This window comes from Streptomyces sp. WM6378 (assembly GCF_001279695.1).
Taxonomy (GTDB): Bacteria; Actinomycetota; Actinomycetes; order Streptomycetales; family Streptomycetaceae; genus Streptomyces.
Genome location: NZ_LGDD01000296.1, coordinates 55,938 through 105,848, shown reverse-complemented (window position 1 = coordinate 105,848; position 49,911 = coordinate 55,938). Strand labels below are relative to the sequence as shown.

The 49,911-nt window shown below is 70.7% G+C and carries 39 protein-coding genes and 1 pseudogene (1 of these 40 cut by a window edge); 20 read left to right on the top strand and 20 right to left on the bottom strand.

All coding sequences use genetic code 11. From position 1 onward, the window contains the following. Positions 1-199 precede the first annotated feature (199 nt). Complete coding sequence (locus ADK54_RS25400; RefSeq protein WP_053728025.1) at positions 200-736, bottom strand: hypothetical protein; 537 nt, start codon at positions 734-736, stop codon at positions 200-202. A gap of 308 nt (positions 737-1,044) precedes the next feature. On the opposite strand from ADK54_RS25400, the gene ADK54_RS25395 reads away from it, so the two are divergent. The 6 genes and pseudogenes from ADK54_RS25395 (at position 1,045) to ADK54_RS25370 (ending at position 8,236) form a co-directional block, all read left to right on the top strand. Then, positions 1,045-2,859: a methylmalonyl-CoA mutase subunit beta gene (locus tag ADK54_RS25395; protein WP_053728024.1), complete on the top strand. Its 1,815-nt coding sequence runs from the start codon at positions 1,045-1,047 to the stop codon at positions 2,857-2,859. Further along, the gene (gene scpA / locus ADK54_RS25390; RefSeq protein ID WP_053728023.1) at positions 2,859-5,033 is read left to right on the top strand and encodes a methylmalonyl-CoA mutase; all 2,175 of its coding nucleotides are present in this window, start codon (positions 2,859-2,861) and stop codon (positions 5,031-5,033) included. The genes ADK54_RS25395 and scpA overlap by 1 nt, the downstream gene beginning before the upstream one ends. A gap of 5 nt (positions 5,034-5,038) precedes the next feature. Further along, positions 5,039-6,025: a methylmalonyl Co-A mutase-associated GTPase MeaB gene (gene meaB / locus ADK54_RS25385; RefSeq protein ID WP_053728022.1), complete on the top strand. Its 987-nt coding sequence runs from the start codon at positions 5,039-5,041 to the stop codon at positions 6,023-6,025. Positions 6,026-6,111: 86 nt separating this feature from the next. Next, positions 6,112-6,549, top strand: coding sequence for a VOC family protein (locus ADK54_RS25380; RefSeq protein ID WP_053728031.1), 438 nt, complete (start codon positions 6,112-6,114; stop codon positions 6,547-6,549). Continuing rightward, positions 6,507-6,886: pseudogene (locus tag ADK54_RS43775) on the top strand (helix-turn-helix domain-containing protein); the annotation flags it as partial. The gene ADK54_RS25380 and the pseudogene ADK54_RS43775, both read left to right, overlap by 43 nt. A 171-nt stretch (positions 6,887-7,057) precedes the next feature. Then, positions 7,058-8,236 carry a DSD1 family PLP-dependent enzyme gene (locus ADK54_RS25370; RefSeq protein WP_053728020.1) on the top strand — a complete coding sequence of 393 codons (1,179 nt, stop codon included), beginning with the start codon at positions 7,058-7,060 and terminating at the stop codon, positions 8,234-8,236. Positions 8,237-8,264: 28 nt separating this feature from the next. Here the strand turns inward: ADK54_RS25370 and ADK54_RS25365 are convergent, their stop codons facing one another. Together ADK54_RS25365 and ADK54_RS25360 are read right to left on the bottom strand one after the other, a co-directional pair. Beyond that, positions 8,265-9,029 carry a polysaccharide deacetylase family protein gene (locus ADK54_RS25365; protein WP_053728019.1) on the bottom strand — a complete coding sequence of 255 codons (765 nt, stop codon included), beginning with the start codon at positions 9,027-9,029 and terminating at the stop codon, positions 8,265-8,267. 262 nt (positions 9,030-9,291) lie between these two features. Beyond that, positions 9,292-10,623 (bottom strand): phosphatase PAP2 family protein, encoded by a 1,332-nt coding sequence (locus ADK54_RS25360; RefSeq protein WP_078966606.1) that lies wholly within the window; start codon positions 10,621-10,623, stop codon positions 9,292-9,294. A gap of 343 nt (positions 10,624-10,966) precedes the next feature. Between ADK54_RS25360 and ADK54_RS25355 the strand changes: the two genes are divergently transcribed. The 5 genes from ADK54_RS25355 to ADK54_RS25335 all read left to right on the top strand — a co-directional run bounded on the left by ADK54_RS25355 (position 10,967) and on the right by ADK54_RS25335 (position 18,110). After that, positions 10,967-11,167, top strand: coding sequence for a DUF6229 family protein (locus tag ADK54_RS25355; protein ID WP_053728018.1), 201 nt, complete (start codon positions 10,967-10,969; stop codon positions 11,165-11,167). Between the two features lie 133 nt (positions 11,168-11,300). Then, positions 11,301-14,120, top strand: a complete 2,820-nt coding sequence (locus tag ADK54_RS25350) for a type 2 lanthipeptide synthetase LanM family protein (protein WP_053728017.1) — start codon at positions 11,301-11,303, stop codon at positions 14,118-14,120. 334 nt (positions 14,121-14,454) lie between these two features. Continuing rightward, complete coding sequence (locus ADK54_RS25345) at positions 14,455-15,435, top strand: alpha/beta fold hydrolase (protein WP_053728016.1); 981 nt, start codon at positions 14,455-14,457, stop codon at positions 15,433-15,435. Between the two features lie 455 nt (positions 15,436-15,890). Beyond that, positions 15,891-16,928 carry a gluconolaconase gene (locus ADK54_RS25340; protein WP_234392196.1) on the top strand — a complete coding sequence of 346 codons (1,038 nt, stop codon included), beginning with the start codon at positions 15,891-15,893 and terminating at the stop codon, positions 16,926-16,928. Between the two features lie 21 nt (positions 16,929-16,949). After that, a complete protein-coding gene (locus ADK54_RS25335; RefSeq protein WP_053728014.1) occupies positions 16,950-18,110 on the top strand; it encodes a hypothetical protein in 1,161 nt (386 codons plus the stop codon). A gap of 7 nt (positions 18,111-18,117) precedes the next feature. Here the strand turns inward: ADK54_RS25335 and ADK54_RS25330 are convergent, their stop codons facing one another. After that, entirely contained in the window at positions 18,118-18,561 is a 444-nt protein-coding gene (locus ADK54_RS25330; protein WP_053728013.1) for a MarR family winged helix-turn-helix transcriptional regulator, read from the bottom strand. 110 nt (positions 18,562-18,671) lie between these two features. Here ADK54_RS25330 and ADK54_RS25325 point away from each other — a divergent pair, with 110 nt between their 5' ends. After that, positions 18,672-19,064, top strand: a complete 393-nt coding sequence (locus ADK54_RS25325; protein ID WP_053728012.1) for a nuclear transport factor 2 family protein — start codon at positions 18,672-18,674, stop codon at positions 19,062-19,064. Between the two features lie 964 nt (positions 19,065-20,028). After that, the gene (locus ADK54_RS25320) at positions 20,029-20,439 is read left to right on the top strand and encodes a hypothetical protein (RefSeq protein WP_053728011.1); all 411 of its coding nucleotides are present in this window, start codon (positions 20,029-20,031) and stop codon (positions 20,437-20,439) included. Positions 20,440-20,770: 331 nt separating this feature from the next. Here ADK54_RS25320 and ADK54_RS25315 read toward each other — a convergent pair whose 3' ends face one another. The 4 genes from ADK54_RS25315 to ADK54_RS25300 form a co-directional block, all read right to left on the bottom strand. Beyond that, entirely contained in the window at positions 20,771-21,475 is a 705-nt protein-coding gene (locus tag ADK54_RS25315) for a DUF2470 domain-containing protein (protein WP_053728010.1), read from the bottom strand. A 451-nt stretch (positions 21,476-21,926) separates the two neighbouring features. After that, positions 21,927-22,349: an acyl-CoA thioesterase gene (locus tag ADK54_RS25310; RefSeq protein ID WP_053728009.1), complete on the bottom strand. Its 423-nt coding sequence runs from the start codon at positions 22,347-22,349 to the stop codon at positions 21,927-21,929. A 216-nt stretch (positions 22,350-22,565) separates the two neighbouring features. Further along, positions 22,566-22,844: a hypothetical protein gene (locus ADK54_RS25305; protein ID WP_053728008.1), complete on the bottom strand. Its 279-nt coding sequence runs from the start codon at positions 22,842-22,844 to the stop codon at positions 22,566-22,568. Beyond that, on the bottom strand, positions 22,844-23,533 hold the full coding sequence (locus ADK54_RS25300; protein WP_053728007.1) for an HNH endonuclease family protein: 690 nt from the start codon (positions 23,531-23,533) through the stop codon (positions 22,844-22,846). Before ADK54_RS25300 ends, ADK54_RS25305 begins: the two co-directional genes overlap by 1 nt. Before the next feature lie 177 nt (positions 23,534-23,710). Between ADK54_RS25300 and ADK54_RS25295 the strand changes: the two genes are divergently transcribed. Beyond that, the gene (locus ADK54_RS25295) at positions 23,711-24,202 is read left to right on the top strand and encodes a DinB family protein (RefSeq protein WP_053728029.1); all 492 of its coding nucleotides are present in this window, start codon (positions 23,711-23,713) and stop codon (positions 24,200-24,202) included. Between the two features lie 269 nt (positions 24,203-24,471). After that, entirely contained in the window at positions 24,472-25,461 is a 990-nt protein-coding gene (locus ADK54_RS25290) for a phospholipase D-like domain-containing protein (protein ID WP_234392195.1), read from the top strand. A gap of 47 nt (positions 25,462-25,508) precedes the next feature. Here ADK54_RS25290 and ADK54_RS25285 read toward each other — a convergent pair whose 3' ends face one another. Beyond that, the gene (locus ADK54_RS25285) at positions 25,509-26,354 is read right to left on the bottom strand and encodes a hypothetical protein (RefSeq protein WP_159047897.1); all 846 of its coding nucleotides are present in this window, start codon (positions 26,352-26,354) and stop codon (positions 25,509-25,511) included. A 225-nt stretch (positions 26,355-26,579) separates the two neighbouring features. Here ADK54_RS25285 and ADK54_RS25280 point away from each other — a divergent pair, with 225 nt between their 5' ends. After that, a complete protein-coding gene (locus ADK54_RS25280) occupies positions 26,580-27,806 on the top strand; it encodes an FAD-dependent monooxygenase (RefSeq protein ID WP_053728004.1) in 1,227 nt (408 codons plus the stop codon). 67 nt (positions 27,807-27,873) lie between these two features. Here ADK54_RS25280 and ADK54_RS25275 read toward each other — a convergent pair whose 3' ends face one another. Continuing rightward, the gene (locus ADK54_RS25275) at positions 27,874-29,169 is read right to left on the bottom strand and encodes a PAS domain S-box protein (protein WP_053728003.1); all 1,296 of its coding nucleotides are present in this window, start codon (positions 29,167-29,169) and stop codon (positions 27,874-27,876) included. Positions 29,170-29,675: 506 nt separating this feature from the next. Here ADK54_RS25275 and ADK54_RS25270 point away from each other — a divergent pair. The 4 genes from ADK54_RS25270 to ADK54_RS25255 all read left to right on the top strand — a co-directional run bounded on the left by ADK54_RS25270 (position 29,676) and on the right by ADK54_RS25255 (position 34,766). After that, entirely contained in the window at positions 29,676-30,932 is a 1,257-nt protein-coding gene (locus ADK54_RS25270) for an ATP-grasp domain-containing protein (RefSeq protein ID WP_420717372.1), read from the top strand. Further along, the gene (locus tag ADK54_RS25265) at positions 30,929-32,938 is read left to right on the top strand and encodes a PEP/pyruvate-binding domain-containing protein (RefSeq protein ID WP_053728001.1); all 2,010 of its coding nucleotides are present in this window, start codon (positions 30,929-30,931) and stop codon (positions 32,936-32,938) included. The genes ADK54_RS25270 and ADK54_RS25265 overlap by 4 nt, the downstream gene beginning before the upstream one ends. Beyond that, complete coding sequence (locus tag ADK54_RS25260; protein WP_078966604.1) at positions 32,935-34,317, top strand: MFS transporter; 1,383 nt, start codon at positions 32,935-32,937, stop codon at positions 34,315-34,317. The genes ADK54_RS25265 and ADK54_RS25260 overlap by 4 nt, the downstream gene beginning before the upstream one ends. A 233-nt stretch (positions 34,318-34,550) precedes the next feature. Next, a complete protein-coding gene (locus tag ADK54_RS25255) occupies positions 34,551-34,766 on the top strand; it encodes a superinfection immunity protein (RefSeq protein WP_053728000.1) in 216 nt (71 codons plus the stop codon). 391 nt (positions 34,767-35,157) lie between these two features. On the opposite strand, the gene ADK54_RS25250 is transcribed toward ADK54_RS25255, so the two are convergent. The 10 genes from ADK54_RS25250 to ADK54_RS25205 all read right to left on the bottom strand — a co-directional run. Continuing rightward, positions 35,158-38,820: a hypothetical protein gene (locus tag ADK54_RS25250; protein ID WP_159047896.1), complete on the bottom strand. Its 3,663-nt coding sequence runs from the start codon at positions 38,818-38,820 to the stop codon at positions 35,158-35,160. After that, the gene (locus tag ADK54_RS25245; RefSeq protein ID WP_053727998.1) at positions 38,817-40,598 is read right to left on the bottom strand and encodes a toll/interleukin-1 receptor domain-containing protein; all 1,782 of its coding nucleotides are present in this window, start codon (positions 40,596-40,598) and stop codon (positions 38,817-38,819) included. Before ADK54_RS25245 ends, ADK54_RS25250 begins: the two co-directional genes overlap by 4 nt. Further along, positions 40,595-42,481, bottom strand: coding sequence for a hypothetical protein (locus ADK54_RS25240; protein ID WP_053727997.1), 1,887 nt, complete (start codon positions 42,479-42,481; stop codon positions 40,595-40,597). The genes ADK54_RS25245 and ADK54_RS25240 overlap by 4 nt, the downstream gene beginning before the upstream one ends. After that, complete coding sequence (locus ADK54_RS25235; protein ID WP_053727996.1) at positions 42,478-42,723, bottom strand: hypothetical protein; 246 nt, start codon at positions 42,721-42,723, stop codon at positions 42,478-42,480. The genes ADK54_RS25240 and ADK54_RS25235 overlap by 4 nt, the downstream gene beginning before the upstream one ends. A gap of 40 nt (positions 42,724-42,763) precedes the next feature. Then, entirely contained in the window at positions 42,764-44,344 is a 1,581-nt protein-coding gene (locus tag ADK54_RS25230) for a hypothetical protein (protein WP_053727995.1), read from the bottom strand. Next, on the bottom strand, positions 44,341-45,843 hold the full coding sequence (locus ADK54_RS25225) for a hypothetical protein (RefSeq protein ID WP_053727994.1): 1,503 nt from the start codon (positions 45,841-45,843) through the stop codon (positions 44,341-44,343). Before ADK54_RS25225 ends, ADK54_RS25230 begins: the two co-directional genes overlap by 4 nt. Further along, positions 45,824-47,848 (bottom strand): Hsp70 family protein, encoded by a 2,025-nt coding sequence (locus tag ADK54_RS25220; RefSeq protein WP_053727993.1) that lies wholly within the window; start codon positions 47,846-47,848, stop codon positions 45,824-45,826. The genes ADK54_RS25225 and ADK54_RS25220 overlap by 20 nt, the downstream gene beginning before the upstream one ends. A gap of 27 nt (positions 47,849-47,875) precedes the next feature. Next, positions 47,876-48,322 carry a hypothetical protein gene (locus tag ADK54_RS25215; RefSeq protein ID WP_053727992.1) on the bottom strand — a complete coding sequence of 149 codons (447 nt, stop codon included), beginning with the start codon at positions 48,320-48,322 and terminating at the stop codon, positions 47,876-47,878. 557 nt (positions 48,323-48,879) lie between these two features. Further along, a complete protein-coding gene (locus tag ADK54_RS25210) occupies positions 48,880-49,383 on the bottom strand; it encodes a GNAT family N-acetyltransferase (protein WP_053727991.1) in 504 nt (167 codons plus the stop codon). 331 nt (positions 49,384-49,714) lie between these two features. Continuing rightward, positions 49,715-49,911 carry the 3' end of a hypothetical protein gene (locus ADK54_RS25205; RefSeq protein ID WP_159047895.1) on the bottom strand. The gene runs 283 nt beyond the window's last position, so only the last 197 of its 480 coding nucleotides appear in the window; its start codon lies beyond the right edge, outside the window; the stop codon is at positions 49,715-49,717.

Below are 49,911 nucleotides of genomic sequence, written 5' to 3'. Positions count from 1 at the left end.
CGACGAGGTCGGCGCGGCGGTGACCGCCGAACTGGGAGAGCTCTACAAGCCCCGGAAGACCGTGCTGCTGTCCCAGCTGCCGACAACCAAGGTCGGCAAAGTCGACAAGAAGGCGCTACGCGCCGCGTGGGTGAACGGGGCCTGAGAGAACGGGTCCGGCCGGGACCATCCCGGCCGGACCGTCTCTTCGTGTCGCGGCTCAGTCCTCGTCCGCGCCGGACAGTGCCCGGGAGATCAGGCGGGTGGCGAAGTCCGGGTCGGCGGCGATGCGGTTGATGTGCTCCGCGAGCAGGAAGGCAGTCACTTCCAGGGAGTTCATTTCCTGATCGGTCCAGTACCCGTACTGCTTGCGCCACAGGTTGGGGCTCAGGTCGGTGCCGGCGGCGATGACCAGGCCGGCCATGGTGGGGATGGCCTCGGGGCGCACGCTCTTGGGCATCTGGCGCATCGTGGCCACGAGGGTGGGCACCACGTACTCGATGACGTCCTTGCCGTGCTCCTCGTGGGTCCTGCGGAGCCACGTCATGAACATGAAGATGAGCGTGCACACCCCGTCCAGCACGTCATCGATTCCCTCGGCGTCCAGCGACGCCGCGAAGTGGTCGGTCAGCGCCTGCTGTTCGGAGTCGGTCCCGGTCCTGCCGTTGTGGACGCCTCTGAGCCGAGAGTCGATCATCATGAGAGCTGTGCCCACATCACCGGCGGGGGCGAACTGCGGGTCGTAGGGCGATGACACGGGATCCCTCCTCAGGCGCCCGCGACGGGCGTGCGGCGCGTCCGTACAGTAGACGGACTTTCACCTCGACCCGAGTGACTCCCGACAATGCTCGCTCTTGAGGGTGAGCCTGCCGCAAAGGCTTCCGGCGCGGGCTGGTTTCTGCTCATCGGGGGGCCCGATTCCGCACCGGCCATCACCTGGCGAAGTCCGCTTCGGCGCTCCGCTGTAGCGGGGAAGTGGTCGAACGATCAAGGGGCATCCAAAGAGTGCAAGGTCACAGCCCTGGGCCCTGCTGCTCCTTTGCGGGACTGGCCTAGCATTCGAGCATGACGGTCCTGCCTGATGACGGGCTATCGCTGGCAGCCGAGTTTCCTGATGCGACACATGAGCAGTGGCAGCGCCTTGTGGAAGGCGTACTGCGCAAGTCGGGCAAGGAGCTCTCGGGTGCGGCAGCCGAAGACGCTCTGTCCACCACGTTGGAGGACGGGCTCGGTACGCGTCCCCTGTACACGGCGGACGATGCCGTACCCGATCCCGGTTTCCCCGGTTTTGCCCCCTTCGTACGGGGTGGCCGTGCCGAGGGGAGCACCACCGGTGGCTGGGACGTGCGACAGCGGCACACCGCGGTCGCGGACGGTGCGGTGCTCGCCGACCTGGAGAACGGGGTCGCCTCGCTGTGGCTCGTCGCCGGTGACGGCGGGTTCCCGGTGGAGCGCCTGCCCCAGGTCCTGGACGGCGTGTACCTCGACCTCGCGGCCGTCGTCCTGGACGCGGGGCGTCAAGTCGAGCCTGCCGCAAGGGAGTTGCTCCGCCTGTATGAGGAGCGCGGGGTCGCCAAGAAGGCGGCGCGCGGCAACCTCGGGGCGGATCCGCTGAGCCACGAGGCACGTACCGGAGAGGCGTTCGGCTTCGCACCCGTGGCCGGGCTCGCGCGGAAGTGCGCCGACGAGTACCCGGGGCTGCGCGCGCTGACCGTGGACGCCCTGCCGTACCACGAGGCCGGTGGCTCCGCCGCGCAGGAGCTGGGCTGCTCGCTCGCGACCGGTGTCGCCTACCTGCGGGAGCTGACCGAGGCGGGCCTCTCCGCCGAACAGGCCTGCGCGCAGCTGGAGTTCCGGTACGCCGCCACCGCCGACCAGTTCCTGACCATCGCCAAGCTGCGGGCCGCCCGCAGGCTCTGGGCGCGCGTCACCGAGGTCTGCGGCGCACCGGCGCCGCAGCTCCAGCACGCCGTCACCTCGCCCGTGATGATGTCGCGGCGCGACCCGTGGGTGAACATGCTGCGGACGACGGTCGCCACCCTGGCCGCCGGAGTGGGCGGCGCCGACGCCGTCACCGTGCTGCCCTTCGACCACGCGCTGGGGCTGCCGGACGCGTTCGCGCGACGCATCGCCCGCAACACCTCGTCGATCCTGGTCGAGGAGTCGCATCTGGCCCGGGTGATCGACCCGGCCGGCGGCTCCTGGTACGTGGAGCGGCTCACCGATGAGCTCGCCCACGCGGGCTGGGAGTTCTTCCAGGGGATCGAGCGGGCAGGTGGCCAAGCCGCCGCGCTGCGCTCGGGCCGCATCGGCGACGACCTGGCGAACACCTGGGCCGTACGCTCCGCGAAGCTCGCCAAGCGGCGCGAACCCATCACCGGCGTCAGCGAGTTCCCCAACCTCGCCGAGCCCCCGGTCGAACGAGTTCCCGCACCGCCGGCGCCGTCCGGAGGGCTGCCCCGGGTGCGGCGCGACGAGGCGTTCGAGGCGCTGCGCGCCCGCTCCGACGCGCACCTCGCGGCCACCGGGTCGCGGCCGCGGATCTTCCTGGCCGCCCTGGGACCGGCCGCCGCCCACACCGCGCGGGCGACCTTCGCCTCCAACCTGTTCCAGGCGGGCGGCATCGAGCCGGTCACCGGGGACGCCACCGCCGAAGCGTTCCGGGCCTCCGGCGCCACCGAGGCCTGCCTCTGCTCCAGCGACGCGCTGTACGAGGAACGGGCCGAAGCCGCTGCCGAGACCCTCGCGTCGGCCGGTGCCGCGCACGTCTTCCTCGCCGGGCGGCCCACGCAGTACAGCGGTGTCGACGACCATGTGTTCGCGGGCTGCGACGCCGTCGCCCTGCTCACCGCCACCCTCGACCGCATGGGAGTGTCCTGATGGGAATCCCCGACTTCTCCGGGGTCGACCTGGGCGTACCGCGCACCGACGGCTCCGCCGCCGAGTGGCGCACCGCCCTCAAGAAGGCAGCCGGCGGCGACGAGCCGCTCTGGGAGACGCCCGAAGGCATCACCGTCGAGCCGCTCTACACCGGGCGCGACCTGGAGGGCCTTGACTTCCTGGGCACCTACCCGGGCATCGCGCCGTACCTGCGCGGGCCCTACCCGACGATGTACGTCAACCAGCCCTGGACGATCCGGCAGTACGCCGGCTTCTCCACGGCCGAGGAGTCCAACGCCTTCTACCGGCGCAACCTCGCGGCCGGCCAGAAGGGCTTGTCCGTCGCCTTCGACCTGCCCACCCACCGCGGCTACGACAGCGACCACCCGAGGGTGACCGGTGACGTCGGCATGGCGGGCGTGGCCATCGACTCGATCTATGACATGCGGCAGCTCTTCGACGGCATCCCGCTCGACAAGATGACCGTGTCGATGACGATGAACGGCGCGGTGCTGCCCGTCCTCGCGCTCTACATCGTCGCGGCCGAGGAGCAGGGCGTACCGCCGGAGAAGCTGGCCGGGACCATTCAGAACGACATCCTCAAGGAGTTCATGGTCCGCAACACCTACATCTACCCGCCGAAGCCGTCGATGCGGATCATCTCCGACATCTTCGCCTTCACCTCGCAGCGGATGCCGCGCTACAACTCCATCTCCATCTCCGGCTACCACATCCAGGAGGCCGGGGCGACGGCAGACCTGGAGCTGGCCTACACGCTGGCCGACGGCGTGGAGTACCTGCGGGCCGGACAGGAGGCCGGCCTCGACGTCGACGCGTTCGCGCCGCGGCTGAGCTTCTTCTGGGCGATCGGCATGAACTTCTTCATGGAGATCGCCAAGATGCGGGCCGCCCGCCTGCTGTGGGCGAGGCTGGTCAAACAGTTCGACCCGAAGAACTCCAAGTCCCTTTCGCTGCGCACCCATTCGCAGACCTCCGGTTGGTCACTGACCGCGCAGGACGTCTTCAACAACGTGACCCGTACGTGTGTGGAGGCGATGGCCGCCACCCAGGGCCACACCCAGTCGCTGCACACCAACGCCCTCGACGAGGCGCTCGCGCTGCCCACCGACTTCTCGGCGCGCATCGCCCGCAACACCCAGCTGCTGATCCAGCAGGAGTCGGGAACCACCCGGGTCATCGACCCGTGGGGCGGCAGCGCGTACGTGGAGAAGCTGACGTACGACCTGGCACGACGGGCCTGGCAGCACATCGAGGAGGTCGAGGCGGCCGGCGGCATGGCGCAGGCCATCGACGCGGGCATCCCGAAGCTGCGCGTGGAGGAGGCCGCGGCCCGCACCCAGGCCCGGATCGACTCCGGCCGCCAGCCGGTCATCGGCGTGAACAAGTACCGCGTCGACAGCGACGAGCAGATCGACGTCCTCAAGGTCGACAACTCCTCGGTCCGCGTCCAGCAGATCGAGAAGCTGCGCCGGCTGCGCGCCGAGCGCGACGAGACCGCGTGCCAGGACGCCCTCGACGCCCTCACCCGGGCGGCGGGCGGCGAGGGCAACCTCCTAGAACTGGCCGTGCGCGCGGCCCGCGCCAAGGCCACCGTCGGGGAGATCTCCGACGCCCTGGAGAAGGTGTACGGGCGGCACTCCAGCCAGATCCGTACGATCTCCGGTGTGTACCGCAACGAAGCAGGCGAGTCGCCGTCCGTGGAGCGCACCCGGACCCGGGTGGACGCCTTCGAGGAGGCCGAGGGGCGGCGCCCGCGCATCCTGGTCGCCAAGATGGGCCAGGACGGGCACGACCGCGGCCAGAAGGTCATCGCCACCGCCTTCGCCGACCTCGGCTTCGACGTGGACGTCGGCCCGCTGTTCCAGACCCCGGCGGAGGTCGCGCGGCAAGCCGTCGAGGCCGACGTGCACATAGTCGGCGTGTCCTCGCTGGCGGCCGGCCACCTCACCCTCGTACCGGCGCTGCGCGAGCAACTGGCGGAGGAGGGCCGTGAGGACATCATGATCGTGGTGGGCGGGGTGATTCCTCCGCAGGACGTGCCGACCCTTCTGGAGATGGGCGCGACGGCGGTCTTCCCGCCCGGCACGGTCATCCCGGACGCGGCGTACGACCTGGTCGACAAGCTTGCCGCCGAACTCGGACACGACCTCTGAGCCCCATGGCAATCGACCTCGACACCTACGCGAAGGGCGTACTCGACGGGAAGCGGGCGCACATCGCCCGCGCCATCACCCTCGTCGAGTCCACCCGGCCCGACCACCGGACCCTGGCGCAGTCCCTGCTCACCCAACTGCTCCCGCACAGCGGGAAGGCCCGCCGGGTGGGCATCAGCGGGGTCCCCGGCGTCGGCAAGTCGACGTTCATCGACGCGCTCGGCACCATGCTGACCTCGCTCGGGCACCGGGTCGCGGTGCTGGCCGTCGACCCGTCGTCGACCCGCACCGGCGGCTCCATCCTGGGCGACAAGACGCGCATGGAACGCCTCGCCGTGGACCCGGCCGCCTTCGTACGCCCCTCACCCACCGCCGGCACGCTGGGCGGGGTCGCCAAGGCGACGCGGGAGTCCATCGTGGTGATGGAGGCGGCGGGCTACGACGTGATCCTGGTGGAGACGGTTGGCGTCGGCCAGTCGGAGACCGCGGTCGCGAACATGGTCGACACCTTTCTGCTGCTCACCCTCGCCCGTACCGGCGACCAGTTGCAGGGCATCAAGAAGGGCGTCCTGGAACTGGCCGACGTGATCGCCGTGAACAAGGCGGACGGCCCGCACGAGCGCGACGCCAAGGCGGCGGGCCGCGAACTGGCGGGCGCCCTGCGCCTGATGCACCCGGCGGACGCGGCCTGGACGCCGCCCGTACTGAGCTGCAGCGCCCGCGAGTCGACCGGCCTCGACACCGTCTGGGAACGCGTCGAGCAGCACCGCACCCTGCTCGACTCGACCGGCCGGCTCGCCGTGAAGCGCCGCGAGCAGCAGGTCGACTGGACCTGGACGATGGTCCGCGACGAACTGCTCGGCCGGCTGCACGCGGATCCCGGGGTACGGTCGCTGGCCCCCGCCCTCGAACAGCAGGTCCGCGACGGCGAGTTGACGGCCACCCTCGCCGCCGAGCGCATCCTCGGGGTGTTCGGCGGCAAGGGCCACTGAGTCGCCGACGCCGGACCGGCGTCCTGGGACACGGCCGCGTCCTTGCCGCCCGTACCTGATCGGCCCGGCTCGGTAGCATGCGGCGCATGGCCATCAAACTTGAGAACGTCGGCATCGCCGTTCGCGACCTCGAAGCAACGATCGCCTTTTTCACCGACCTCGGCCTCACGGTCGTCGGCCGTGACACGGTCAGCGGTGAGTGGACCGACACCGCCGTCGGCCTTGATGGCAATCACGCCAAAATCGCGATGCTCCAGACGCCGGACGGTCACGGTCGTCTGGAGCTCTTCGAGTACATCCATCCCGAAGCGATCGAGTCGGAGCCCACTCGTCCCAACGAGATCGGCATGCATCGCGTCGCCTTCTCGGTCGACGACATCGACAAAGCCCTTGAGGCGGCCGCAAAGCACGGGTGCCGTCCGCTTCGCGGTGTGGCGACCTATGAGGACGTGTACAAGCTCACGTACGTGCGCGGTCCCAGCGGCATCCTCGTGATGCTCGCCGAGGAGCTGAAGAAGAGCTGACGGCGGATCGGGTCAATGACCCCGGCTACCCCAGCGTGATCCAGAACTACCCCAACCGGTTCCCCGACGGTCGCCCGGCCAAGGGCACGTCCACATCGAGCACCGCGAGCAGCCCCTGGAGAGCCTGCGGGACCGCAAGGTGCGCGAGCTGCGCCGGGCAGTGGAGGAACTGGCCGCGGAGCGCGGTGCGACGCCTCGGTCGCTGGGGCGGCAGGACAAGACGGCACTGGTGCGGAAACTGCACGAGGACGGGCACTTCGACACGCGCGATGCGGCCCAGGTCATCGCGGACCTGCTCGGCGTGTCCCGGGCGACCGTCTGCAACTACGCCAGGTGAGAGGGCACTTCGTGACCACCGCAGGCTCGGCCGTCGACCCCGCGCCCGCGCCCGCACCCGCGTCCGGCTCCGGATTCGGCTCCGAATCCGAACGCCCTTCGGCCCCTCCGGAATCGGCCCGCAGGACCTGTGCCTGGGCCTCGCCCTCCTGAAGGAGATGGAGATCTCCCTGTGAACATCCCCTCGGACGCCCCCGGCCCCGACACCGCCCGGACCCTGGCCGATCCCGACACCCCCTTCGCCGTCGTCGACGTACACAAGGTGCGGCGCAACATCGAACGGCTGTCAACTCGGGCCGAGTTGCTGGCAGTTGGCCTGCGCCCCCATGTGAAGACGGCCAAGAGTCTGGACGTGGCCGCCCTCCTGGGGCACGGCGCTCCCTGCCCCATCACCGTCTCCACTCTCGCCGAGGCCGAGGCGTTCGCCGACGGTGGCTACACCGACATCACGTACGCCGTCGGCATCGACCCCCACAAACTCCCGCGCGTGGTCGCGCTGTTGCGTCGCGGAGTCACCCTGCGCACCCTGCTGGACAGCGCGGAGCAGGCGGAGTTCGTCGCCCAGGCCTCCCGCCGGGCGGCCCTTCCCATCCCCACCCAGATCGAGATCGACTGCGACGGTCACCGCGGCGGCCTCAAGCCCGACGCACCCGAGCTCGTCGAGATCGCCCGCATCCTGCACGCCGCGAGCTGTCTGGACGGAGTGCTGACCCACGCGGGGGAGTCGTACTTCGCCTACACCGCAGAGGAACTGCGACGGGCGGCGAAGAACGAACGCGACACTGCCGTCGACGCGGCGGAGCGGCTGCGTGCGGCCGGCCTGCCCGTGGCCACCGTGAGCATCGGCTCCACCCCCACGGCCCACGCGGCTGACGACCTCACCGGCGTCACCGAACTGCGGGCCGGGAACTACGTCTTCTTCGACCTGGTGATGGCCGGCATCGGCGTCTGCCGCATCGAGGACCTGGCCCTGTCGGTCGTCGTCACCGTCATCGGACACCGCCCCGAGTACGGATGGGTCATCACCGACGGCGGCTGGATGGCCATGTCCCGTGACCGTGGCACCTCCGTACAGCCGCAGGACCAGGGCTACGGCCTGGTCACCGACCTGGCCGGCAACCTGCTCCCGGAGCTGGTCATGACGGCCGCCAGCCAGGAGCACGGCACCCTCAGCCCCCGCGACGGTGCCCGCCTGCCCGACCTGCCCATCGGCACCCGCCTGCGCATCCTGCCCAACCACGCCTGCGCCACCGCCGCCCAGCACCAGAGCTACCACGTCATCGACAGCGCCCGAACGACGAACACCGCACCGGAGATCCAGGACTTCTGGAAGCGCGTGACCGGCTGGTGACCAGCGAGCGCCGTGGACCAGCCGGGGGTCAGCGCACCGGGAAGCCGAAGGTGTAGCCCTGTGACTTGAGTCGGGGCAGGAGCTTGCGCAGGGCCTCGATGGTCTGGGTACGGTCACCGCCCGCGTCGTGGAAGAGGAGCGTCGGCCCGTTGTGCAGCTCCCGTTCGGCGGTGGCGACGATGACGTCCGTACCCGGGCGCTCGAAGTCCTTGGTGTCCACGTTCCAGCCCAGCGGGCGCATGCCCCGGGACGCGGCGAGTTCGCGGCTGTACGGGGTGAAGGCTCCGCCGGGCGCCCGGTAGTACATCGGCCGGACGCCTCCCGACGCCTCGGTGATCATGCGTTCGGCGTCGAGTATCTGCTGCGACTGGTAGCTCTGGGGCTTCTTGTCCATGGCGGTGTCGTGCGACACCGAGTGGTCGCACAGCCGGTGCCCGGCCGCGACCACCTTCTTCACGAGGTCCGGGTGGGCCTTCGCCTGCGTCCCCACCATGCAGAACGTGGCCTTCACCCCGTACTCCCGCAGCACGTCAAGCGCTTTCGGGGTCCACACCGGGTCGGGGCCGTCGTCGATGGTGATGTTGACGCCGTGCGCTCCCGCGTCCGAGGAGTGCGCGATGGTGTCCGCGACCGGCTTGATGTCAGCGGCCGGCGCGTTCGCCTTGGGGGTTGAGTCGTCCGTGGTGCCCGCCTGCGCGGTCCACACCGAGGCGCCGGTGGCGAGGATCGTCACGCCGAGCGCGGCTCCGACCACTTTGCCGTACCAACCCCGCCCGCCGTTGTGCCGTGCCATGTTCGCCTCATCTCGCGCAGTCCCCCGCCGGTCCCTGGTCACCTGGCAGGACGAGGCGCGGCGGCCAGGGGATGCCTCCGTTACCGATCACGGACAATTCTGAGAGAGTTCGCGGACAACTCGCCGCGAACGGCGGCCGGATCCATGCCGGTTGGCCTGATCGTGCCGCCTGGCACTCGTGCGTAATCGCCGCGGGCGCCCGTCCCTCTGTACGCGGCGTGACGTACTGCGTGGGGCGCCCGCGATCTGCTGGGCCAGGGGCTCAGACCAGTTCGGGTTGCGGTTCCGGTCGGAGCGCCGATGCGGCCTTGGGGTTCCATGTACGGGTCGTTCGTAGGTAGCCGTAGATGACCGAGGTCATCGACAGGATGACAAGTGGTCCGAACACCCACCGATGTGTGGCCATCTGCACCGGCAGCCAGCGGTACGACACCAGGAGCGTGCCGAAGACCGCCGTGCCGTAGGCGACCAGCCGGATTCCCGAGCGGTCCCAGCCGCGGTCGAATGTGCGCAGCGCCGCCTCGACGGTGAGCGCGAACACCACGCCGGCGACCAGGTCCACGCCGTAGTGGTAGCCGAAGCCCAGCGTGGCGCTGAGCGTGGCGATCAGCCAGAAGGTCCCGGCGTAGCGCAGAAGGCGGGGGCCCTTGCGGGAGTGGATGAAGATCGCGGTGGCCCACGCCGTATGCAGGCTCGGCATGCAGTTGCGTGGGGTGATCCCGTCGTACGGCACCGGGTGCGGGACGGTGACCGGTGGCGGTGTGTGCGGCCAGAGGTTCGCCACGGCCCACTGCACGCCGCCGGTGCCGGAGGCGCCCGGGCCGTAGGCGAAGACCGGTCCGACCACCGGGAAGATCATGTAGACGGCCGGCCCGAGAAGGCCGATCACCAGGAAGGTGCGCACCAGGTGGTGGCGCGGGAAGCGGCGCTCGGCGGCCACGTTGCGCAGTTGGTACAGGGCGACGACGATCGCTGCGACCGCGAGCTGGGCGTAGATCAGGCCGAGGGTCTGGGTGCCGATCGAGCCGCTGGCGTTGAGTATGCGGCCTGCCAGCCATGACGGGTTTCCCAGTGCGTGATCGGCGGTCGCTACATACGGGTCGAGGACGGTCGGGCGGGTCTTCGACGTGATGAGCAGCCAGGTGTCGCCGGTCTTGCGGCCGGCCACGAGGAGCAGGCCCAGGCCGACGCCCTTCAGGAGCAGGGCGCGCTCACGGCCCGTGCGGCGCGTGATGGCGAAGACCGCGCAGCCCAGCATTGCCCACAACGCGCCGTTGCCGAAGAAGTGGTCCTCGGGCACTTCGGCGTCCAAAGCCCACCGCGCGAGTACGAAGACGACGTCGACGCCGATCGCCACACCAGCCGCGATGAGCCGTTGCCGCCAGGTGAGCACCACCATCATCAACGCCAGACCGCCGTACAGCGGCCCCGGTTTGGGGGCGAATATCACCTCTCGCGCCTGGTTGGTGATCGGCCCCGGTACTCCGCCGTAGCGGCGGGCGGCGATCTCCAGTGCGACGAGGAATCCGAGGGCCACCACGCCCGCCGTCGCCCACAGAATCACGCGTGGCCGAGACCACGGGGCGGACTTCATCCTGCGGCTTATTCGCGGAAATCTTTGTGAAACTGTAGGTATCAATTGTTTTGCCGATGTGTTGGATGCTGGTTGCGCCGATCACCCTTCTTGTGACACAGCGTCGTCGTGCGGTGGAGGAAGAGTGATGCGGGCGCGCATGTCGAGAGCTCGATCATGCCATCGGCGTGATTCGGGCGGCTGCGCGGGCCTCATCCGGCCTGTGGTGTGGCTCCCGCCGATAGGTGTCGTGCGCATCTCCGACTGAACGACTTTGGCTGGATTGTTCGTCTGACGAGTGTTCGGATATGGCCATACTCGGGGCTGGGCGATCCGTCCCGATCCCTCTGTCCGGAGGCCGCAGATGCCGCAGACCAGTGTTCCTGCAAGCGCCGTGCTCAACGCCTGGCTGTCGGGCGCGGAAAGCGCGTACGGCCAGCTCAACCCGGCCGGTCCGCTCTACGTCGGCGGTGCCGCCGCCGAAGCCGCGCTCACCGATTCGAGCGACTCCCTCTACGGCTTCTGCTCCAGCCCGAGCGGGTCGCACGGCAGCTGGTGTTGCTGATCGTCGCAGCGAACCACAGGGCCCTTCGTGGAACGACTTCTCACGAAGGGCCCGCCGCATGACCGACCGCCCGCCTCGCGGGCTCCTTCAGGCGCCTGACCGGCGCGAACTCGCAATGGGACGGGGACGGTTGATGGTGAGCGGATCGCTGCCGGGAACACCGGACGAGACGGAGCACTTCGCCCAGCCCGTACGCGGCATCGCCCGCCCCTGGCGGGACGAACTGGCTCGGCGCCTGGCCGAGATGCGACCCCTGGGCCGAGAGGAACGGGAGGTACTGCTGGAGGCCGGTCACACGGCCCTGCTCCGGTCGCTGCACGCGAAACTGTCCCGCCTGTTCCTGATCGAACTGCACGCGATGCGCCTGGCCGGGACGGGCGCGGATGCCGGGTTCGGCAAAGAGACATGGGACGCGTTCATCGAGCAGGCCTGCGAGGAGGGCTACCTGGCCCGGCTGGGCGGCCGGTATCCGAGCGTGGGCCCCCGGGTCGCGGCGGTGGCACGGCTCTCGGTGGTGGCGGCGGCGGACTTCGCCGAGCGACTGGCGGCGGACCGCGCGCTGCTGGGCCCGCTTCTCGGTGGACCAGCGGGTGAGGTACGGGCCGTCGAGTTCGGGGCGGGTGACTCCCACCGGGGCGGACTGACGGTGAGTCAGGTCGACTTCGCCGGCGGGACCGTGATGTACAAACCCCGGCCCTCGGAAGCCGACGTGGCGCTGGGCGAGCTCCTGGACGACCTCTTCAAGGACCTCCCCGGCGCCCCGGCAGCGGACCGGCGCATCCGCGTGCCCAGAACGCTGGCGCGTGACGGCTACGGCTGGGCCGAATTCATCCGCCACCGCTACTGCACGGACGAGACCGAACTCACCGAGTTCTACCGCAACATCGGACACTGGCTGGCCGTCCTCCGGTTCACCGGCGGGACCGACATGCATGCCGAGAACATGATCGCCGCTGGGCCCGTGCCGGTGATCGTGGACGCCGAGACGCTCTTCGACGCCCCGGCGGCCTTCCCGCCCAGCGGCCGGGGCGACGCGGTGGACGTGGCGGCGGCGGCCATCCGCCGCACCGTGCTGCGCACCGGACTGCTGCCCGTGCGCGGCACCGGCTTCGCGCTCGGCGGCGTCGACATCTCCGGGATCGGTGCCCTGCCCGGCCAGCAGCCGCTGATCCCGCACCCGGTGATCACCGACGGCGGCACCGCCACGGCCCGCTTCGAGGTGGATCTGATAGCCATGCCCGTCGCGGGCAACCACCCTGCCGCCACTCCGGTCCTGAGCACGTACTGGGACCGGGTCCTCGCCGGGTTCCGCGAGATGACCGCCCAGCTGCGCCGCCCGGGGACCGACCCGTACCGGCTGCTGCGCCGCTTCGAGGGTGTCAGGGCCCGGCGGATCCTGCGGCCGACGCAGGCGTACGTCGACATCGGCCGCATGCTGTGGCATCCGGCCTCGCTGCACGACGAGGCGGCGGCGGTCGAGCGGGCCCGGGACATCCTGCGACGCAACGCCGACGCGCTGCCCGGTGCGCCGACCGACCACCCGGCCATCGACGGCGAGATCGCGGACCTGCTGGTGGGCGACGTACCGATGTTCGGCTTCACCGTGGACGCCTCGGCCGTGCGCCGCACCGTCGAAGACTGGCGCAGCGCCGACCTGGCGCTGGAGGAGTCGGTGATCCAGGACGCGCTGGTGGGCGCGTACCTGAACGAGCGGTCGCTGCCCGCGCGGGTGCAGGCCGCCGCCCGCGATCCGCACGCCCGCGACCGGGAGCGCCGCCGTCGTGAGCTGGCCGCGCAGATGGTGCGGAGGCTGTGCGACGGGGCGGTGCGCGGCGAGGACGGAACGGTCACCTGGATCAGCCCCGTCTTCACCCCCGCCGGGTGGTCGATCAGGGTGCTGCCCGCCGACCTCTACACCGGCCAGGGCGGCGTGGCGCTCACACTGGCCGAGTACGTGTCCGAGGTGGCGGCCGGGCGGGCGGAGGACGTGCCGGGCGTGCGCGAGACGTTCGAGGGAGCGCTGCGCGTGCTGGTCAGCACCGAGGACCGGACGCCCACGCCGTCGGCCGGAGCCTTCAGCGGCGCCGCGTCACAGGTGTGGACATGGCTGGCGCTGCACCGGGTCCTCGGCGAGGACCGGCACCTGAAGCGTGCCGCCGAGCGGGCTCTGCTGCTAACGGACGGGCCGCTGGTCGAGGACGACGTGGAGGTGGATCTCCTCAACGGCGCGGCCGGCGCGGTCGTCCCCCTGCTCAATCTGGCCGGCGCGACCGGGCAGGCCCACTGGCTCGATGCCGCAGCGCGCGTCGGCCGCAGGCTGGCCGGGCTTGCCGTGACCGACGCTGTGGGCGCCCGGTGGCCGACCCGCCTCAACCCGGAGGGCATCGGCGGCTTCGCGCACGGCGCCACCGGAATCGGCTGGGCGCTGACCCGACTCGCCCTCAGCGACGCCGGCTCCGCGGCCGAACGCCGCGACTGGAGCAGCCTCGCCGAGCGCGCCTTCGCCTTCCAGGAGTCCCTCTACCGCCCTGAGGACGGCAACTGGCTCGACGTCCGAATCGGCGCGGAGGAGGACTTCTTCACCAGCTGGTGCCACGGCAGTGCGGGCATCGGCATCGGCATGCTCGACCTCCACCGCCGCACGGGCGACCCCGTGCACCTCGACATGGCCCATCGGGCCGCTGGGGCCTGCACGGCGGAGGGCTTCGGCTGGAGCCACACCCTGTGTCACGGGGATCTGGGCCTCTGGGAGTTCCTGACGTCGATGGGCTCCGGCGCCTCCGCCGACCTCGACGGCGAGATCCTCACCGGCCTCGAACAGCGCGGCCCGGTGGGCGGCCTCGCCCGGGAAGCGTTCTCGCCGAGCCTCATGTCCGGCCTGGCGGGCGTCCTCCACACCCTCCTGCGCATGCACCCCGCCGCCGACCTCCCCAACCCCCTCCTCCTCGACTGAACTCCGCACAGGGGCTGGGCGGGTGGCGTCACAGCGGGTTCTCCGGCGTCATGGTGAGTGCTCCTTGGGTGCTGGAGGCGGGCGTCCGGGCAGCCACGAGTGCGTGACGGCGAATGCCGCCACCACGAGGCGAGGAACGAGGAATGCGGCGGCCCGGCCGGGGACCTGGCAGACGTGGCCCGGACGGTGCCGCAGGGGGTGACGACCTGTTCCAGGCCGAGCCCGTGAGAATGCCTTTGCCGAACCGGCAACAAAGCTCGCCGCGCCCGCGTCGCCCGTCACATGATGGTGGCGCTGATCTTCGTACGGGCAGACCACGAACCCTGGAGAGTTGATGACGCGGACGATCACAGATGCCACGCACCGCCTGGTCCCCTCGCCGGCGGGCCGGATCCACTTGGTGGAGCAGGGCACCGGGCCGTTGGTCCTGCTCGTGCACGGCTTCCCGGAGTCCTGGTTCTCCTGGCGCCACCAGCTTCCCGCCCTGGCCGCGGCCGGGTACCGAGCGGTCGCCATCGACGTCCGAGGCTATGGACGTTCGTCCAGGCCCGGCGACGCGGCCGCGTACCGGATGCGGGAGCTGGTGGCGGACAACGCCGCGGTGGTGCACGCCCTGGGCGAGGAGTCCGCAGTGGTCGTCGGCCATGACTGGGGGGCGGCAATCGCCGCCAACTCCGTGCTGATCAGGCCGGACGTCTTCCGCGCGGTGGGGCTGCTGAGCGTGCCCTACGCGCCGCGCGGCGGGTTGAGGCCCAGCGACGTATTCGCGCGGATGGGCGGGAACGAGGAGTTCTACGTCTCCTACTTCCAGGAGCCGGGCCGTGCCGAGGCCGAGATCGAACCCGACGTGCGCGGCTGGCTCGCCGGGTTCTACGCCGCTTTCTCCGCCGACACCATGCCAGCGCCGAAGGACGCGGACCCGCACTTCGTGCCGGGCGGCGGCAGGCTGCGCGAGCGGTTCCCCGCCGGACGGCTGCCGGGCTGGCTCAGCGACGACGAACTCGACGTCTACGCCGCGGAGTTCGAACGCACCGGCATGACCGGGGCCCTGAGCCTCTACCGGAACATGGACCGGGACTGGGAAGACCTCGCCGACTTCGACGGCGCCTCCATCACCCAGCCGTCCCTGTTCATCGGTGGCGCCCTGGACGCCTCCACCACCTGGCTGGCGGACGCGATCAAGGCGTACCCCACCACCCTGCCGGGCCTGGTGTCCTCCCACGTCCTTGACGGCTGCGGCCACTGGATCCAGCAGGAGCGCCGTGACGAGGTGAACCAGTTGCTGATCAACTGGCTTGCCTCCGTGACCGGTTGAGGCGCGCCCCGGCGGCTGGACAGGCGCACATCCGCAGGCGCTTCGGCCCTGTTCCGGCGGGCAGCATCCGAGCTGGTCGGGATGCCACTGAGGGACAGGGTCGAACACTCGACCTAGATCAAATCAAGTCGATGCGGCGGGCCGGCCGGGCCGGGTGGGCCCCGGAATCGTAGATCCGGACACATCGCGCGCCCGGCCGGGACGACGGCCCCGGCGCCGCATTAGTGGATCTTGGCCCCAAAGGATCAAGCCCTGGCGCACCGAGGGCGGTCGGGCGACCCCGGGAGCACGCCCGCCAGATCGTGATCATGCCCCTGGTCAGCGGCTTTCTGTCCGGTTACTGCCGTGTGGCCGGTTCGGACGGGTGTCCTGCCGCCTGCGATTGCGTACCGTCACGAGTCCGCCACGCAGGGGAGGGTCTGAAGAGCATGGGACAAGGCAGCGCGAGGAACGATGTGGGCACCGCCTACATCAACGATGTGTTTATGCGCCACCCGCTCACCACGCGGAACCAGGAAGAGCTCGAAATCGCGGCAAAGGCTGCTGCCATCCTGCAGCGGAACCAACTCAGGAACGTACTCAAGCGAACCCCTCAGAATGGGGGAGAGCAGATCAACCCCATTGGGTTCTCCCTGAACAAGGTGCGCTACGGCGGATTTCCCGAAGATGAGGCGACCGCGCACGAGCGCGGTTGGCGCGCCTACATGAATGTCGGCGCACCGGTCGTCGAGGAGCGAGGCGACATCCAGCAGCCCCCGCCCGACATGATCTCCAAGCAGACGTACGTCAATGGAACCGACCCGATCAAAATCACCGTGACGGACACGGTCGAGTTCACGATTTCGAACACGATCAGCTGGTCGCTCCAGGGGGAGGTGAAGCTCACCTTCGGGGCGAAGACCACCGCATCGCTCCAGCAGCAGCTCCAGAAGAGCATGGAGATGAAGCAGTACCAGAAGACCACCCTGCTCAACAGCAAGGACAACCAGGGCGTCAACACGGAGTCCCAGACGGAGGCGACGAGCAACACCACCTCCACGAGTTCCGTCACCGGCACCGGGGAGCTGTGGGGGGAGCTGCTGCTCGGGATCACCGGCTCCGTCAGCGGTTCGCTGACCACCGAGTGGAAGCACCAGTCCTCGATGAGCCTGGAACTCAGCAGCCGGGTGGACGTCATGGCCACGACGCGACGTCAGATCCGCCAGTTCGACTACGAATTCCCCGTCACTTTCGGCGGCTGGGTCGCCCTTTATTATCCCGAGCCGGTGGCGGTCAAGGAGACTCCCCCGCAGGCCGCCGAACCGAAGTACTCCAAGGTCATCGTGTGGAAACTCGGCGAGCGCGACGTCGACTCCAGCCGCTTCGACCTGGCTGACGAAGGAAAGCGGTTCATGCAGAAGGGGACAGCCGAAATCGTCGCTGTCCGTACCGGAGAACACCGGGTTTTCCAGCCGGAAGTACTCGATTACGAGAACCAGAAGCAGTCCCTCTAAGAGGGTCAGGGAGGGAAGTCGATGTCCTTCAAGAACATCTTCGACAACGGCGGGGACCAGGCCGGTTCCGCCGACAAGTCCGCTCAGGCGCTCAACAAGGACACCCCGGGAGCCGGGGACGTCTCGGAAGCCGTACGAAAGCTGGAGAGTGAGCGCGACCCCTGGGTCATGCGCCAGACCGCGCACGGGGCGTTCGACGTCATGGCTTTCCTCGGCCCGCTCTTCCAGAACGCCCAGGGAGCGGCCGCCGCTCAGCGTCAGGTGTCCGAGGACCCCGCCTCGACGTCCACCATGGCCTCGTCGACCACGAAGGCGTTCGGACCTCCGAGGGTGAGCATCAGCGACGACGACGCCCCGAAGCTCGAAGATCTGCAGAAGCTCCTCGGCAACAAGAAGGGTTACGCCCTGATCGCGACGGGTCTGGGGACGTCCGAAGGCCTGGCGGTCGACCCGTCGGTGGGGAACACGGTGTACGTCGCCGACCGGGGCGGCGCGAGGCTGTGCACGGTGAGGGTCGACAACGGCGCCCAGCGCGTGGCCGCCGCCACCCTGGGCGACATCGGCGATGTGAAGCTGGACCGGCGGGGCACGGCCTACACCACCGACTGGTCCGGTGGGCGTCTGCTCGCCGTGGACCTGTCCAGCGGCTCCTCCAGCCTGGTCGTCGCCGTCACGGGCGCGTACGGCGTGGCGCTGGACGGAGCCGGCAAGGCGTACGTGGCCAGTTGGACCGACGGGCTCCTCGTCGAGGTCGACCTGTCGGGCCGGCAGAAGCGCACGATCGCCAGCCTGGGAGGGGGCATCGGCGGAGTGGCGCTGGACGGGAAGGGCAAGGCGTACGTCGGCCAGAAGGACAACGGCGGCAAGCTGTACGAGGTCGGCCTGGCCGACGGCGCCAAGCGGGTCGTGACCAGCCTTCCCGCTGGGGCGAGCACCATCCGCGTAGAACTCGACGGCGCCGGCCGGGCGTACACCATCGACCACCTTGGCGGGCGCCTGTACGAGATCGCCCTCGCCGACGGCGCGCAGCGCGTGGTGGCCTCCGGCCTGGGGACATGCGAGGGGCTCGCGCTGGACACCGTCAACGGCTGGATCTACGTCAGCAACCGTGAAGGCCAGCTGTGGCAGATCAACCAGCGTGCCACCCAGGCCCTGGGAGGCGTCGGCAAGGTCGCACCCTGACAGAGCATCAGGTGAAGGGGCCGTCGGTGACGAAGCGGTGGAGGTGGCGGGCGAAGGTGGCGGCTTCGCCCGGCGGCCATGAGGCGAGGCTGGCTTCGATGTGGTCGGACAGGCGTTGACGGAGAGCTTTCACCGTTTGCTCGCCCTTGTCGGTGAGGGCGAGGAGCGTTGCGCGCCGGTCGTGTGGGTCGGGTTCGCGTCGCAGGAGTCCCGCTGATTCCAGCTGGGTGGCGCGGCGGGTGATGCCGGAGCGGTCGAGGCCGATGTCGGGGGCGAGGTCGGCGGCGCTGCGGGGGCCGGTTCTGGCGAGTCCGCTGAGGACGGGGTAGGTGAGTTCGTCCACGGCCTCGCCCACGCCGGCGGTGAGGGTCCGATAGAGCTGCGTGCGGGTGCTGCGTTTGAGGAGTACGCCGAGGGCGTCGGAGATCTCTTGTCCTGTGCTGGTGTCCATGCCTCCAGACTAGCGTGCGTAACGCACGCATGTGCGTTACGGTGAAGGCGATGCGTGCGCGCCGCACACATCGCCTGATCCTCTGTCATGCCATCCGGAAGGAACGCACCATGAACCGCACGGGCATCGCCGCCGCACTCACCGACCTGCTCTTCACGCCCGAACTCGACCTCCACGAGGCCGCCGACCGGCACTTCGCCCCCGAATACCGTCAGCGCACGGACGGAAGCTGGGCCGACCGTGCCGAGTTCCTCGATCACATCGCCCACCTGCGCACGGTGGTGGCCGAAGGCTCCGTCGAAGTGCATGACGAGCTGTGCGAAGGTCTCCGCTACGCGGACCGCCATACGGTCCGGGTCACCAAGAAGGACGGCTCCACGGTGCGTACGGAGGTGTATGTGTTCGCCGAGTTCGCGCCCGACGGCCGCTTTCGCCGGATAGAGGAGGTCACTCTCATGCTCGAAGGCTCCGACGCGGACCGGAACTTGGGCAGCGCCCGCTGAGAAGCGACCGCCGGCGTCGCGCGGGCCCGGCCTGCTGCGGGCGCTACCGCCTGCGCCAACTGACGGGCCGGGTGCGGGATTTGCAGAGCTCGGCGACTGCGGCCGGATTCGCGCGGGCGATTCGCCGGTCATCTGGATCGTTGTCTGCAGCCGCTGCGTGGTGCGTGTTGGGTGTTGGGTGTGGGACAGCCCCCTGGGTGGCAGGGGGCTGTGGGGTGGGGCTGGTGGTGTGGGGGTGGGTTAGAGGGGCTTCTGGGGGGCTTGGTACTGGTCGACGGGTGCGATGTTGCAGGCGGCCTTGGGGCTGCCGAGGAGGTGTCCGCCGATGCCTTCGCCTTCGGGCAGGGGGACGACGCAGCGTCCGTCGATGTTGATGAGGGGGGCGCCGTAGGTGTTGAGGATGCCGCCTGCTTCGCCGGTGATGGCGGTGTCGCCGTTGCGGGTTGCGAAGTCCTTGGCGCCGCCGCTCGTGGAGTCACGCCGGCCCGAGATCGGCCGGGCTTCGCCGCCCTTGTTCCGCAGCGGCTGGTGTCCGCGTCCGGCTGGTTACGGGCGGGGGCTTGAGGATGCCGGGTCCCGGGGCTGGTCAGGCGCCGGGACCCGTGTGCACTCTCCATGTGCGCCGGGCTCAACGATGAGCCGCCACCCCGGTCACCCACCGTCCCCCACCCAGACCAGTCCGTTTCTTGCAAGCCGCGAACACCACCGCCAGAACGCGGGCGACCAGGTCGCCTTCGTCTGAGCCGAGCGAGCTGAGCACCCGACCCGACGGGGTTGAAAGTCAACGAGCCCTGGCGAGTTGGGGATCCGTTGCGCCCCGGCCGATCCGGCTGTTACGAGACGGTGACAGAGCACCGACAACGCATCTGGGCGAGGGACCGTCATTCCAGGTGAGACCGCGCCAAGGGCACTTACTTCGCTTATGGCGCACAGCCGGATGTTCCATGTCGAGAGGGATAAAACCATGACCGTCATCAAGCGTCACTCCCTGCGCATCGCCACCGTCGGCGCCCTGAGCGCCGCCTGTGTCGCCCTGGCCGGCACCGCGATGGCCGCCACTCCCGCCGCGTCCGCTCCGGCCGCCCACCAGGCCGTGGCTGCGAAGGCAGGCATCACCGCCAAGCCGTCGGTGTCTTCGGTCGGCGCCTGGCAGTTGTTCCGCGTCACTGGTAACGCCACTGGCCTCAAGGCGGGCAGCAAGGTGACGCTGCAGCAGAAGCAGAACGGCAAGTGGGTCACTCTCCCCGCCTCCGCGCCGATCTCCCGTAACGGCTCCTACTCGCTCGGCGTCAAGCTCGGCCTGAAGGGCAAGAACGACCTGCGCATTATCAGCGGCACCACGGTTTCCCCGGTCTTCAACGTCACCGTCCGCTAACGGAGCCGGGAAACGGTACGGCAGCTCATTTGCACTGTCTGGGGCGGGGACTTCCCCTCCCCGGATTCAGCTGAGGGCGGCAGGTTGGGCAGTGCTGGCGACGACTCGGCCGTGGTGGTCCAGGGGCGTTTTCCGCGGGAGCAGGCGGGGAGGCGTTGTGGTGCCCGTGGCTCTCGCGGGTGAACGTTCGCGGGGCGATCGGGCAAGGCGTGGATCGTCATGAGGTGTACCCGACGAAAGATTGCCGGGATCGTCACAGCACTCGCCCTGGGCGATGTGACGGCCACTCAGGTCGTCGTACTCGGAAGAGAACAGTGTTGTGCGTTCATCTTCAGGCCGGCAGGCGGTGGTGGGAGGAACGGCGTGCGGCGGTCAGGAGGGCGTGGAACTGAAGGCCGGCCTGATCGATGTCCGTCATGGGTGTGGGAAACGGAAGCCGCACGTCCCGGTGTGTGGCGGGGTGTTCGAGTCGCAGGGTGATGCCGTAGCGGTCCATGGCCAGCGGCAGGGCGCGCACGACGCCGTTCTTGAGCCGCGGCTCGACGAGTCGGAGGAGGAGGGGGACGAGATCGGGGTGGTCGTCGACGAGGTGGGTGAGCATGCCGGCCTCGCCGGTGGCCATCGGGTCGGTCTCCGCCTCCTGCAGTTGCTCCAGCGTGACGTACGCGCGCCCCTCGGCGTCCTCGATCACCGCTTGGCCGAACTCCATGCAGGTGCTCTCCGCGGAGTCCCCGCTGTAGGGGGCGGCTACGAGCCCGGACAGTGTGACGCGGGCCCGCAGACGGTCGCGCACGGGAGTGGGGGCGATGTCGGTGAGCTCCAGGCGGATGGGGATGCGAGGAGCCGGAGGGCCGGGCTCCAGCGGGTCGCCCTGGTCGTGGAGGTGGACGCGGCCCAACAAGCCCGTTCCGTCGAGGTTGTAGACCTCGTGGTGGCGGCCGTCGGTCACCACGGTCATGGACTGAGCCGCCGTGATGATCGACCGCATCCGCTCGGCGGGGGTCGGCTGCTTGGTGCGGGAACTGTGGGAGCGCATGCGGGTTCTCCAGAGGGGCGTCACAGACACACGATGCATGGTTAGGTATGCCTAACCTAACCTATGCATCGGTGGTGGGAAAGTCGCCCCATCCCTTCCGTCGTCGGGCCCCGACCCGCTGGTAAGCGCGGCGCGTACGCGGCGTGAGGACTGGGATCACGGGGGTGTGACACGTCGGTCCAGGCGTGATCGTGATGGGGCGCTCCGTGAGGCCGACGACGTACCTCGGTTCGCGCGGCCGCCGTTGGCTGGTCCGGCGATGCCCCGCACCTCCTCCTGGGCCGTGCGCGAGAGCCAAGCGCCGTAGCGGACACCGGACCAGCCCGGCTGCGGTGTCGGCGGGGCCCAAACGACCGGCACGGGTTGCCGCTGCGCCGGAGCTTCCTGGGTGCAGCACACCTGGGCACACGTCGGCATACGTCCCAGCCCGAGTGGCTTGCTAATGGAGCGGCTAGAGGCCGAAGACCGTCTCGTCGGAGGCCAAGGCGCGGAAGATGTCGCGCGGGTCGGCTACGAGCTTGCGCTCGGTGAGGTCGAGCATGCCGCAGATGGCGGTGATCTCGGCGGCCACCGTCCCGTCGTCGGCCCGCCGGATGGTCTGCTCGATCCGGAACGACTTTCCCTCGCCCCAGACGAACACGCAGCTCACGTCGACCTCGTCGCCCGCGCGCAGCTCCCGCCGGTAGCGGATGGTGGTCTCCATGGTGACCGGCCCGACCCCCTTGTCCAGCAGGGCGCTCTGCCGGATTCCACCCTGCTCCAGCGCGGACCAGCGGGCGTGCTCCGCGTACTGGAGGTACACGCTCTGGTTCAGGTGCCCCTGTGCATCGGTCTCGTATCCGCGCACGGAGATCCGTACGGTGATCGGCTCCATGGTGCCCTCCTCATGTGTCCGGGTCGGTCTCGCAACCGGCAACTCCAGCATGGACAGGCCCAGTTCGCGATCGATTTACCCAGGCCGTCCGCCAGGTGAACGAGCCGCACACGTCCGCTGGGGCGGCGGAGGCAAACGTAGCGGAACCGGGCCGGCCGGCGCGCCTGCCACCGGCCCTGAGCGACGTGGTTTCAGCGGATTGCGGCATGGGTTCCGTCAGACCGGGGCCACGGCGCCCTCGCCGTGTTCGACGGCGGCCCGGACGCGCTCGTGGTACTGCTCAAGCTCCCCGTCGGGGACGGTCGTCGGGCTGCCGGTGAGGGTGTACCACTCGTCCGCGCCGGTGTACTGGATCGCGACGTGGACGAGGTTGTTGGCCCGGCGGGTGGTTTGGATGGTGAGGTCGCCGGTGATGACGCCGACCTGGTCGGTCATGGCGCCGCCCGGCCCCGCGGTGACCTGGTCGTCGCACACGGCTGGTTCCGGGGTGGGCATCAGTGGTCCGTGCAGGTGTCGAGCATCTCTCCGAGTGCGGTCTTCTCCGCCTGGGTGACGTTGAGGCCGTACACGTGCTTCACATCGGTCCAGGCCCGGGAGTAGGCGCACCAGTAGGAGCGGAGCGGGGGTTTCCACAGGTCGGGGGTCTGGTCGCCCTTGCTCCGGTTGGAGGCTGCGGAGACGGCGATCAGCTGGGAGTGTTCCAGGTCGTTGGCGAATGCTTTGCGTTTGGCGGTGTCCCACTGGTCCGCGCCGGCCCGCCAGCCGGCGGCGAGCGGAACCATGTGGTCGACGTCGACCTGGCCGGCGGCGGTGAGGGTTTTGCCGTCGTACTCGCTGTACCAAGTCCCTTGTACCGCACGGCACTTGTCGTCCTGGGCGACGTTCTGCCCGTCGCGCTGCAGGACGACCTCGCGGGTGTCGCATTCGCCGTACTGTTTGGCCCAGTGCGGGAACTTCGCCCGGCTGTAGCCGGACATCGTGTGCGGGGCCTCGACGTTCAGTTCACTGAGCTCGCCCCGGGCGACCTCGGCCGGGGGCGGCTCCGGCAACGCCAGGCGCAGAGCGGACTGACTCCGGCCGGTGAGGGCGGCTGCGGCCGAAGCCGGGGCAGTGGCCGGGGCGACAGCGCAGGACAGGGCGGTGAGAGCGATGGCGGCGCGCAGCCACCCGCGAGAAATGATCATGAGCCCAGAGATAGCGGCTGCCCCGAGCAAGGGTCGCGCATCCACCCAAGTGTGGGCGCGGCGGCGTTCTTCGCCGGAGGCTCAGCAGACCGCGCGAGGCGGTTGCTGATCAAGATCGGCTGGGGGTGTCTGTCAGACCCTCCTGTCATGATCGCAGTCATGACTGTCGAACGCCCCATGCCGCCCCTCAACGCCGACGAGCGCACCACATTGGAGAGCTGGCTGGACTTCTATCGTTCAACGCTGGCCATGAAATGCGAAGGACTGGGCGAGGAGCAGGTGCGGCGTGCCTCCGTGACTCCCTCACCGCTGACGCTTCTGGGCCTCGTCCAGCACATGGCCGAAGTCGAACGGAACTGGTTCCGTCGGGTCCTGACCGGCGAAGAGGTCGGGCCGGTCCATGCCCCGGGCGGCGATCCCGAAGGTCACGACGGCGGGTTCGACCTCACCGAGCACGTCTCCAGCACGACGGTCCGGCAGGCTTGGGAGGCGGAGATCGCGCTTTCCCGGGCCAACTGCGCTGCTCGCGCGCTGGAGGAGACCAGCCCGTTCATGGGCGGTGCCGTGACCTTGCGGTGGATCTACACCCACATGATCGCCGAATACGCCCGCCACTGCGGACACGCCGATCTCCTGCGCGAACGTATCGACGGCGCCACCGGCGTCTGACCCTGCCCCGCCGGGCTGGTCATCGGGCACGGGCGCGGGCATGGGCGACGGAAGGGGTGAATGAGCAGCGCGCGGTACGCGGTAGCTGGCCGCCACGCCAACAGCCCTTAAACAAGCGGTAGTTGATGCGGGAACGAGCGCTTCGTCGCTTTGCGCAATGCTGCCCCGCTGTTCACTCAACTGGACTTCACCGAGCCTTCGGCGCTGTGACTTACTGGGGTGCGCTACGCGCGTTGCGTGCTTCCCCCAACTACGTCTGGAGAGTTCCGGTGAGCCCCACCCGCCGTCTCATAGTTCCCCTCGCCACAGGCGCCCTGGCTGCGATGGGTGTCCTCGCGCCCGCCGCCGCCCACGCCGCAAGCACCTACTCTCTGGTCGTTCTGCCGGACCAGAAGGAGGGCGCGATCTACGACTTCGTCAACTCTGCGAAGAACTCGGTCGACGTGACGATCTACGAGCTGCGCGACACCACTCTCGTCAACGACCTGGTCAACAAGCAGAAGGCGGGCGTCAAGGTCCGCGTGGTCTTCGACTCCCAGCACGCGTCCATCGACGGCGCCGCCTACAAGGCGCTGTCGGCGGCCGGCGCCGGGGTGACGTACTCGTCCTCCGCATACGTCTACACCCACCAGAAGACCATTACCGTCGACGGCGCCACGTCGTACATCAGCACCGGCAACTTCGACACCACGTACTACGCGACCTCGCGTGACTACGGCGTCTTCGACTCCGACGCCGCCGATGTCGCCGCGATCGAGAAGGTCTTCGACGCCGACTACGCGAAGACCGCCGTCACCCCCTCCGACGGCACCGACCTGGTCTGGTCGCCCACCGACTCGCAAAGCCGCCTGCTGGCCCTGGTCAACGGGGCGCAGCACAGCCTCGATGTCCAGGAGGAGGAGTTCGGCGACGCCGCGCTGGTGAACGCGGTCGTCGCGGACGCGAAGCGCGGCGTCACCGTTCGCGTCGTGGCGGAGAACCAGTCCTCCCAATACAGCAAGCAGCTGAACCAGGTCATCGCCGCGGGCGGCAAGGTGACCACCTTCACGAGTTCCACCGGCTACTACATTCACGCCAAGGCGATCGTCGCCGACTACGGCACCTCCTTTGCGAAGGTGTTCGCCGGCTCGGAGAACTTCTCCGACAACTCGCTCAACCACAACCGCGAACTCGGCCTCATAGTCAGCGACTCGGCAGTTGTCAGCGGCATCGAGAAGGCGTTCAACGCCGACTTCCTCAAGGGCTCAGGCACAGTCTGACGTTTCCACAACACCCACCCCGAACGAACGGCCTGTTGCACCTGGGATCAGGCGGACGGGCCGTTCGCGAGGGCCTGGATGTACTCGTCGAACGTGGCGACTCGGTCCGCGGGCGGGACCTCTGCCTTGAGGCCGGTGCCGTAGTCGGAGTACTCCTCGACGATCTGTTCCTGTCCCTTCTTGCCGGAGCTGACCTCCCGGGACTTGGCCACCAGGCCGTCCTTGCCGACCCACACGTCGATGACGGCCTGCTCCTTGCCGCCCTTCTGCATGACGTCCACGTACCAGTCGTGGCTTTCCTTGTCCATGGCGGGACCCTGGTACTTGGCGAGCTCGGCGATGGTCACCGTGCCCTGGAAATGGTCGGTGGGGCGCCCGCCGACCTGCTCGGTGCCGATCCACTTGGCGGTGCCCGTGGCGTTGAGGGCGCCGAGGAACTCCGTCAGCAGCCCCCGAGACCGCGACCGGTCGGACTTCTTGTCACTGGACGGGTCGATCTTGAACCAGTCCTTGCCGGGAATCTTGTCGGTCTTCGTGTATGCGCCGTCGGCCGTGTCGACGAGGTACGTCTCACCGCTCGGGTTGTCCTTGGTCTTCTTCCCGTGGACCTGCATGGAGGAGAAGAAGGGCGTGCGCTGCCAGGCCATGTCCGTGACCCCGTCCTCGGAGGAGCCGCCGGACTGGCGGGTCCTGTACGAGTTCTGCTCGCGGGTCTTCTTGGCGGCGGCCGCCAGGACGGCTCCCGCGTTCATGCGCTGTGACGCGCTCGCCCCACTCTTCTTTCCGTCGCCGCCGCTCGTGCCACCACCGCCGCAGGCGGTCAGGCCCACGGCGAGCACGAGCGAGCCGACAACCGGCACAGCGAACTTCTTGATCTTACGGACGGCCTGCACGTTCCCCACCCTTTACCCATTCCTTAACCAAACCAGGGGGAGCATATACAGACCCGGTGGATCAGGAAGAATCCGGAAATGTGGGGGTCGTTCTCGGGGCAAGGGGGTTGAGGTTCCGGCCTCTTGCGGCCTGTCGGCGGGTTGTCGGTGCCGACACGTGGCTGTCGGTGTTCTGTCGGTGCGGCTGCCGAGGATGGGCACATCGAACCGATTCGGGAGGTCACCATGGTGAACAGCAGCCGGCCGCACCACTCACGCCCCACCTCGATCCTCGTATCCGGCGCGGGCATCGCCGGAACGGCCCTGGCCTACTGGCTGGCGCGCTACGGCTTCCGTGTCACCGTCGTCGAGCGTGCTGCGGACCTCCGCGGCGGCGGACAGGCGGTCGACGTGCGCGGCAGCGCGATCGAAGTCGTCGAGCGGATGGGCCTGTTGGAGGATGTGCGGGCCGGGAAGACGGGCCTGCGCGGGATGTCACACGTCGACGCGGATGGTCGTGAAGTGCGGCGCACCGTGGGGTGGACCACCAGTGGCGGACCCTCGGACGGGCCCGATGTGGAGATCCTCCGCGACGATCTGGCCGCGTTGCTCGCTCGGGCCGCGGGGAGCGGCGTGGAGTACCTGTTCGGAGACTCCATCGGAACGCTGGTGCAGGACGACGGCGGCGTCCGGGTGCACTTCGCGAGCGGCGTGGAGCGGCGGTACGACCTCGTGGTGGGAGCCGATGGCCTCCACTCGGCGACCCGTCGGCTGGTCTTCGGCCCTGAGACCGACTATCTGCATCCGATCGGCGTCTACATCGCGTCGTGGAGCGCACCCAACCACCTCGGCCTCGACCGCTGGGAGGTGTTCCACCAGCCGGGTGTCGACGACGTATGGGGCTGCATGGCCATGACGGTGCGGGACAACACCGAACTGCGGGTCTTCGTGGGCTTCACTTCCGAGGATCCGTACGAAGGGCTGCTGCCGCGTGACCTCATGGCGCAGAAGCGGCTGGTGGCCGAGCGCTGCGAGTCCCTGCGCTGGGAGGTGCCGCGCTTCCTGAAGGCCATGTGGGAGACCGACGCCTTCCATTACGACGTGGTGGCGCAGATCCGGATGGACCATTGGTCCCGGGGGCGCGTCGCGCTCCTGGGCGACGCCGGATTCTGCTGTTCCCCGCTCACCGGGCAGGGCACCAGCGTGGCGCTGACCGCGGCCTACGTCCTCGCGGGGGAGCTGCACCTGGCCGACGGCGACCACGTGGCCGCCTACCGTGCCTACGAGGACCGCCTGCGCCCTCATGTGACGGCCAATCAGGAGCTGCTCCGGCTGGGCCAGGAGATGCTGGTCGCCGAGACGGGAGCGGCCGGTCCGGAGGGAGACACGGAGTCGGCGGGTCCGGCCGGGCCCGGCCGGGAGGACTCGGCGGAATTTCGTGCGGCTGTCGCCTTCGACCTGCCGGACTACTGAAGGGCCTTCGAGGTGCGCGGACGGGCCGCGCGGCGGCAGGGCGGTGCAGCGGCCCTGCCGCCGCCCGTCAGACGGTACTGAGCGGATGGGCCGCGGTGGCGGAGCGCGGCGGCCAGGCGCGGGGCGCGAGGATGCCGAGTACGTAGGCGCGGGCGACGAGGGCGGGGCGGGTGTCGGCGTCCAGGAGTTCCCGCAGGCGGCTGATGTGGTAGTCGACCGTCTGCCGGGACAGCTTGAGCGAGGCGGCGATGTCGCCGTTGCTGCTGCCCGCCGCCAGGAGGGAGAGGATGCGGATCTGGGCGGGGGTGAGTGACGGATGGGGGTCGTGGGCGAGGCTCAGGTGGGTGACGACGGCCCAGACGTGGCGGGCGCGGGCGGCGGAATGGCCGACCGTGGTCAGATGGAGTTGCGCGCGGCGCTGCCGCCCCTGGATGTCCACCAGCACCGCGGACGTCTCCACCCGTCTGGTGCGGCGTGCTATCAGACCGCTCCACCTGCGGTGCAGCCGGTCGAGACCGGTTTCGGGGGCGAGCAGGGTGTGCGCGCGACGGCCGACCAGGTCGGGCAGGCTGAGGTCGAACAGCTCGGCGGCGGCCGAACTCGCCGTGACCACACGTCCGTTCGCGGACAGCAGCGCGCAGGGCAGGCCGCTGTGGTCGCGCAGTGCTCGTAAGTCGTCCTCGGCCTCCTGCCGCTGAACCATGGCGCGCAGGTGATCGGTGATGTCCACGTAGATCCCGGCGACGCAGGTCCGCGCGTTCTCCCGCACGGGGAACCGGTGGCCCACCGCCTGGCCCGCGCTGCCGTCCGGACGCCGGTAGTCCAGGGTGTGCCGCACGGGAGTCCCCCGCGTGAGGATCTCCTGGTCGAGGGCGCGGAACTGCGCGGCCTCGGCCGGGGCGTCGCATTCCTCGATGTACTTCCCGACGAGTTCCTCCGGAACTGTGCCGTAGAGGTGCGCGTAGGCGTGATTGGCCCACAGATAGCGGCCGTCGCTGTCCCGGATGAAGGCGGCGGCCGGGGCGAGGTTCACCAGGCCCGCGAAGGCCGCGTACTGCCGCGGGGTTTCGGGGCGGGAGCCGACCTCCACGGCGAAGCCGTGCGTACGGTGGTGGGCGCGGCGCTCGTCCAGGGGCCAGCTCACATCGAAGGTGCGGCCGTCGAACCGGGCCTGCCAGCGGCCCTCCTGCGCCAGGTGGCCCGGGGCCGCGAGCTCCTGACGCATCCGGTCGAGGAAGCGCTGTGCCGTTTCGGTGTCGGGGAAGGCGCCGCCTCCCCGCTCGCGAACCTGCCACGGCTCGTCTACCTCCCACCAGAACACCGGAAGGTGGTCGAGCAGTGCCTTGAGGCCGTAATCATCCACAGCGGTCTCTCCGTCCGTATACGGTCCGTACGCAACCGGCTGACGCACTGTCACATCGCCATGGGTATCCCGTCCCCCTCCCGTGCATGCTCGGTTCTCGGCCGAAGTGGAGGCCGTCCTGTGAGCCCTCGCGACACCTGGCGGTGCCCCAACACGTCCGGTGAATCAGGCATTTGCCTGAACGGCGGGCGTCCCCCGGGGCGATGTGGGCGCCGGTTGCCGTGGTCCCCTTGAGTGTGCGGGTGAACACGCCCCGACACGAACACGGGGGATTCCCCGCGCCCGGCGCGCATCGCCGATCAGTACGACGACACATCGTGTGGACGGCGCCTGTGGCGCCCGCGGCGCATCCGGTACGTACCGACACGGACGAATGGAGACGAACTTCAGTGAGCAAGGTGCTGTTAGTGCATGCCAAGGGTGGTCCGCCGCTCGGTCACGTCCTGTCCCGGACGGCCGCGAGGGCGGAAGTGCACCTGCTGGCGCTCAGCGCTCTTCCTCCCGGCGTGGCACGCTCCGCCCGAAAACTGTGCGCCTCGATCGTGACCCCCGCCGACGCGGAGCGCTCCGACCTGGTGTCCCTGATCGTCTCGCGGGCCGAGGGCATGGACGCGGACGCGGTGCTCACCTTCTCCGAATACGCGGTCGTGGCCGTCGCCGAGGCGTGTGAGGTGCTCGGGCTCAAAGGGGCCGGCGGCGCCGCCGCGCTCGCTCGCGACAAGCGGCTGATGCGCCGCACCTGGCAGGAACACCGGCTGCCGCAGCCCGAGTTCCGTGCCGTGGACACTGAGGCGGACCTGCGCGAGGCGGCCGACGCGCTGCCCTTCCCGCTGCTCCTCAAGGCGGCCTGGAGCGCCGGCTCCACCGCGCATCAGATCATCCGCGCCCCGCACGAACTGACCGTCGCCTGGCGCCGCTCGCGTCAAGTCATGGCCGAATCAGCCCAGTTGGGGTACGCCGAGCTCCACGTCGCCGAGGCGCAGGGCCATTTCGTGGTGGAGCGGATCGTGACCGGCACCGCGTCGGACTGGTTCGACGAGCCCGGCTGGGGCGACTACGTCAGCGTCGAGGGAGTGGTGGCGGACGGCACCTTCCACCCGGTCTGCGTCAGTGGCCGGATGCCCACGGTCGAGCCGTTCACCGAGCGCGCCGGCATCACCCCCGCCCTGCTGTCCCCAGATGCCCAGGACCGTGTGGTGGCGCTCGCGCGGGAGGCGGTCGATGCCCTCGGCCTGCGGGACTGCGGAACGCACACCGAGATCAAGCTCGGCGCGGACGGCGGCATGTGGCTGATCGAGACGGCTGCCCGGTTCGGCGGTGCGATGACGGTGCCGCAGATCGAGGACGTCTTCGGGCTCGACCTCGTCGGCATGCTCGTCGACCACCTCGTCGGACGCCCGGTCCAGTGGCCCGGGCAGGCCCTCACCCCGGCACAGGCGCGCGGCGCGGCGGGCTCCCTCGTCGTCCTCGCGGTCGACGGCCGGGGCGAGGCCTGGGGCGACCGCAAGGTCTGGGACTTCCCGGTCGTCGCCAAGGACGTGCCGCTCAGCCGGGGCAGCGAGCTGTCGGTGGTCGCGGAGAGTTCGCTCGCCGACGGACGCGTCGTACCCGTCTACGATCCGGCCGCGGGCGCCAACACCATGGCGGCCCTGTGCCTGCTCTCCGCCACCGACGCGGGCACGGTGATCCGTGACTTCGAGACGTTGGTGGACGCCCTGCCCCAGGTCCTGCCCGCCGTGCGGCCCGAGGAGGTCTCCGCGTGACCGCCCGCCTGCTCACCGCCGCCTGCGAGCCGGCCACGGACCGTACCGTCGTCGGTGAGAACCTCTCCCTGCCCCTCTTCCGCACCCTCTCCGGAGTGCTGGCCGGCCACCCCTACCTCAAGGTCGTCGTCGACCGTGCCGAGAACACCTGGCACCTGCTGGACACGTCGACGCACCCCTTCCACGTCAACTACATCGCCACCCGCGTCCTGGGCATGGAACTCGCCGAACTGGACGCGGCCCTGGACGAGTTCAACGCCGCCGTCTACACGGATCCCGGGCGTCGGTTTCTCCTTGGTGTGCTGTCCCTGCACACCGACGAGGACGCCGAGGGCCGCGAACGCACCTTCCTCGTCCTGGAGACGACCGAGGCCGACACCATGCACGGCCAACTCCTCGAACGGTTCTACGAGTTCGTCCGGGAACGGGTCGACGGCCGGCTCCCGGTGCTGCTCAAGCCCGCCAACCACGGGCAGGAGGAGGAACTGGCGGCGATCAGCGAACAGCGCCTGCCGCGCATCCTGAGCCACGAACTCTTCGGCTCCAGGGTCCGGACACCGCTGAACCCCGGCGAGGCCATCGGGCGGCTGCGGTTCTTCCGGACGGACGAGGAGTACGCGGCCGCGGCGGGAGGTCTCGGCTGGGCGGACATCGTGGCCATGCCGTGCCTGCCGGACGATGTTCCCCGGGCGGCCGGATTCGTCAACACCGCGCCGATCACCCCCCTTTCCCACACCAACGTCCTGGCCTCCGGCTGGGGGATACCCAACGCGATCGTGCGCGATCTGGAGCAGCTCGTCGAGAAGGGCGACCTGGACGGCGCGTGGGTCCGCTACCAGGTGCGCGAGGACGAGATCTCCCTGGAGCGGCTCGACCAGGAACCGGTCCTGCGGGCGCCGGCCTGGCACCAGCAGCGCATCCGCCTCGAACCGCCCCTGCTCGAAGACGCCCCGGTCCTGGCCCTGCACCGGCTGCGCGCCGCCGACCGCGACCGCTACGGCACGAAGGCGGCCAACCTCGGCGAGCTGCACCACGTGCTCGACAGCCGAACCGCCGACCTCACCGCGTTCTACGGGCGGCCGCGCCCGCCGCGCGACGACCTCTACGGCCACCTCGCCACCCGGCTCGGCCTCGACGCGCCCTCCCTGCCCGAACTCCGCGCCCGGGCAGCCGACTTCGTATCGGCGACGGTCGGCGCACCGCAGGGCGTGGCGCTCCCCTTCGCGCTCCAGCAGCACTTCCTCGCCTCCTCGCCCGCCATCCAGCAGGGCATCGGCAAACTGAAGATGGCACTCGAACTCGACGCCACCGACGTCCTGGACCCGATCTGCCTGCAACTCCAGCAGCTGATCCGGCACACGCCCGTCCCCGAGTCCGTCATCCGGCAGATCGGCCAGGCCTTCCCCGCGCCGCCCGCCGCACACGGGCGCCTGGTGGTGCGCTCCTCGTCCAACGCCGAGGACCTGCCCGGATTCTCCGCGGCCGGCGTCTACGACTCCGTCACCACCGTCCACGGCACCGGTGAACTCCTGGACGCGGTACGCCAGGTGTGGGCCTCCCTGGTGTCACCCCGCAGTGTGCGACTGCGCCACCAGGTGGGGATCTCCCTCGACGACACGTACATGGGCGTGATCATCCAGGAGTACGTGCCCGCCTCCCTCGGCGGCGTCCTGGTGACCTGTGACCCGACCCGTCGCGCGGACTTCCGCAACGTCTACCTCAACTGTTCCCCCGGCTCCCCGGAGCGGGTGGTCGAGGGCTCGGTCCTGCCCCAGCAGTACCTGTACAACACGGTGGAGGGCGGCGGGCGCACCGTCGCCCTCGGCTCCTGGGGCGACGGGCTGCCCGCCGCCACCCGCGCCCGGCTCGCCGACCTGTCCCTGACCGGGCGGCTCCTGCAGTCCCACTTCAGCGAGGCCGACGTGGACAGGCCGCTGGACATCGAGTGGCTCATGACCGAGCGGGGCGACTTCCGGCTGGTCCAGATCCGCCCGTACGCGCTGTGAGCCCGCGTCTCGCGCCGCGTCCCGGGACGAGGGAGGGCGCCCTCACGGACACCGCCCACCGGATCATCCGGCTCAACTACGGCTTCCAGCTACTGTTCAACCTGCTGTGGTGGATGCCGGTGTTCTACGCCTACCAGAAGCAGGCCGGACTGTCCGACGGGCAGATCTTCGGCATCCAGAGCATCTACTACGTGGCGTTCTGCCTGTTCGAGATCCCGACCGGGCTGATCGCCGACCGGATCGGCGCTCGCAACTGCCTGCGGGCCGGCGCGGTGGTGATGACGGCGGCCAACCTGGCTCCCGTGGTCAGCGCCTCGTACGGCGGCTTCCTCCTCCACTTCCTCGCCATCGCCATGGGCCGCTCGCTCACCTCGGGGGCGGCGAGCGCTTACCTGTACGACGGGCTGCGGGCCGAGAAGTGCGAGGAGCACTACCTGAAGGCGGAGGGCACCGCGCGGGCGTGGGGGCTCGCGGCGAAGGTCGTGTGCTGGCCGCTGGTCGGTCCCCTGATGGCGGTCGCCCACACGGCGCCGTACGTGCTCAGCGCCGCCAGTGCCGCGGGCTCTCTCGCCTGCGCCGTCGCGCTGCCCCGGCTCGCCGGGACGGACGGCGGGACGCGGGAAGCGGCCGCCGCCCGGAAGGACGGCGGGCGCAGGGGCCGGGCGCCTCTGCGGGACGCGGGCGCCGCGTTGCGCTGCGTCGCCTCGTCGCGATGGCTGGGCCTGGTGATGGTGCAGGGCGTGGCGGTCTTCACGCTGTCCCGGATCTGCCAGGTCAACCTCTTCCAGCCGATCCTGTTGGACCACGGCATCAATGAGGCATCGCACGGCGGAGTGCTGGCCGCGATGACGGTGGCGGAGGCAGTGGGCTCGGCCCGTCCCCAGTGGCTGAGCCGTCGCCTGACACCGGTCGCCTGGGTGTCGATCCTCAGCCTCGCGCTGGCGGGCACCCTCGCGGCCATGACGCTCGTCGGACCCTGGGCCGTCATCGCTCTGCTCTGCCTGTTCGCCGCGGCGACCGGCTTCGTGTACCCGGTGCAGCGCAAGCTGGTCAACGACGCCATGCCCGTGAACGCCCCGCGCGCCACGCTCCTCTCGGTCGAGAGCATCGTGGACCGCGCGGTGTGCGCCCTGGCCGCGATCGCCGTGGGCGCCTACGTCTCCGCCGGTCACCTGGACGCCCTGCTGTGGCACAGCGCGCTCGCGACGGCGGTGCTGCTCGGGGCCGTTCAACTGCTCCTGCGCGGCGACGTGGTGAAACGGGGTCGCGCTGCGACCGGGGCCCCGGCGCCTGACGCCGAGGCACGGGATGCGGCGGCTGTCGGGCATCGCACCGGTGACCCGGTCGGACGGACCGGAGACGCACGCCGCGGGCCGTAGCCGGACACCTGGCCGCGGCGCGGACGGATACCTGCTGAGGTACGCACCCGGGAAGGGTGAGCGCCTCGGCGGGTGTACGGGCGCGGACGTGAATCAGTGGGGCACGTGGCCGAGGAGTTCGATCAGCGCGACGGGAAGGAACGGCTCGCCACACGGATACACCTGCTCGCGGGAGCGCCGCATGAGTACGCTTGACCGGTGGGTTTGAGTGGCAGCCAAGGAGGCAGTTCGCAGTGTTCGGGAACATAGGGGCGGTCGAGGTTGTTCTGCTCGCCGCGCTGGCCTTCGTGCTTTTCCTGTTGCCGACGTACATCGCGTTCCGCCGAGGCGTGCAAAGCCGTTGGGTGGTTCTCACCGTCAACGTCGTCCTGGGGGCGACTTTCCTCGGGTGGCTGGTGGCTCTGTTCCTGGCAACGCGGCCGGTTCGGCCGCGACAGCTGCCCGCCTGATCCCGGGGCGGTCTGGTGTGACCTTACAGCCCTCGTACCGGCGATCCTGCCTCTCTTCGTGTGAGGGGGATCGTCCAGCCGTGTATGTGGGCGTGGGCCCGCATACACGGCCATCACCGCGGCGAGTGAAGGACTGGCCCTGCGTGCCGCTTTCGCGCGCGAGCCCCCGGGACCTCTTCGTTCTCGAAGAGCACATCTGTCGGCCTGCACAGGCGATGGGGCCTCGCTCAAGCACCGGCTAGGAGAGCCACGTCCACTTGGTGTTGTTCCCGCTGCTGACGTAGCAGGAAGCCCAGGTGTCACTGGAGGAGTAGTGGCTGACGTAGCAGGGTTCGGGGGACCCGATCGTGCTCGTGCCACGGCATTGGAGCATCGTGGTCCCGTCGCTCGATCAGGCGCGGTCGGGGCGTACCGCGCGGAGGATTTCCTGCAACTTCGCGCGGCGGGTCTCGTCCTTGAGGGCGCCGGAGTCCGTGACGAGTTCCTGCGAACCGGCCTTGCCCCCGGCGAATCTGGCCTCCCCGGTACCGAGGAGGCCGGTGGCGTGCTGTTCGCACTCCGCGCGGATCGCGTCGAGCTGGTCCCGCAGGGTGCGGCGGCGGCCGCCCGCAGCGGACCGGATCTGTTCACGGACCTGCCAGGCATGCCCGTACAGAGCGTGGACCAGCTGGTAACGGGCCTCCGCATTGCCCGGATCCGTCTTCCACAGCTCGCGCAGTTCGTCCACGAGCGGGCCGACCCCGGCCCCGTCGGGGCGGTCCCGGTGCGCGGCCATGGTCGCCGCGACGACCAGGACGCGGCGGCTGTCGACCGTCTCGGGGTCGCTCCACCGCGCGAGGTCCTCGGCGATGCGCCGGGCCGGCGGCACCCGCCGGCCCGAGCTGATCCAGTGGTTGTACGCCTCGATCAGCAGATTGCGCACCCGCTCGTCGTCAAAGCCGCCGTCCAGGAGCGCCCGCAGCTGCGTGACGGCCTCGGCGTACTCGCCGCGGGCGATGTCGTGGCGGACGAACGACACCGCGAGTTTGCGGCGCCCGAACTCGCCGAACGCCTCGCGGCGGGCCGTCGACAGCACCTCCAGGACCTCGTCGTGCCGGTCGAGGCTGGCGAGCAGCCTGGCCAGGGCGCGGGCGGGTCCGGTGGCGCCGGGCAGCCGCGCCACCCACCGTTCGAGACCGGTCACGGCGGCCGCGACGACGCGGCGCTCGGCCTCGTCGCCGGGCACCGCCGACGTCTCCAGGATGGCGAACGCGGAGCGCGCGGAGGGACGGTAGAGCTGCACAGGATCGTCTAGGACGTCCACGTACCGTTCCGGAATGGCGTCGCCGTTGCGCCCCCAGGAGCGGGCGGTACGCCGGAACCGCCCGGGGAAGTCCTGCGTGGCCGAACCCGCGGAGGTCTCCTCGGCCGCGTCGAAGATGTGCCTCAGCGCGAACTGGCAGGCCAGTTGGGCGAGTTGGTTGTGTCGCCCGATGGTTTCGGCCGGGTCACCCGGGATGCCGAGGAGCCTCGCGGCGCGCTGCACCACCTCGTTCGCCGGGTCCAGCGGCATCGCGTCCACGAGGCGCAGGTTCGCGATCACATCGCCGGAGTACTCGGTGAGCGGCCATTCCGCCTCCGCTCCGGTCAGCGCCCGCACGAGCCGCAGCCGCCACAGGATGCGGCCGCGCACCCACTTCTCGTGCGCCTGCTCCTCGGCCTCGTCGCCGGGCCTGCGGGTGCGCCCGTGCGTCTGTGACGCGTCTCGGTACGCCTCCTCGATCCGCTGTCGGCACAGCTTCGCGAACGGCTCACGCACTCGGGCCGGCAGCTCTCGCACGGCGGCCTCGACGGCGTCCGTGCAGCGGTCACGGGCGGTGGCCAGCTCTGCCTCTCCCACCGAGCGGCCGACTCCGAGCAGCAGGGTCGGGCTGCGGTGGGAGAGCGTGTGGTTGAGCTCTTCGAGGCGCAGATGGGCGGTGGCGATCGCGACCTTGCCGGCGCCGGCCAGGACCGGCGGCACCTCGCGCAGATCACCGTCGAGTTCGCTGTCGGGCGCCGAACCCGCGCACAGCGGGGCCGTACCGAAGGATCCGGCCAGGATGCGGTGCACCTCCGCGCGCTCGGCGGCCCCGCGCCGGATGTCGCCGTGGGCCAGGTCCTTGAGGTACAGCGCTTCGAGATGGCGGCGCCACGCCTGCGCGGCCGGGGCGAGGTCGCCCGCGGAGGTGTGCGCCACCGCGAGGTTGCGCAGCACGCCGGGGTGGAGCGGGTCGTCCTTCAGCATGGCGCCCCAGCGCCGCCGGGCGGCCGTGGTGCGTCCCAGGCGCAGATCGGACTCGGCCTGCTGCCCGCCGAGGTAGGTGCGCAGCAAGGTGACCGCATCGCGGTGCCGCAGTTCGGGCGGATAGGCGTCCAGCGTCCGCCAGGCGTCGTCGAAGTTGGCGTCGAGGCGGGCCTCGGCGGCTTCCAGGGCGTGGGCGACCCGCTCACGCGGGCCGGCGTGGGCGGGTGGTGGCGCGGGGGCGGGGATCCGGTCGGCGGGCGGCGCGCCGGCTCCGGTCGCGGTCCCGGGGGGCTGCTCCGTCTCCAGCACCGACAGGCGCTCCCCGAGATCCAGGGCGTGGGTGGAGGGAGCGGGCTCGGCCCCCGCGAACTGCGCTGACTTGGCGGTCAGTTTGCGCTCGACCTTCCTGGTCAGGATGCTGCGCAGACTGCCCAGTGGCTGCTGGAACAGCGCCTCGCACTCCTCCACCCGCCGGCGGAACTCCTCGAACTCCATGACCAGACCGGCCGGTTCGGCGTCCTTGAACCGCTGGAGCGCCTCCAGCCGCGCCTGTCGCACTCCCTCCAGACGGCCGACGAGCACTGTCAGGATTTCCTTGTCGCCCGAGACCCGCGCGAAGTCCGCGGCGTCCCCGAGCGCGCCCTTCGCCAGCGCTTTGGCGTGGCCGAGCGCGTCGTCGCTGAGGGCGCCGAGCCGGGCGGCCGCCTCCTCGAACACCGCGAGCCGCTCATCGGGCCCCGTCGGCGCCTTCGCGGAAGCGGTCGGCGCCACCACATCGCGCATCGGCTCGGGCGGCCCCGCGCCGAGCGCCCGCTCCGCGGAACGCAGGGCCTTCTCGTGCCGGGCGGGGTCGCCGTCCGTGAAGGCCCTGGCCGCCGCGTGGGCGCCGAGGTCCGGAAAGCGCAGCGGCCGCCAGAACAGCCGCTGCCGATGGATGAGCGCGGTGAGCGTGTCGGGCAGCGACCCGTCCGCGAGGCAGGCCGCGAGCCGCTCGGGGAGTTCGGCGCGGTCGGTCTCGAACAGGTCGCAGACCAGGTGCAGCAGGCGGATCGCAGGCCCGTCCTCCTGCGGCAGCCGTCGCGCCAGGCGGCGTACCGTCGCGGTCGGATAGCCGTACACCATCCACTGCACGGCGAGCACGGTGAACGCGGCTGTCCCGCCCCGGCGTCGGCCCGCGAGTTCGGCGATGTCCGCCAGCTCGACGGCGAGTACGTCCCGGCTCCGCTCGGCGGTCCGGCCGCGCAGCCGTCCGTCGGCCGCCATGTCGCGGACGCCGGACCAGCGGCACTCGCCGGGCCGCAGCAGCGGCAGCAGCGGTGTCGCGCCCTCCGGGTCGAAGTCGTCACGGCCCGCGCGGATCGTGTCGGCGATCGCCTCCGCACGGCTGCGGCCGTCGCCGCCGTAGCCGTCGGATCCGGCGCGGGCCTCGTCGAGCTGCCGGTGCGCGAGGCTCAGATGAGCCCAGATGCGGTGGTTGGCGGGAGACAGCTCGGCGGCCGCCGTCAGCCAGCGGACGGCGGCCTCAAGGCGTCCGTGACGCAGATAGAGCAGCCCTACGTGGTAGGGGTGCTTGGGGTTGGCGTTGTCGAGGCGGTGGGCGCGGGCCAGCAGGGTCAGGGCCAGTGCGGGCTCGGTCGCCGAATGCACGCCGATCCGGAAGCAGGCCTCGACGACGGCATCCAACTGCCCCTGGGTGAGCGGGAGTTGCTGCTCGAAGTCGGCCCACAGCTGCCCGGTCATGCGCCACAGCGCATCGGGCCGGCCCTCCAGCGCCCTCGGGGACCTCATGCCCGCTTCCCCTCCGCCGGGCCGCCGCCCAGCTCCTCGGGCGGCACGACGAGGAGCCGCTCCCCGTCCGACACCGCGGCCCGCAGCCCGTCCGGGGACAGGGTCATCGGATGCCTCGACACATACGTCGTACGGCCCTCGCGCACCAGCGCGTGCGAGCCGTCGGGGTATTCGAGGACCAGCAGCCGGCCGTCCCGGGCAGCGGCCACCGGCCGGGCACCCGGCACCGTGTGGAAGCCGACGCGTACCGCCAGTTCGGCATCGAAGCAGACGCCGTGGCCCGCCGCGTCGACGATCGCGGTCAGCTCCCCGCCCGGCAGCGTCGCGGTGACCGCGCCGACCGGCTGGGAGACTTGGAGCAGCCGCCCCCCGGCCGGGTCGAGGCGGTGGATCCGCTGCTCGCCGACGACCAGCACGAACTCCCGCACCCGGGCCATGGCGAGCAGCAGGGGCTCCAAGGTGTGCTCCGCCCCGGCCCGGCCGCCCGTGTAGCGGGTGAGCACGCCGTCCAGGCCGCCCACCAGCAGGCCGTCGCTCTCGGCCGCCAACACCTGGACGCCCGCGCGGTGTTCGAGCTCCCGCTCCGGTGTGCCGCCGTCGAGCGAGAGGCTCCAGACCGTCCCTCCCCACAGGCCGATGTACAAGGTGTCGTCCGGGCCGAAGGCCAGCGCCCCTGGCACGTTGAAGCGCGCGCCGTGCCGGGCCGGCAGGTCCACGGCGCGGACCTGGCCGTCCGGGTCGGCGAGCACCACCCGGCCCGACCAGTCGGCGACGGCGAGACAGCGCTGCCCGCGAGCCCACAGCCGGGGCCGGTCCCGCAACTGAGCGGTGCCGGCGGCCTCGTACCCCGCCGTGTGGACGGTCAGGCCCCGGCCGTCCAGGACGGCGAGCGCCCGGCCGTCGGGGAAGAACACCGGGCGTCCGCGCGCGGCGAGGGCGGGCCGGTCGGCCTCGTCCCAGGAGGGCGGCTCCTCGGGCGCCCGCACCGGGAAGGGCGCGGTGGAGGCGGGCTCGCAGCCGGGGGCCGTCGCGACGAGCCGCACCTCCGCCGCGGCGGTCCGGAACGCGAGGTCGGTGAAGACGGCCGCGTTCCGCACGACCGGCGCGGTGAGCGTGCCGGTCAGCTCGGCCCCGGCCGGCTCGGCGCTGACGGTGACCGTGCCGTCGACGGGCCACGGCGGGGTGCCCTCGGGTACGGAGCCGGTGACGCACACGGGCGCCAGCGTGTGGCCGACGACCGCCTCGGTGACCGAGGTGTCGAACCGCAGGGTGGTGCGCGTCCCGGCGGGGAGCAGCCCCACGGCCCCGCGCACCTCGTCGATCCAGTGCGGCCGCGAGGTGGGGATCCAGTTGATCCGGTTCACGATGTAGGGAACCTTCGCGGCGGCGCCCGGGTCGATGAGCAGCGGAACGAGCCGCCCGCCCTCCGGAGGGTTCAGCTTGTACGCCTCGTGCAGCTCCCACTGGCAGACGGGCTTGTCGAAGTACGTCTGCGAGTAGAGCGCGACCACGTGGCGGCTGCGCGGCAGGGCCTCTTCGAGGAAGCTCTGCCAGTCCGCGCCCAGCGGGGTGCCGCTGGTGCGGGACACGTCGAGGTAGATCCTGGGCGCCCCGCCGTGCGCGGTCACGCAGGCGCTGAGGGCGTCGTGCAGGTCCTTGGCCTGGATGTAGTCCTCGCGTGCGTAGCTTATGAACACGTCCCACTGCCCGGCGGCGGACGGCGGCGCGGCCCCGACGCCACCCGCTGCCGGCGCGGCGTCCTGCCCGGCCGGCGTCATCGCAGCGTCCTGGAGATCGTCCCGATCAGTTCGTCGAGCAGTGTCTGGTCGCGGGCGTCCAGAGTGCGCTTGGCGCCGCGGCGCAGCCGGCGCGCGTCCTCAAGGATGCCGTTGAGCCGGCTGCGCACCGTGTACGGATCGGCGCGCAGCCGTGCCAGGGGATCGGACTGCTCCTCGGCCAGCTGGTTGAACCGCCGTACGAGAGCGGAGACTTCGATGCCCGTCTTGACCTTCTCGACCTCCGCACGGCGGGAGACCACCAGGGCGGCCAGTTCGTCGAGCTGGTCGCCCGCGCCCTTCCTGGCCGCCTTGCGCGCGCTCTTGATCTCCGCGGCGATCCCGTCCAGCGCGTGCCCGAGCCGGTCCGCGTCGGGCGTGCTTGAGATGCCGCCCTTGACGCTGGACATGAGGCGGTCGTACTTCTCGTAGAGGCCTCCCACGGCCATGGCGTCGGCGATCTCCACGAGCCGCTGTCCGATGGCCTGCCCGAGCTCGCGGACGATCTGCGTGCCCGTCTCGCTGTGGACCGCCGCGGACAGGGCGGGGATGGTCCGCTCCAGGCCGACCAGCCGTAGCCGCAGAGCCGCGAGTCGTTCGACGCTCACCCCGCCGCGCACGGATTCCATCGCGGCGACGTACGCGTCCACCACGGGGTTGACGAGCGAGGCCTCCTGCCAGCTCTTGATCGTCTCCAGGAGCTCGCGGGCCTGAGTGAGGGTCGGGTCGCGCAGCGCGATCCGGGCGCAGGCGGCCGCCCGGTCCGGGTCCCGCAGCAGCCGGTAGAGGCAGGCGGCGTAGAGGAAGTTGAGCCACGGGAAGCGGGGCACCAGCGCCAGCACATGGGCGAGGAGCCGCTCGGCCTGTTCGGCCTGGCCGGCGCGCATCAGGTCGGCGGCGCGCTGCCCGTCGGCGTCGGCGATGAGCGAGTACAGGTCCTCGGTGCGGTCGGCGGGCAGCCGCGGCGCCGGGGGAGTGGCGCGCTGGTCCGCCCGGCCGAGCAGGAGGGTCAGATAGGCGTCGAAGTCGTCGACGACGAGGCTGCGGCGCCACCGGGGATCCATCCGCGCCAGCTCGCGCCGGGCACGGTCCAGATCACCCGTCTTGAACGCGGAGACGGCCGGCGCGGCGTGGGGCGCGAGCAGCGCGAGCCGCAGTCTGCGCGCGAGCGCGGCCACCTGCTCGCCGTCGACGTCCGCCTGTGCCGCGCCCCGCTCCGCAGTGTCGAGCGCCCGCTCCAGATCACCGCCGCGCGCCTGGCCGAGGGCGAGGAGGTAGGACAGGGTGCCCTCCTCGGGAGCCAGCTCAAGGAACGCCTCGACGCGGGCCAGCGCGCCCCGGGGGTCGGTTCGCACGGACTGGGTGTAGGCGGTGACCTCGGCCGGGGCGAGCCGGCGGCGCAGTTCACGGCGCAGGTCCCTGATCCGGTCGCGCAGGCCGTCGTCGGCCGGGGGCTCGTCACGCAGCGGGCGCAGGATGCGCAGGGCCTCCAACTGGCCCTGCCCGTCCAGGTGGTAGAGGCAGTACGCGCGCAGATAGCGCCCCTCCTGGTGCTCGGGATGCGCGCCCAGGTACTCGTCGAGCAGCTCAAGGGCCAGTTCGTACTCCCGCGCGGCGGCGTTCGCCCGGGCGTCCTCCAGGAGGTCCTCGTCGTCGCTGCCGAGGTCGAGGGACATCTCCAGGAGCGAGGCCACGGGCGGCGCGAGGACCAGCGCGGTCTCCGAAGCGACCGCGGCGGCCGCCTGGCGGGCCAGCTCCTCAAGCCGCCTGTCGTGCTCGGCGAAGTCCCCGTGCCCGGTGACCTCGGTGAACTCGAAGGCAGGCGCGTGGAGCGACTGCACGGGGCGGATCTCCTGGAACGTGTGGTCACGGCCGGTGCCGGTCATGCGCGGTGCTCTCCCTCCTGCGGTGCCTCGCCGGGGTCGGGGACCGTGCCGAGCGCGTGCTCGGCCAGCTCCCGGCACAGCAGGTACTCGGCTTCCTGGTCCACCTTCACCAGCAGGAGCAGCACCCGCGCGAGCGAGCTCTGCTCGAAGAGCTGGTCCTCGTCCGCCGCGGGCTTGTGCTCCACGGGCGGCAGCCGGTCGAGCAGCCCGGCGTGATCGGCCTGGGGATGCTTGCGGGGCACAAGTCCCCCCAGCCGTCCGGGAGTTGCCCCGGACCGCCGGCTAGGCAGATTCCTGGTCATCGATCTCCTCGGGCTCCTCGGGCAGCAGGATCTCTCCGGTACTGGTGATGAGCTTCTGCTCGGCGCCGTGCAGGATCTCGGCGCCCTCGGCGTACACCCCGGCGGCGCGGTCGAGGTCGGCGAGCAGCTCACGCAGCGCCAGCTTGGCCGGGGCGTCGTCGGGTAGGTCGCGGATGCGCGGGTAGACGATCAGCTCGATCCGCCGGCGGAGCGCCTGGGAGCGGCGCCGGTGGTCGTCGGGCGCGGCCCGCTGGTGCACGTCCGCACCTTCCTCCAGGTCGCCCGGGTCGCCGAACGGGGTGAACTTCGCTTTCAGGCGCCGGAATTGGGCCCGGTCCTCCTCGGAGCGGTCGGGATCGTCGAGGAGCTCGGCGACCAGCGTGAGATAGCGCGAGAGGGCGTCCCCCTCGCCGCCGAGCGCGCGCTCGCGTTCCATGAGGTCGAGCACCTCGGGCAGCATGATGCCCTTGGCGAGCTCGGTGCCGGCGTCCAGGGTCGCGAGGGCCTGTTCGCGCTCGGGCTGACTCAATGCGAAGTAGTAGTGCACGAGCCCGTCCACGAGGGCGGCGTCACCGAGCTCGGGGTCAGCCTCGCGCACCGCGTCCACCCGCCGCCGCAACTCCTCGAAGCCGTTCGCCGTCGGCGCCCCGGACAGCGCGGGCTGGGCCAGCCACTCCCGCAGGAGCGCGACGAGCCGCAGGACGGCGATGCCGGTGCGCAGCCGCCCCGCCGTGGCGCGGTCCTCTTTCGCGAGGTCGCCCTCCTCGTCCTCGTGCTCCACCTGCTCCGCGAGCCGTCCCAGGCGATCGCCGAGCTGCGCGGGGTCACCGTCCGCCCAGTCGCAGACGAGGAGCCCCAACTCGGCCTGGACCGTGGGCGCTTCACGCTCGACCGCCCTCGCGCGGGCGTCGGTGAACGCCTCACGCGCGTCGTCGGTGCGCCCGTCGAACACCGCCTGTACGCCCTTGACGAGCTGGAGGTCGTTCACCTCGGCAGGGATGTTCTCGGTGAGCTCGCCCAGCTCCCGGACCCGGTCGAAGTGGTGCAGGGCGCCGTCCGTCTCACGGCGCCGCCAGTGCGCGGTGGCCAGCTGGAGGTGCGAGACGGCGGCGATGCGGCGGCTCTGCGGCCGGGCACCAAGGAGTTCGTGGTGCTCGACGTACAGATCGGTGACGCGGTCGTGGTTGCCGAGCCGGGCCTGGACCCACAGCTCCAGGTAGGCGCTGTCCGGCGTGCGTCCCTCGGCGGCGATCAGCTCGTCGAGCACGGTCGCGGCGGCGCCGTAGCGGGCCGGTTCGTAGGTGCCCAGCATCGCCCGCACATAGGCCTGCGCGAAGCGGATCCGGTTCAACGACCGGCCCCGCGGACCCTCGTTGACGGCCTGCCCGAGCAGCCGGTCGGCGCGTTCGAGGGCGTCGCGGTCGTCGCTGGCGAGCAGCGCGAGGGACTCCTCGTACGGCAGCCGCCAGCGGCTGGGCACGACGAGGAGGAAGTAGCCGGCGCTGGCCACGCTCGTCAGGAACAGCACCGGCAGGACGACGAAGAGCAGAATCGTGGTCATGCGAGCCCCTTCCCGCCCCGTGCCTCGTGCAGCCGGAGGTCGAAGTCCGCGAGTCTCATGCCGTGTTCGTGGATCTCGCCCCGGTCCATCTGGCCGTTCTCCCGCACGCGCCGCAGTCCGGCCCTGACCTGCTCCGAGATGTGGGTCGCGGCGTCGAGGTGGCCGAGTCCGAGGAAGGTCTCGCCGTAGTCGAGCATCAGGTCGAACCGCCACCACATCAGCGTGCCCCCGTCGTGCAGCCACTGGTGTACGAAGGCGTTTGCCTCGGCCAGTTCGCCCTGGCCCAGCAGGCAGGAGGCCATATCGTGCGCGTGCTCGCGGCGCAGCTCGTGCGGCAGCCGGCCGAACGCCGCCCGGGCCGTCGCCTGGAGCCGCTGGGCATAGGAGTCGTCGGTGGCCCCGGCGAGGCGGACCTGCACCGCCGACCAGCCGCCGATGATGGACAGCTGCGCCGCGTACGCCTCGGTGCGCTCCGGGTCCGCCTGCACCGCGCGCTCAAGGAGCGACAGCGCCTCCAGGGGTTCGCCCAGGTCCTGGTGGGCGATCTCGGCCGCGAGCAGCAGAAGCGCGTAGCCGGGCCGGTCGACGAGGGCCGCGTGGGCGAGCCCGACCGCCCGGCGTGCCTCGCCCGCGTCGCGCAGCGACCGCACCGCCGTCAGCGGGTCCATCGCGCGGCGCGCCCGGTCGAGGGAGTCGGTCAGCTGCCGTACAGCCGCGTCGTCGAGCGCGGCGGCCCGTGGCCCGGTGAGCTCGCCCAGCTCCTCGCGGACCGCGCGTACGGGCTCCACGCGCCGCATCCAGGACGCCAGTCGCCCCTCGCGCCGCGGCGGGGCGAACACGGCGGCGCAGGCGGCCCGTTGGAGCAGCCGCTCGGTGCCGTCGTCCGGCAGGGCCTCGAAGCAGCGCAGCGCCGTGACGCCCAGGCTGTGCAGACCGGGGTCGCGGGCCCCGGCCGGCAGGCCGCGAGCCCCCTCGGGCGTCAGATGCGCGATCCGTTCCGGCTCGGCGAACACCTCTGCGAGTGACGGCGCGCCCCAGGCCGGCAACGGCAGCAGCAGCGGCCGGTGCCCGGCAAGCACGATGTCGGCGGGCAGCGCGACAAGCCCGGCGCCGATCGCCTCGCGCCAACCGGGGAACGCCCGCAGTGCGGCGGCCACCGAGGCGATCCGGTAGGCGGGCTCGTGCTCGGCGAGGGCGTCGGACAGACTGCGCCCGGCGTCGGTCTCGTAGCTGACGATCTGGAACCAGCGGTCGGCGAACTGCCGCTGTTCTCCGCGCTCTTCACGCACCACGGGCACCAGGTCGGGCCGGCGGGGCCGGGTCTGCCAGGCGAGCAGCTCGGCCCGCTGCTCCCCGCTGACCTCCTCGACCGGGATCAGCCGGTACCAGCGCCGGCGCCGGGGCGCGCGGTACAGCGAGCCCCACCAGCCGACCCCCGCGTACTCGGCGCCCAGCTCCTCCTCGATGACCCGCGTCCGGTCACCGACGGCTGTCGTCATAAGCGTCCTCTAGCCGGTCGGCGAGATCGTCCAGGGTGTCCTCGTCCGCTCCCGCGCGCACGCCCTCCAGGAACGCGCCCAGCGCATCGGTGAGCGCGCCCGGCGCCTGCCCGTCCTTGGCGGCCCGCAGCGCCTTCTTGACGACACGCCGGTACTCGGCCGGCACGTCGCCGGGGTCGGTCTCGGCGACGGGCACCGGAGCGGGGGCCGGCACCGGGACGGGACTCCGTACGGGCTCCGGTACGGAGGCGACGGGGCCCGGGAGCGGCGCGGCGGCGGGCGGGGTGATGGGCGCGGGGACGGTGAACGCCCCGGGGCCGGCACCGGACGCGGCATCCGACCCGGTCCGTCCTCGCTGGGGCGCCGCCCCGCGGGGCCGGACGGTGGCGTACAGACCCGCCAACACCGCGCGCCGCTCGGCCAGTTCGTCGACCTTGCCGATGGTGGTGCTCTGGTCGAAGGTCGCCTGGTACTCGCGCCCGGTGTTGGTGTGGGTGACCTGCACCCCGAGCAGCCCGTTCACGTCGAGCGAGAACTCGACCTCGAACTGGTGGTAGCCCTCGGGGCGCGGCTCGATCTCGTCGAGGTGGATCGTGCCGATCAGGGCGTTGTCGTAGACGTACTCTCCCTCGCCCTGATAGATCGCCGCCTCGATGCGGTGGGCCTGCTCGGGATTGGTGTACGTCTTCACCTGGCGGGCCGGGATCTTGGTGCCGCGGGGGATCAGCGCGTTGAACCGGCCCTGCTGGACCCCGACGCCCAGGGTGTGTTCGGTGATCAGGGTGACGGTGTAGTCCTGTTCGTCCGCGGATCGCTCGGCGTTCGGCCGGGTGGCGAGGTCGAACTCGGGCGACGGCTCGAACCGGTTGGCCACGATGGCGGCGCCCCGGGCGACCAGGGTGTCGGGGTTGGCGTCGCCGCGGACGAACCCCTCGTCCTGGTCGAAGTAGTCGAGCAGCATCTGCTTGACCCGGGGGATGCGGGTGGAACCACCCACGAGGAGCACCGCGTTGATGTGGTCCCGCTCCACGCCCTTGGCGGTCCGGGCGAAGCGGAGCGCCTCGTCGACCTGGTGCAGGGAGCGGTCGAGGATGGGCTGGATCAGCGCCTCGAAGCCAGCCCGGTCGAGCTCCAGGGGGGCGGTGGCGCCGCCGAGGTCGAGGGTGGTCGTGGAACGCAGGGACAGCTCGCGCTTGGCGACCTCGGCGGCGGCCTTGATCCGCAGGCGGTCCATGTCCTTCGGCAGCGTCTCGCCGAGACTCTCGACGATCCACGCGGCGACCGCGTCGTCGAAGTCGCCACCGCCGAGACGCTGGTCACCGGCGGTCGCGATGACCTCGATCTCGTCGTCCCGGGTCTCGATGATCGACACGTCGAACGTGCCGCCGCCCAGGTCGAAGACCAGATAGATCTGCCGCTCGGACTCGGCCCGGTCGACCCCGTAGGCGATGGCGGCGGCGGTGGGCTCGGGGATGAGCTGGCGAGGGTAGAGCCCGGCGAGCAGGGCGGCTTCCTCGGTGGCCTTCTTCTGCCGTTCCATGAAGTACGCGGGCACGGTGACGACCGCGTCGTGGATGTCGGTGCCCAGCGCCTGTTCGGCGATCCGCTTCATCCGCATCAGGACCAGGGCGCTGATCTCCTGCGGCCGCAGCCACTCGGTGCCGAGCCTGGCCCGTACCGGGTCGCCGACCGCGTAGCTGCCGCTCGCACCGAAGTGCTGGAGCAGCTCGGGGGTGAACACCGCGCCCATCTCGCGTTTGATCTCCACCAACGCGTCGCCGGCGCCCGCCTCCTGGCTGATGGCGTCCTTGGCGTCATGGCCGACGACCAGCGCACCGGTGGCGGGGTCGATCCGTACGACCGAGGGCGTGGCGACGGCGGCCGCTCCCTCGTGTTCCGGGTCGGCGAGGATCTTGGGCGCGAAGTCGTCGGGGTCGTAGGCGGAGACGGCGGAGTAGGTCGTGCCGAGGTCGATGCCGACGACCCGGTGCAGCTCGTCTTCCATGCGGGGCCCTCCCGGGTCACTCGTTGTTCACTCGTCGGCGAAGCCATCGAGCACGTGGGTACGGGTGAAGTCACTGGTGAAGTCGGTGCGGGTGGTGTCCATGGGGTGATGGACGCTCTCGCCGGCAGCCGTCAGAAAGGTCTCGATCTCCCGGCGCAGCACGGTGAGCCCGGCGTCCCGGTCGTCGAGGACGGGCTCCCAGGTCGGTTCGAGACGCAACAGCGGCAGCGGCGGAAAGCGCGCGTCGTGCGCGGCACGGGCCTCGGCGCTCTCCAGGCTGACGGCGTGCGCGGCGACGATCTCGTCCTGAGTCGCACCGCGCGCCTGGAGCTGGGCGTCGTAGCGGGCGGCGGCCGCGCGGATCTCCTCTGCGGTGGCCTCGGGCGCGACGCCGAGGCGCGCGTACTCGGTCGCCCGCGGCACGACCATGGGCAGCCCGAACAGTTCCCAGCCGCCGGCATCGGCAACCGACATCCTTGCGCCCCCGTTCCCCGTACCTGTACGCGCCTCGCACTCGTACCCGCGACCCGCCGAGCCACGCGAAGCGCGTGCCGCGGACCGGCCCTTACCCGACCCACCACCGAACCGAGTTCAGCAATGCTGCCCTCGACACGTTCTGCGCTGCCCTACTGCCCTTATTCGTTGTTAGTTGTCGTTCGCCGACATCGTTTGACGCGCCACGACCTCGTGCGGCCGTGATGTTGCCGTCGATTGTAGAGGCGTGTGACACAACTTGCCTCAGATCCAAGGCAGTTGGGGCGCGTGAGACAGATGTGGCCGAAACTGATCGCGGGGGCGGCGATCACGCGCGAGGGGTCGAGGTGCGGCTCGGTCAGGGTGGCGGGCGGCCGGCGATCCGTACTACTGGCTGGTGGGGACTGCTGCCATCGCCTACATCGCATTCGTCGGCGTCCTCCGTCGCCTCACCTGAGGAACTGCCACGGGAGTGGTGGACGACTCAGCATGCCTCGCGCTCCGCCGGAGCGCGCTCGATGGCATGAGCACGAAGCCCCGGGGGCGGGGCTCTCGCGTCACGGCAACGAACGGGTGAGCCAGACCACTTCACCGTTTTCTTCTGTGGAGACGTGATCCCGCTCGAACCCGAGCTTCTCAAGGACGCGGAGCGACGGTGTGTTCCACGTGCCGACGGTCGACCAGAGCCGCTTCCGCCCGGTCGCAATGGCGGCATCGAGCACCGCGCCGGCTGCCTCGGTGGCGTAGCCACGTCCATGCGTGCGCTGGAACAGTTCATACGCGATCTCCGGCTCCTGCAGGGTGGAGCGGCCGATGATCAGCCCGCAGTAGCCGATGAAATCGCCTTCGTCGCGGCGCTGGATGGGCAACAGGGCGATCCCCGTAGTCGCCGTCGCGGTGAGCAGCTCCGCGATGGACGTCCGGATGTGCTCAACCGTGGGGGTCCCCTTGCCGCGTTCCGAGAGGAGGGCGCAGAGTTCGGCTGCGTCCGACTCGGCCCAGGGCCGCAGGATCAGCCGCTCGGTCTCAAGGTGGAACGGCATCGTCTCGTACATAGTCATACCGCCACTCTGCCGCCCCGGGGCCTGGCTGAGGCCAGGGGGAAACAAATCGGCGAGTTTTTTCCGGTATCGCCACCCGCGGACCGGGGCGGTTCTACGCGATTGCCCGTAGGCGCTGGTAGCTGCCGTGGCGATGGCGGCGAGGGTGTGTCCACCCTCCCGGGGAGCGGATCGCAACCCGCCTGGTCCGGTACCAGCGCCTGAAGGCGCTTGGCCTGGGCCTTGTTCTGGCCCGTGTTCTCTGCGGTCGACCGGACTCGGTCGGCCGCCGTCCTCATGCGCGCCACGTCGTCGGGGTGCGATGCGGCCGAGACGGCTTCCGAGTGAGTGCTCAGACCGAGCCTGCGGCCGAATCCCCAACCAGGTTGTGTACCAGAGGGAGACGGATGCCAGAGGATTCCTTGAAGACGTGGACGCTCGCGGCACCGCCGGGGAGACCGGTGATCCGGCGGTCGGTGGATTCGAGGAGGACGTGTCCCCTGCAGTTCTTCTGCCGGTGGATGCTGGCTCGGTAGCCATGGGGAAGAT

Coding starts and splice junctions, on each gene's coding strand:
- ADK54_RS25395 (WP_053728024.1), top strand. CDS start 1,045: ATGACGGTCCTGCCTGATGACGGGCTATCGCTGGCAGCCGAGTTTCCT.
- scpA (WP_053728023.1), top strand. CDS start 2,859: ATGGGAATCCCCGACTTCTCCGGGGTCGACCTGGGCGTACCGCGCACC.
- meaB (WP_053728022.1), top strand. CDS start 5,039: ATGGCAATCGACCTCGACACCTACGCGAAGGGCGTACTCGACGGGAAG.
- ADK54_RS25380 (WP_053728031.1), top strand. CDS start 6,112: ATGGCCATCAAACTTGAGAACGTCGGCATCGCCGTTCGCGACCTCGAA.
- ADK54_RS25365 (WP_053728019.1), bottom strand. CDS start 9,029: ATGGCACGGCACAACGGCGGGCGGGGTTGGTACGGCAAAGTGGTCGGA.
- ADK54_RS25360 (WP_078966606.1), bottom strand. CDS start 10,623: ATGAAGTCCGCCCCGTGGTCTCGGCCACGCGTGATTCTGTGGGCGACG.
- ADK54_RS25355 (WP_053728018.1), top strand. CDS start 10,967: ATGCCGCAGACCAGTGTTCCTGCAAGCGCCGTGCTCAACGCCTGGCTG.
- ADK54_RS25350 (WP_053728017.1), top strand. CDS start 11,301: ATGGTGAGCGGATCGCTGCCGGGAACACCGGACGAGACGGAGCACTTC.
- ADK54_RS25345 (WP_053728016.1), top strand. CDS start 14,455: ATGACGCGGACGATCACAGATGCCACGCACCGCCTGGTCCCCTCGCCG.
- ADK54_RS25335 (WP_053728014.1), top strand. CDS start 16,950: ATGTCCTTCAAGAACATCTTCGACAACGGCGGGGACCAGGCCGGTTCC.
- ADK54_RS25330 (WP_053728013.1), bottom strand. CDS start 18,561: ATGGACACCAGCACAGGACAAGAGATCTCCGACGCCCTCGGCGTACTC.
- ADK54_RS25325 (WP_053728012.1), top strand. CDS start 18,672: ATGAACCGCACGGGCATCGCCGCCGCACTCACCGACCTGCTCTTCACG.
- ADK54_RS25320 (WP_053728011.1), top strand. CDS start 20,029: ATGACCGTCATCAAGCGTCACTCCCTGCGCATCGCCACCGTCGGCGCC.
- ADK54_RS25315 (WP_053728010.1), bottom strand. CDS start 21,475: ATGCGCTCCCACAGTTCCCGCACCAAGCAGCCGACCCCCGCCGAGCGG.
- ADK54_RS25310 (WP_053728009.1), bottom strand. CDS start 22,349: ATGGAGCCGATCACCGTACGGATCTCCGTGCGCGGATACGAGACCGAT.
- ADK54_RS25305 (WP_053728008.1), bottom strand. CDS start 22,844: ATGCCCACCCCGGAACCAGCCGTGTGCGACGACCAGGTCACCGCGGGG.
- ADK54_RS25300 (WP_053728007.1), bottom strand. CDS start 23,533: ATGATCATTTCTCGCGGGTGGCTGCGCGCCGCCATCGCTCTCACCGCC.
- ADK54_RS25295 (WP_053728029.1), top strand. CDS start 23,711: ATGCCGCCCCTCAACGCCGACGAGCGCACCACATTGGAGAGCTGGCTG.
- ADK54_RS25280 (WP_053728004.1), top strand. CDS start 26,580: ATGGTGAACAGCAGCCGGCCGCACCACTCACGCCCCACCTCGATCCTC.
- ADK54_RS25250 (WP_159047896.1), bottom strand. CDS start 38,820: ATGAGGTCCCCGAGGGCGCTGGAGGGCCGGCCCGATGCGCTGTGGCGC.
- ADK54_RS25245 (WP_053727998.1), bottom strand. CDS start 40,598: ATGACGCCGGCCGGGCAGGACGCCGCGCCGGCAGCGGGTGGCGTCGGG.
- ADK54_RS25240 (WP_053727997.1), bottom strand. CDS start 42,481: ATGACCGGCACCGGCCGTGACCACACGTTCCAGGAGATCCGCCCCGTG.
- ADK54_RS25230 (WP_053727995.1), bottom strand. CDS start 44,344: ATGACCACGATTCTGCTCTTCGTCGTCCTGCCGGTGCTGTTCCTGACG.
- ADK54_RS25225 (WP_053727994.1), bottom strand. CDS start 45,843: ATGACGACAGCCGTCGGTGACCGGACGCGGGTCATCGAGGAGGAGCTG.
- ADK54_RS25220 (WP_053727993.1), bottom strand. CDS start 47,848: ATGGAAGACGAGCTGCACCGGGTCGTCGGCATCGACCTCGGCACGACC.
- ADK54_RS25215 (WP_053727992.1), bottom strand. CDS start 48,322: ATGTCGGTTGCCGATGCCGGCGGCTGGGAACTGTTCGGGCTGCCCATG.
- ADK54_RS25210 (WP_053727991.1), bottom strand. CDS start 49,383: ATGACTATGTACGAGACGATGCCGTTCCACCTTGAGACCGAGCGGCTG.